This is a genomic window from Marinobacter vinifirmus (assembly GCF_002258215.1).
Lineage (GTDB): Bacteria > Pseudomonadota > Gammaproteobacteria > Pseudomonadales > Oleiphilaceae > Marinobacter > Marinobacter vinifirmus.
This window is the reverse complement of sequence record NZ_NEFY01000001.1, coordinates 453,895-511,565: the sequence shown is the minus strand read 5'-3', so window position 1 is coordinate 511,565 and position 57,671 is coordinate 453,895. Positions and strand designations below refer to the sequence as shown.

The window sequence follows — 57,671 nt, the reverse complement described above, 5'->3', positions numbered from 1 at the left end:
GCCGACTACCCGGATTTGCGCGGGCTGATCGAGGATGTGGTGAGTTACGACCCCCGCCCGTCTTTCCGCCGGGGCCGGGATGAGGAGCGCATTTACGGCGCACACCTGTACGATCTGAATGTTCGTTTTCGTTTTGTAAACGAGGGCGCTGCCGTGCGTGTGGAAGTGGTGTCGGTCTGCTAAACTGCCGCTGGTGATTTTGTAGTCGACACAGGGAATTTGTGCCTTGCCATCCAAGCAGTTAATCAAGCGTTTAGGTGTTCGCCCGCTGGCATTGCGGTTGCTGGCCTGGGTGCTTTTGTACAGCGTGGTGCTGTCGCTGGTGGCCACCGGCGCACAGATGTATGGCGAGCTGGCCAAGGTATCCTCATTCCAGCAGTTCTATGACGAGGTGCTGGGCCAGGCGCTGCACAATCTCTGGTTCCAGTCCATCGTGGTGATGCTGGGCACTCTGGGCCTGTTGCTGATTGTGCGCATTACCCTGTTCCGGCACCTGGAAACCATGGCGGATTACGCCGCCAGGCTGAACCTGGACGCCCTCGTTGACCCGCTGAAACTGCGCCGCAAGGCTCCCAAACGGGCGGATGAACTGTCAGAACTGGAGCAGGCCCTGAACCGCATGCGCCTGCAGATTCTGGAAGACACCCGCTCCCTGCGCCAGGACACCCTGAAATCCCGTGACGAACGCGACGAAGCCATCCGCGCCAACCATGCCAAGAACCAGTTCCTGGCCAACGTCAGCCACGAGCTGCGAATCCCCCTGCAATCCGTGCTCGGTTACGCCAACCTGCTGACCGACACGCCGCTGGACCAGGAACAGCGGGAATATGTGAATACCCTGCTGGGCGCGTCGGAAAACCTCTCTGCCATCATTAATGACCTGCTGGACATCTCCGCCATGGAAGCCGGCAAGATGGAGCTGGAAGCCATTCCGTTCGACCTGCGGGAAACCCTGAACGACCTCATCCACATGCTCGGCAGCCGTGCCCGGGAGAAAGGCCTGGCACTGGAAGTGCGGGTGGATGAGAACCTGCCCTGGGCGCTGGTGGGTGATCCGGTGCGCATTCGCCAGGTGATGCTGAACCTGCTGTCCAACGCCATCAAGTTTACCGATTCCGGCCATGTGCTGATCAGCATTGAAGTGCTGGGCCGGCGGGGCGATAAGGTACGCCTGCGGTTGGCCGTGGAAGACACCGGCGTGGGCATTAACCCGGAAGATGTTCCGCTGGTTTATGAGCCCTATGTGCAGCTGGGCCAGCAGTTCCAGCGGCAAACACCGGGAGCGGGGCTGGGGCTGACCATCTGCCGGCAGCTGATCGGGCTGATGAGTGGCTCGCTGGACCTGGAAAGCCGCCCCGGTGAAGGCTCCACCTTCTGGGCGGAAATCAGCCTGCCGGAAGCGGCAGACAGCGCGGCCCGGGTGCGGCCGGATTCCCGAAAAGTACATCACAAGCGCATTCTGGTGGCAGATTCCTACGAGTTGTCCCGCAAGATTACCCTGGAAATGCTGTCCCGCCACGAGGTTCACATTGAGGCGGTACGCTCGGCGGGCGAGGCGCTTACCTTTCTGCGCCAGGCCTTTGATGCGGGCACGCCCTACGATGCAATCATTCTGGACGGCTTTGTGCCGGATATGGACAGCGACCTGCTGTGCCGGCAGATTCGCGGCAACCAGCAGTGGCAGGATATGCGCCTGCTGATTCTCTCGTCCAACCCCCAGCGGGGCGATGCCGAGCATTTCCGGCAAGCCGGGGCCGATGCGTTCCTGAGCAAGTCCCTGCGGGAGTCTTACCTGATTCCGATTCTGAACCAGCTGTTTGCAGATGCCGAGCAGCAGGAGCGCCGGTTCCTGACCCGCTTTTCCCTGCAATCCATCAACCACACCGGCTCCGTACGCCGGGAGCTGGCCTGCGGCTGCATGCAGGTGCTGCTGGTGGAGGACAACCCGGTTAACCGCACCCTCACCCGCCGACTGCTGGAGAAACTGGGCTGCCAGGTGATGACCGCCAACGATGGCGAAGCCGCGCCCTCCCTGTACCAGACACACCAATATGATGTGATCATGATGGACTGTGTGATGCCCCGGGTAGACGGCTTTGAAGCCACCCGTCGGCTGCGCCAGTGGGAGCGGGACAACCACAAACCCCGGATACCGGTGGTGGCCCTGACCGCCAGCGCCATGGAAGAAGACGAGGAAAAATGCCGGGCGGCGGGCATGGACTCCTTCGTAGCCAAGCCGGTGAACATGGAGATGTTGCGGGCGGTGCTGGACCAGTATTGCCAGGCCGCGGCCAGTACGGACTAAGCTCGCGCCTCATAACCCCGCCCCGTCACCCCTTAACAGCGACTTACAGCCATTTAAGTTGTGGCGCCGCGCGCAGGTGTTTACCATTCCCTCCGAATTAAAATGAAAGCAACAAAGGTGTCATCATGAAGATTACCCGCATCTCTGCCCTCGCTTTGTCCCTGGCTGCCGCTCCGGTATTCGCCAGCGACCTGGACCTGAGCCTGACCAACGATTCCGTTAAGGGCCAGGTAAACTTCTTCGGCACCCAGGATGAACTGCAGCTGGGCGCTGGCTACACCTATCACGAAGGCAGCCGCCACATAGGCAACGTGGACTTCCACGCCCAGGGCCGCACCGCCCTTGGCAACCTGCCTACCACCGCTGGCATTGGTTTGCGCGGCATCGCCTGGGATGACGACCAGGTAGACGGCGGCGCGGTGGGCCTTGGTGGCTTTGCTACCCTGAACATTCCGGATGTGCCGGGCCTGTCCTTCACCGGCGCCCTGCACTACGCCCCGAGCATTTTGTCTTTCGGTGATTCCGACGACATGACCAGCGTAGAACTGCGCGGCAGCTACCGTGTGATCCGCAACGCAGAAGTGTTCGCCGGTTACCGTTACCTGAACACCGAACTGGATTTCCGCGGCTCTCCGGATATCAACCTGGACGAAGGGGTGATGGCCGGTATGAAGATCTTCTTCTGACACCCGCCTTGCGGCCATCCGGTTTGATGCCGGGTGGCCGATTCGTGCCCGCTTTCACGCTCTCCCCTTTGTTTTGCTGCTAGGCTGTGCCGAGATACATCATCCGGATTGCTTGCATGAAATGTCGCCTGATTTCTGCCCTTGCCCTGCCCTTTCTTCTGACCGCCTGCGGTGGTGGTGACAGTGCCATTGACGGTGCCCGCGAGATTCCCAACCGTTTTGGTAATACCGTCAACGCCCTGGACGACTTTAATCCCGGCAGCACCGGTGATTCCGGCAACACCGCCGGCCTGAAGGCTAATGAAGTGCGGATCACCATGGAAGTGCCCGCCTTTTATGCCCCGGATGCGGAACAAACCCGGCGCAACCTGAGAATCGTGGTTCCGGACCAGGTGCAGGTGTACCGGAGCAACCAGGGCGGGCAAAATCTGGGCACCGTGCCCTACAGCACCAGCACCGGTGAAGACGGCCACTGGGTTGTGGCCTTTCCGGACGGCCAGCCCATCGGCCCGGATGTGGTGATTGAAGCCCGTTATTCCGGCGGCGGCCAAACCATTGCGATGAAAGCCCTGGCAGCCGATTCAGACCGGGATGTGAAGGTAAACCCCTTCTCCCATTACCTGGTGCAAAACGGACTTGGCGGTTACTCCTCCACAGAATTCCAGGCCGTGATGGACTGCGTGAACGACCGGGGCGGCGCCCTGTGCCTGAACAAGTATGTGTGGTCCAGCCTGGCCGACCAGGTGCACGATTTCGAGATTGATATTGCCGGCAACCTGACGCTGGATGCTGCCGTCAGTACGCTGGCCGGGCGGGCGGATTTCGCCGGCTATATTGAGCAGATGGCGGACTATGCCCTGCTAGGCCCGAATGCGTCTGGCACCATCCGCGCCAGCTCCGCAGATTACAACTCGGTGTTTCTGGGGCTGGAGCTGGGCCCGACTTTCCGTGATGCCCGCTTCCCCGGTGCCGGCCAGTGGGGTGCGCGCACCGCACAGGAGGAAGACCTGGGCGGGGCATTTCTGTATCCGGCCCTGACCCTCACCTCCTTCGAGGCCTTCAATATCAACGTGACCTCCCTGGCCACCGATATTCCCTATGACCGGAGCACCCTGGCTCACAGCTTTACCAATCCGGACGGCCAGCAGTTCTCCCGGGAAGACAGCTGGACCCGAAACAGCCATTCCAGCTCACCGGGAGCGGCCACTCTCACACCGCCCTCAGAAGACGGCTCCGACCCTGCCCGCCTGCTGGCCGGCCGCGCCCTGTACCAGAGCATTACCGATGAACCGGGCAGTGCCAACAATGGCTGGACCCGCAATCCCTATTTCATGGATGCCTTCACCTCCGCCCCCGGCGATGAGAACCAAAGCCCGGACAGGGTGCTGGGCAGTTACTTTACCGCCGGCAAGGCCATCGCCCTGGCTGATGCAGAGGGCAAGCTGAAGCGCCAGGAAACCCTGGAAGAACAGTATCTCTCCGTGCTGGAGCTGCATCTGTTACGCAGCGAAGATTTCGACATGGCCCGCATTACCGGCAGCGATTACAACCTGGTGTACCTGACTGCCCAGTTTGGCGGCAGTAATCCGGCAGCCTTCGAGACCGGCTATGGTGAGCTGGGCGGCGCTGATGGTGCACTGACCACAAATAACGCGACCATCTACCGTGGCAACACGGGGGCTGCGGGAGCGGGAGCGTCTTCGGCCGTGACCGACACCTGGAACATTGCCAACCGGCCGGCCCAGCTCAGTTCCGGCACCAAGAATATCGGCCGGCTAAGCCTGTGCCGCAGCTGTACCGAAAGCGAGCCGCCGCTGGGTCTTGGCGCCGCTACGCCCGATGGCTCCCTGCTGGCGTTCAATCTCGACGACGCGGGACTTGGCGATGGCCTGGTGATCGCCGGCAAAACCACTTCCCTGACTGCTCCCATTGCCGGCGATTACCGGGTTCAGGGCACGATGATCGCTCTGGATGCCAACCAGAACCAGCTGTACCAGGTGGCCGGAGGAACGCTCACATTATCCGAAACCGGCGCAGACCTTACCGCCGCCAGCTACCGGGTTAGCCATACCATCACAGAGAACGCGGTCGGCACTCCGGAAAATGAGTTGCTCGACCTTGGGTTCACCGTGACACCCGGTGGCAACGGCACCATCCAACTGACGGGAGGCGAGCTGGTTCTGAACGGCTTCTACACCGAATCCGGTGACCAGATCTTCCTGGTGGTCCAGGACAACACCGGCCCGGAATTACGCACCGGCTTGCTGATCGCCACACTCATTCCGGAATCAACGGCAGCTCAGTGAACAGGCGTAAGCCGTATAACCTGTTATAATTCCTGCCATATCGATTTTGGCGAGAGGTTTTATGACGTTAATCTCCCGGGCACTTTTGCTGTGTGTTCCCCTGGTGTTATTTGCGATTGCCGGTGCTTTGTATTCCCCCGAACCCCCGGAAAGTGAAGACACCGACATTGCCCTGGGCTCCCTGCCCAAGTTGCCTGAATGGACCGCCGACGGCCTGCCGGATTTTTCCGGGTACCAGGACACCACCGAAAAGAAGGCCGCCTTTTTCTCGTTTCTTTACCCTCGCATTGAACTGGCCAACAACCGCATTCTGCTGGAGCGGGAATACCTGCAATCCCTCTCTGGCAAAGACGAGCTGGCTGACGATGAGCTGGAGTGGCTGGAACGGCAGGCGGACCGGCTGAGAGTTGAGGCGAAGAACGGCAGCCCCAAACAGCTTGAGCAACTCACGGAAAAGCTGGATGTGATTCCTCCGTCCCTGATTATGGCCCAGGCCGCCAATGAATCTGCCTGGGGCACTTCCCGCTTTGCCACCGAGGGCAACAACCTGTTTGGCCAGTGGTGTTTTACCCGTGGCTGCGGGCTGGTGCCGCTGAGCCGCCCGGAAGGGGCCAACCATGAGGTGGCAAAGTTTTCGTCGCCTTATTATTCTGTGCGCTCTTACATCCAGAATCTGAACCGGCACCCTGCCTACCAGCAGCTGCGGTCGATACGCTCGGCAGCCAGGGCCGACGGTGATGCGTTTTCCGGCATTGCCCTGGCACAAGGCCTGCTGAGCTATTCCGAAAGGGGCGAGGAATATATAAAAGAGATCCGCGCCATGATTCGCTACAACAACCTGGAATTCTACGACAAGCAATTCCGGGCTCAACTGGACTGACGAGACTTTTCCATGCTGGACTTTTTGCCCGCCCCGTTGAAAGGGGTCCTGGTGGTTTTGCTTATCCTGACGAACACCCTTATTTTCCTGCCATTTTTGCTGCTGTTCGCGATCATTAAACTGATTATTCCGGTGAAATTGGTGCGTACCCTGTGTACACGGATGGTGAACCTGATTGCCTGGTACTGGATTGGTTTCAATAACACCCTGGCGGACCTGTTCCACAAGATTGAGTGGGATGTTCGCGGCGCCCGGGAGCTGAGCAAGAAGCATTGGTACTTCGTTACCTGCAACCACCAGAGCTGGACTGACATTACTGCCATCCAGTACGCCCTGAACAACAAGATTCCTCTGCTTAAGTTTTTCCTCAAAAAGGAACTGATCTGGGTGCCGCTGCTGGGTGTTGCCTGGTGGGGGCTGGACTTCCCCTTCATGCACCGGCACACCAAGGAGCAGATCGCCAGGCGGCCGGAGCTGAAGGGCAAGGATATAGAGGCTACCCGCAAGGCCTGCGAGAAGTTCCGCTACACCCCGGTGACCATTTTCAATTTTATGGAGGGCACCCGCTTTACCCCGGAAAAGCACGCCCGGCAGAACTCCCCCTACAAGAACCTGCTGAAGCCGAAGGCCGGCGGCACCGCGTTTGTGTTCGGCGCCATGGGCGAGATGATCCACACCATGCTGGATGTGACCATTGTGTACCCGGACGGACGGCCCGGGATCTGGGATTACCTGAGCGGCCGGGTGCGCCGGATTATCATCGATATCCGCACCCGGGAAGTGCCGGAGCGTTTTCTGGGCATGGATTACGAAGGTAACCGGGAGCTGCGGGCAGACTTCCAGCGCTGGGTAAGCGGGATCTGGGCCGAGAAAGACGCCCGCATCGAGGAATTGAAAGTGGGCGCCTGATTACAGGATGCCCAGTTCGCGAGCCCGGACAATGGCCTGGGTTCGCGATTTCACATCCAGCTTGGCGTTGATCCGGCGGGCGTGGGTTTTCACGGTGTGCAGGGAAATGTGCAGCTTGTCTGCGATCTCCTGGTTCGACAAGCCCTGAGCGATCAGCTCCAGTACGCCCTGCTCCCGGTCGCTGATGGGTTCAGCAAGGGTCTCTGTGGCGACAGGCGCATTGTTGAGACCAAACAGCTGGCCCAAATCCCGGTTGAAGGCGTTTTCCGGTAATTGCCGGAAGCATTTCTGCATCAGCGGTGTGAGTTCGTTGACCAGCTCCGCAAACGGGCTGATAAAGCGCTCGCTGGCAGCCTGGCGAATCACCTGCTCCAGCTGTTTCCTGGCGGCCGGCAAACCCTTCTCCTGTTGCAGCAGGACGGCACTCAGCAGGCCAACGTGCAGTTCCAGCCCCCAGGGTAAGGTATCGCCGTAACGGCCCAGAACCGCGTCCAACTGCGCCCTGGCACGAACCAGGTCACCACTGGCCATGTCCGCCCGAACCTGCAGGCAGTCCATCAGCCCCGGCATCATGGGGAATAATTCCGGCACGCAGCCACCCTGTCGATACGGCTGGAGCTTTTCGATGGCCTGGGCGGCACTTTCTGTCTGGCCATGGGATAACCAGCAGCTGGCTTTCAGGGCTTCCAGTACCGGCACGTACAGGGATTCATCCACCTGCCAGGCGTGCATGGCCCGCTCTGCCCGGCCAATCCAGACAAAGGCATCTTCCAGGCGGCCCTCGGCTTTACACATCAGCACCCTCAGGGCCATGGCCAGCAACAGGCCCAGGTCCCGGGTCTGTTCGGCATGGCGTGAGCAGCTCACCAACAGGCGATCGGCTTCGTCCAGCCGGCCCTGGTGCCACAGCACCAGTACCAGGTTCAGTTCCAGCCGGGTTTCGCCGATACGCGCCGGACGGCTGAGTTCGTGCATGGCGGTGTCCAGGCCGGTTCTGAGCAGCTGCTCGGCATGCCCGAGCGCGCCCTTGCCCAGCTCAATGCGGGCGTGGGCGTAAACCGCCAGCGCCTCGGAACCGGAGTCTCCCGCTTCCCGGGCCAGCTTGGCCGCGGCGCGGTTGGCGTCCCGGGCTTCATGAAATTTGCCGGCGGCACACAAGGCGCTGGCACGAACAATCTGGGTGACCAGCTGAGCCTGGGGTGATAAGCCTCCAGCGGCGAGCGCCTTGTCTGCCATGGCCAGGGCTGGCTGCACATAGCCTTCGCCCCGCAGGATAAAGGCTTTCAGGGCATAAATACGGGCTTCCTGCTGTTCCCGGTCTTCCGGCGAGAAGCCTTCGAGCAACTGCCGGGCCTGGTGGAACTGTCCGCCAATGGCATGAACCCAGCTGTAGACAATGCGTAATCGCGCGCTGCGCTCCAGCAAGCCGGCAGGCAGGTGTTTGCGCAGGGTGAGCAGCGATGCGGTGTCCTGCCCCAGCAACAGGGCTTCGGTGCCCTCAGAGGCAATGCGCACGACTTCTTCGGCATCTCCGGACAGCAGTGCGTATTTCAAGGCCTCCGGAAACTGGTTCCGCTGCCCGAACCAGCGGCTGGCCAGCAGCATGCGGGTGTTGTAACCACCCAGTGCCGGTGTTTTCAGCCAGGCCTGAAGTAAAGGATTGAGGCGATACCAGCGGCCACGGCCGGATACCGGCTGCAGGGGCAAGCCCTTTTCACAGGCAACGGACGGCAGCATACCCGAGTCGCCAACCGATGCCTGCAGCGCGATAAACAGTTCATCTGACACACCGTCCAGCTCCGCCATCATGCGCAGCGAATTCATCTGGCCGGGCGCCATCTGCCCCAGCACCGAGCCTTTCAGGAAGCGCTCAACGGAGCCGGTTTCCTGCATCGGCCGGCGTTCCGGGCTGCGCAGCAACTCCCGCCGGTACAGGGCCAGCGGCGTGGGCCAGCCTTCGGTGAGGCTATACAGGTGATCAATGGCGACACTGGTAATCAGGCTGTCCGGCCGGGCGTCCTGGAAGTAGGCAAAGGTTTCCGAACGGGTGAATTCCAGGCTCTCGCGGCCGATACATTGGTAACGGTTTTCCAGCTCAAGGGTGTGGCATTCGAACGGCAAAGGCAGCCGGGAGGTAAAAGCTACCGACAGGTTTTCTGGCATATCGCAGACAAGCTGCTGCAGCAGCCCGCCCACCGCCGGATTGGTCAGGTGGTGCAGGTTATCCAGCACAAGCACATCCCGGCCTTGCTGCTCCAGCCGGCCCTTGGCCACCAGCATAACGGCCAGGTTGTCTTCAAACGTGCCACCGCCCTGATTGCCGGGGTGCAGGGACTGCGGCAAATCCAGTGCCATGGCGATGAGGGATAATAAACGGGACGGCGCGTTGTCGCCGGCATTCAGGGTAACCCAGCGAATCCGGTCAAACTCACTGGCACCCTCGCTCAGGGCGCTGACCAGGCTGTGGGTTTTGCCGTAACCGCAGGGCGCTTCCAGCATCAACAGGGAGCGGGGCGCGAGGCTATCCAGGATCTGTTTGGAAAGCGCTGGGCGGGGCTGGTGATCTTTTGGAATGGCCGGCAACTGAAGCCGGTGCTCCAGTAAATCCCGAACCAGCTCGCCGTTTTGCAGGCTGGTATTGGCGCCCTGAAACTCGTCGTTGGCGGCGTTGCCTTCGTTAAAGGATTTCACTCACGGCCCCGATTACACCTTTAGTATTAGAGATTGGCCTCGAGAGTAAACCAAAGCGGGGTCTGGCTGCAAAAAATTGGCGGGGCTAAACGGGGTTAGTGACGATTTTCCAGCGCAGTAATGTGATAGCGCTCACAAAAAAAAGGCGGGCCATCGCTGGCCCGCCTTTCTCAACCGGTTACGTGAGACCGGTTAGCGAGTTCCCGCCCGGCGCAGAGCGGCCGGAGTGAAATCACGGGACTGGCGCTCAACGCCGAAGGAGTACGGAGTGTTCTCCTCGTTGGTCAGGCCCAGTGCCAGGTAGCGACCGGAGAGCAGGTCGTACAGTGCTTCGATGGCGTACCAGGGAACGTCCTGGTCGTACATCTGAACCGCATGTGCTTCGCCCACACGCCACAGCTCACCACGGCCATCGTAATGGTCGATCACAGAAGCCTGCCAGGTGTCTTCATCAATGTAGAAGTCACGCTGGGCATAGACGTGGCGCTCGCCCTCTTTCAGGGTGGCGCGCACATGCCACACACGGTGCAACTCGTAGCGGGCCAGGTCCTGGTTGATATGGCCAGGCTGGATAATCTCGTCGTAGCTCAGGCCACGATCCAGCAGCTTGTAAGAGTTGTACGGAATGTACATCTCTTTCTTGCCAATCAACTCCCAGTTGTAGCGATCCGGAGCACCGTTGTACATGTCCAGGTTGTCTGAGGTACGCATACCGTCAGCCGCGGTACCCGGGCCGTCATAGGCAACCTGGGGCGCACGGCGAACACGGCGCTGGCCGGCGTTGTACAACCAGGCACGGCGTGGTTCGGCTACCTGGTCCAGGGTTTCGTGAACCAGCAGTACGTTACCCGCCAAGCGCGCCGGCGCGGTGATCGACTGCTTGAAGTAGAACAGGACGTTATCGTCTTTACCCGGCTCGTAGTCGGTCAGGTAGCTGTTCCACACCAGTTCTTCCTGGAATTTCACCACAGAGAAATCGCCGCCCGCGGTCGGAGTTACCTGACCCACGTTACGCTGCACAGAACCACCCCGGTAACGGGTAATGTGGTTCCAGATTACTTCCAGGCCGTTCTGGGGAATCGGGAACGGCGTGGCATCCTGGTAGTTGTCGATACCGTTACCGCCAGACACCAGTTCTGCCTTGGTCGCATTCGCTACGGTCTCATCCATGATCTTCTTCGGATAAGTGGCGGTACGGTGAGTCGGATATACCGGAATCCTGTAGTTATCGTACTTGCGGATCATCTCGACCTGGCCCGGAGACAACTTGTCTGCGTGCTGGTCGACATTGCTCCGGTCGATAACAAACTTCGGTTGCTCACCGGCGAAGGGGTTCACGTAAATGCCGTCCCCCTTGTATCCGGCCGGAGGCTCGGAAAGCCCGCCGTCCCAGGCCGGAATGTCGCCGCCGTTGCCGGCTTTCTCCGCACCCATCGGAGTGAGGGTATCACCCAGCTTGGCTGCTTCCTGGGCAGAAACCGCGCCCCAGGCCTGGCCTGCAAACAAACTTGCAGTCAGAACGCCGGTGGCCAGTAGTTTCTTGTTCAGTTTCATTTAAGTTACCTCGTTAAACGAATTCGGTCCGGTTCAGAAGGAGTAGGAAACACTCGCGCTCACGAAATCCCGGTCGGTCATTTCGTTATACGGCTTGCCACCGAAGTAGTTGGTATAACCAATGTTGCCGGTGATCTTGTTCTGGTATACGCCTGTCAGAGACAAACCGATGGATTTGTTGCCTTCGTTGAAGGCGCCACCGGGTTGCGGGGCGTAGCCTTTTACGTCATGACTCCAGGCAATTTGCGGAGACAGGTTGATGCCTGCAATCGCGTTCGGGTAGTCCCAGACAAAACGGGCACGGTAACCCCAGGAGAAGTCAGTTACGTAGCCGTCGTTGGTGCAATAGGTCGGATTGATGTTGGCAGACTCACCAGCTTCACACTGCCCACCGGGCAAGGCACCAATACCGAAGGTGCCGGAGCGTCCGTACCGGGCTTCGTCTTTACCCGGAAGATTATGAACATAGGTTGCGCCCACTTCACCTACAAAGGACATTCGGCTTGCGCCCATAATCTGATCAAAGAACTTAATCAAAGTCATCTGGGCCTGGGAAACGCCATACTTGTCATACCCTGACACTGCCAAATTATCTGTGGTGCCATACTGCTCTTGCAGGCGAGGAGCCTCTCGCTGATAGAGCAAGCTTGTATCACGCTGCAAACCGCCGTAAATCAGTTCGAAAGCATTCCACTGAATAGGCAACTTGTCACGGTAGCTGTATTCGGCACCCAGAGACCAACCGCCGGGCGTCGTTGTGTTGATACTTACACCGTAAAGGTCAATACCTTCAGGGTACTCAATAAAGTAACTAGGGAATCGACCGCCTTCAGCCTGATTGGAGGTAACACCGCTAATGTACGGCAGTCGGCTGTTGTACTTGATGTAGTAGAAGCCGAGTTCAGAGTCGTTAAGGGCTGGAACATACCAACGCATGGCAACACCGAACTGGTCTTTTGCATCCGCTTCCTGGTCACCCAAACGGGGGGCAATGAAGCCCTGGGCCTCAGCCTGCGAGTCCGGCAACTGACCAGCCAGAAGAACCGGGCCACAACCGTCAGCTACGAAGTCGTTGGTCGAGAAGAAAGTACCACAATCATCAATGCGCACCTTTTCCCAGTCTGTCTGAACGAAGGTCTCCAGTGTGATATTTTCGGTGACACCGGCAGACATGTAGAACATCTCAACGGGCAACAACGCGTCTTTCAGCTGGGCACCCGGAGCACGAAAGGCTGGAACGTCAATCGGGTTGATGGTGTTGATACCACCCTGAATAAAGGTACTTTCGCCCCAGGATACAACTTGTTTACCGTAACGCAGGCTGACTGGCACATCACCGAAATACCAATCAGAGAATACGTAAGCATCGAGGATCTCTCCGCCAGAGGCGTTATCCATACCGTCCGGGCTTAGTGACCGGCGCTGACCGACTGGATCAATTGCACGCTTTTCGTCTTTCAACTCAAAGTCGTACCAATAACGACCACGGAGCAAGCCACCAACACGCGTCAGGACATTGCTATCGACCGAATAATCGATAAACAGCTCACTGTTACCTTTGACGACCTTAGAGTAGGTATCGCCCTTTTCGAAGTTGAGGTTACCGTCATCATAGTTATTAGTTGAGGCGCCGACAGGACCAAACGCATACTCAGGACCCAGATTGCCCTGGGCAATCAGGCGGCTGTCCGGATCTTCCACCCGCCAGCCAACACCCGCAGACAGCGTCGTGTTGAACTGAGCTTCTACATCGCCCATGTAAAACGAGATGGCGGAGGCCGGTGTGGATACGCCGGCGGCTATGGCTACGGCCAGTGGTAACTTGGTCCAACGCTGCCACGGTTGAGTTTTTCTTGTCATTGGAAGGCTACTCCGTTGTTGTTCTGAGTCGCTGCTCGGTTGTTCTGGTGTTTTTGTCCTGGCGGCTGTACTTACAGTGCCGTGATGCTTGCACTATATCCAAGGCCTGTGGGGGCTTTGATCAGTCAAAAGTATGATTTTGCAGTCACTCTCCGTTCATGGTGTTCTCGCACTCCCTCACTATAGACAAGATTCGGGAGTGCAACCACTTCGGAATGACTAAGGGCGAAGCTTGGGTAGGGCGGCCACGAGTGTCCGTGGCCGAAGGCTCTTTAAGGCTTGTGCGGTGCTTCCAGATACTCCCGGGACTGCATTTCCAGCAACCGGGACTCGGTACGCTCGAACTCGAAACTCAACCGGCCGCCGGTGTACAGCTCGGTGATGGGCGCTGCGGCGGAGATGATGACTTTTACGTTGCGGTCGTAGAACTCGTCGATCATGTTGATAAACCGGCGGGCCTGGTCGTCGTTGTTCTTGCCCAGCTGAGGCACGTTGCTGATGATGATGGCGTGGAACTGGCGGGCCATTTCGATGTAGTCGTTCTGGCTGCGGGGGCCGTCGCACACGGCTTTGAAATCGAACCACACCACGTCGTCTGCATGGGCTTCGGCCGGGATTTTGCGGCCGTTAATTTCCATGGTTTTGCTGTGCTTTGCCGCTTCTACCGCCAGGGCATCGAAGCTGTTACGCAGGCTGATATCGGCCTGGTCGTCCAGCGGGCAGTGATAGAGCTCCGCCTGCTCCAGGGTACGCAGCCGGTAGTCCACGCCACCGTCGACATTCACCACATCGGTGTGCTGTTTCACCAGGGCGATGGCCGGCAGGAAGCGGGCCCGCTGCAGGCCGTCTTTGTAGAGACCATCCGGCACGATGTTGGAGGTACACACCAAGGTAACGCCCCGGCTGAACAGGCCATCCATCAGGGTGGCGAGGATCATGGCGTCGCCGATGTCGGAAACAAAGAATTCGTCAAAACAGATAACCCGGGTTTCGTCTGCAAATTTCTTCGCGACCATTTCCAGCGGGTTCTTCTCGCCTTTGAGCTGCTTCAGCTCGTTGTGCACCCGCTGCATAAAGCGGTGAAAGTGCACACGCATTTTGCGATCGAACGGCAGCGCCTCGAAGAAGGTGTCCATCAGGTAGGTTTTGCCACGGCCAACGCCGCCCCAGAAGTACAGGCCTTTGACCGGATCTTCCTTACCCTTCTTCAGTTTGCGGCGGAGCTTGGACAGGCCGCCCTTGCTGCGTTCGCTTTCGGCTTCCACCAGTTTGTCGTACAGTGCCTGCAGGCGCTTCACGGCATCTTCCTGGGCCGGATCCTTGTGAAAGTCCGGGCGCTCAAGATCCTTTTGGTAGCGTTGCCAAGGGGTCAGGTTCGCGACGGTTTCGGAGGACATGGCTTCTGTCATCAGGATTTTCCTGCCTGCTAGGTGGATTTTCGGGCGCGGTATTGTCGCTTATTTCACGTTTTTTCGCCACGCCGCACGGGCGCCGGGGCAATAAGACGATTGGCGCAGTGTTTCGGCATGGGATACATCCGTTCGGGGGGTTATACTCCTTGAATGAGGAATGGCTCACTTGCAGGCAATGAAAGGACGATTTTTATATGACAAACCTGATTGTGGCGGCGGTTGTCGCGTTGGTGGTTGGCATTGTCATCGGGCTTATGTTTGGCCGGTCTGGTCAGGGAGCTTCGTTGCGACAGCGCCGGGCGGAGCAGCAGGTTGATGAGTTGCGTAGTGAGTTTACGCGGTATCAGGCCCAGGTGAATGAGCATTTTATGGAGTCTGCGCATTTGCTGCGGCGGTTTAACGATACGTACCGGGATGTGAATCAGCATATGGCCCGGGGCGCAAATCGTCTGTGCAATGACGAGGACTGGCTGGAGGAGCTGGGGCAGGATTCTTCTGGTCGCCTTGGCCATTCGGAGGCTGAGCCTTCCGAGCCGCCTCGGGATTATGCGCCGAAGTCTGATCCGGAGGCCAAGGGTACTCTGGCTGAGGATTATGGCCTGAATGCGGATGGTTCTAAGCGGTCTGCCTGATTCTTTACTGAGTAGATACAGGCCTTAGAACTAGGCGCCTCGGATCCGCCAGCCTTCTGGGTTTGGCGGCTGGCCAGTCTGGGAAACGCCTCTCCAAAAACCGCTCCTTACGGCACATCCATGTGGCGCTTCTGCTCCGCCATCCATGGCTCCGCAAATTTTTGGAAAGCCGTTCCCCAGACTGGCCGACCCTAACTGCTCAGGGTCCGCTAGAATGATCCTCCCCTTTCAACTACCCTGTCGTTTATACCGGGTTATCGCAGTCGATGAACTGGTGCATTACTCCGAATTCCCTTGCTAATGCTTCGCCCAGAGCCTGAACACCATACCGTTCGGTCGCATGGTGGCCGGCCGCGTAGTAGTGGATCCCGCACTCTCTGGCCGTATGAGTCGTCGGCTCGGAGATCTCGCCGCTGATGTAGGCGTCGACACCCGCATCCAAGGCCACGTTGATGAACCCCTGAGCTGCCCCGGTGCACCAGGCGACAGTCTTGATCATTTCCGGGCCATTGCCTACGTGAAGCGGCTGCCGGTGCAGGGCTCTTGCGAGGTGCAGGCCGAACTTTTCGGATGACATGGCTTCGGGCAATTCACCTTGCCACACTAATCCACCCATTGGACGTGGATTCTGGATGCCAAGTATATCGGCCAGCTGGCGGTTGTTGCCGTACTCGGGGTGGTCATCCAATGGCAAGTGGTAGGCGACGAGGTTTATGTCGTTGTCCAGGAGCTGTTTGATGCGGTTCTTTTTCATGCCACGGATGGTCTGGTCTTCACCTTTCCAGAAATAGCCGTGGTGGACCAGGATCATGTCTGCGTTTTGTTTTACGGCTTCGTCGATCAGTGCCTGTGATGCGGTTACACCTGAAACGATAACGCCTACAGTCTCGCTGCCCTCAACTTGCAGGCCGTTCGGAGCATAGTCCTGAAAATTTTCTGGCGTTAACCATGCGTTAATTCTGTCGAGGATGTCGTTTCTGTTAGCCATACAAACCTCATAACTTGGGTTCAGTTGGATTGGGGTATAGCTGGCGTGCATGATGCCAGAGAGTAAGGGGTCGCAGGGACTTTCCGGAAATTTCGTAGGCCATGGATGGCCGGAGAGAAGCGCACAGGGACGTGCTTGTAGCGGTTTCCGGAAAGTCCCTGCGGCCCCTTACGCTTACACCAAAGCCCGAACGCCAGCGTACGCCCTAGTCACTCTGGAGGGAATCAAGACCTTTGATCAAAGCGTTGTTCTGATCGCTGGTGCCAATGGTGATTCGCAGGAAATCACTAATTCGTGGCTTGTTGAAGTGGCGAACGATGATGCCCTGTTCTCTCAACTTTGCTGCGATCTCTGCACCTTCGTGGCCGGGATGACGAGCGAACACAAAGTTCGCTTTTGATGGCAGCACTTCAAAGCCCCTCTGCTCAAGCTCTTCCGTCACTCTCTTCCGCTCTCGGATCACACCGCTACAAGAATCTTCAAACCACTGTTTGTCTTCAAAAGCGGCAACGGCGCCAGCCAGCGCCAGGCGGTCCAGCGGATAGGAATTAAAGCTGTCTTTCACGCGATTCAGAGCCTCGATCAGCTCTTCATTACCCACCGCAAAGCCGACGCGCAGCCCTGCCAGCGAACGGGCCTTGGAGAGGGTCTGACAAACCAGCAGGTTCGGATACTGGTTAACCAGGCGAATCGCCGTATCACCGCCGAAGTCCACGTAAGCTTCGTCTACCACCACCACACTGTCCGGGTTGGCCTGCAGGATCTCTTCCACATGTTGCAGGCCCAGGTAGCGACCAGTCGGCGCGTTCGGGTTCGGGAAGATGATGCCACCGTTGGGGCGTTTGTAGTCTTCCGGGTTGATCTCGAAGCTGTCGGTCAGCGGAATCACCGTGCTTTCGATCTGGTACAGGCCGCAGTACACCGGGTAGAAGCTGTAGGTGATGTCTGGAAACAGGATCGGTTTATCGTGTTTCAGCAAGCCCTGAAAAATGTGCGCAAGAACTTCGTCCGAGCCGTTGCCGACAAACACTTGCTTTGCGTTGATCGCAAAATCAACGTGGTAGTCGGCGATCGCTTCTTTCAGCGCCTGGCCTTCCGGATCCGGATACAGGCGCAGGTTGTCGTTCAGCTCTTTTTGAATCGCTTCGATCACCTTCGGCGACGGACCAAACGGATTTTCATTGGTGTTCAGCTTCACCAAATTAGCCATTTTTGGCTGTTCGCCAGGTACATACGGCTGCAATTCGCTGACCAGCGGGCTCCAGTATTTACTCATATCTCTTGAACTCCAAAATGGTGCAGGAGCCGGGTTGGTTGTATTTATTTGGGAGTTTTCGCAGGGCAGGTAGGGCTTTCCAAAAACCGCTCCTTACGGCACATCCATGTGGCGCTTCTGCTCCGCCATCCATGGCTCCGCAAATTTTTGGAAAGCCCTACCTGCCCTGCTATTCGAACCTTCCAGTAAAACCAACCCGGCTCTCAAGCTATTCAGATGGACCAGCAGCACCCAAGGACACCGCAGGAATCAGTCAGTCTTTGATACGGTACTCAGCTGAACGGGCATGGGCCGTAAGGCCTTCACCGCGCGCCAACACAGAAGCCACACGGCCCATGCGGTCAGCGCCTTCCGGAGTAAAACCGATCAGGGACGATCGTTTTTGAAAATCGTATACACCCAGCGGGGAACTGAACCTGGCAGTACCACTGGTAGGCAGTACGTGGTTCGGACCAGCACAGTAGTCGCCCAAAGCCTCGGCAGTGTAGCGGCCCATAAAAATAGCCCCGGCATGGCGGATATCATCCAGCATCGCCTGCGGGTCTTCTACCGACAGCTCCAGGTGTTCAGGAGCAATGCGGTTGGACACCTCAGCCGCTTCTTTCAGGTCAGCCACCTTGATCAGTGCACCACGGCCCAGCATGGAAGTGCGAATGATGTCTTCACGCTCCATGGTCGGCAGCAGCTTGTTGATGCTCGCTTCCACAGCATCCAGGAAATCCGCATCCGAGCTCACCAGGATACTCTGGGCCTGCTCATCGTGCTCGGCCTGGGAGAACAAGTCCATGGCAATCCAGTCCGGGTCGGTCTTGCCATCGCAGATCACCAGAATCTCGGAAGGCCCGGCAATCATGTCGATACCGACCACACCAAACACCTCCCGCTTGGCCGTCGCCACGAAAATGTTCCCCGGGCCCACAATCTTGTCCACCGAAGGCACAGTTTCCGTACCGTACGCCAGCGCCGCAACCGCCTGGGCGCCACCGATGGTGAACACACGGTCCACACCCGCAATCGCCGCCGCCGCCAGCACCATGTCGTTCACCACACCATCCGGCGTAGGAACCACCATAATCACCTCGGCAACCCCGGCAACCTTCGCAGGAATCGCATTCATCAGCACAGAAGACGGATAGGCAGCCTTACCACCCGGAACATACAAACCCGCCCGATCCAGTGGCGTCACCTTCTGCCCCAGAATCGTTCCGTCTTCATCCTGATACTGCCAGGACTTCTGATTCTGCCGCTCATGATAACCCCGAACCCGCTCAGCGGCCTTCTCAAGGGCCACCCGCTGATCCTGCGGAATCCGCTCCAAAGCTTCCTGAAGTCGCTCCTGGCCCATCTCCAGTTCCGCCATGGAGCCAACCTTCAACCGGTCAAACTTCTCGGTAAACTCCAGAACCGCCGCATCGCCGCGGGTTTTCACGTCACGCAAGATATGCCGAACCGACTCATTCACCTGATGATCAACACTGTCATCCCACGCCAAAAGCTTGGCCAGCGCACTGTCAAAGTCGCCCTGGGTGGTATTCAGTCTGGTGATCTTGTCGTTCATCTCGTTAATCCTACGTTGGATTGATAACTCAAGTCAGCCGGATTACCCGCCGGCAATTGCGGGAGCCTTTCACTTGGAAGCTCACGCCATCAGGCAGGCTCTTCCAAAAACCGCTCCTGCGGCACATCCCTGTGGCGCTTCTGCTCCGCCATCCATGGCTCCGCAAATTTTTGGAAGAGCCTACCTGACGGCGTCCGATGTACAGAGTTCAAAAAAGCCCTTGGGAAGGCCTTTCCAAAAATTTTGAGGGCCAAGGATGGCCCGAAATAAGCGCACATGGATGTGCTTGTAGCGGTTTTTGGAAAGGCCTTCCCAAGGGCTGACAGCACCCAAGTTGAAAAGGACGCCCTACTCCGCTTCAGAACGCCGGCGATCCACAGCCACCGCCATCTTCTCGATGATGGGATTAATCTGCCCATGCTTCATCTTCATGGAAGCCCGATTCACCACCAACCGCGAACTGATATGGTCAATCAGCTCCCGCGGCTCAAGACCATTAGCTTTCAGAGTGTTACCGGTATCCACGATATCCACAATCTCATCCGCCAGGTCCAGAATCGGCGCCAGCTCCATCGCCCCGTAAAGCTTGATGATATCCGCCTGCCGCCCCTGAGCCGCGTAATAGCGCCGCGCCAGGTTCACAAACTTGGTGGCCACGCGGATGCGCCCCGCCGGAGGCTGCTCGCCCTTCTTGCCAGCGGTCATCAACCGGCAGCGGGAAATGTTCAGATCCAGCGGCTCGTAAAGCCCCTCGCCGCCGTGCTCCATCAGCACGTCTTTGCCCGTCACGCCCAGATCGGCGCCGCCGTACTGAACGTAAGTGGGCACATCCGTGGCACGGATAATCAGTACCCGCACGTTCGGATCCGTGGTCGGAAACACCAGCTTGCGGGACTTTTTCACGTCGTCCACCAGCTCAATACCGGCTTCCGCCAGCAGCGGCAGGGTTTCTTCGAGGATTCGTCCCTTCGACAAGGCGATGGTGATGGAATCTGTCATGGATCTATCCGGTTTCCCGTTGGTTAATTATGCCGGCAAACGGCGAATACTTGCGCCCAGCAGCTGCAGTTTTTCTTCAATACATTCATAGCCGCGGTCTATGTGATAAATGCGGTCTACGATGGTATCGCCATCGGCAACCAGCCCTGCAATCACCAGACTCGCAGAAGCCCGAAGGTCGGTGGCCATCACCGGTGCGCCGGTCAGGTGCTCGACGCCTTTGATGATGGCCGCATTACCTTCCAGGGTAATGTCGGCACCCATGCGGATCAGTTCCTGCAGGTGCATAAAGCGGTTTTCGAACACGGTTTCCACGATGGTACCGGTGCCTTCCGCCACGGCATTCATGGCCGCAAACTGGGCCTGCATGTCGGTGGGGAACGCCGGGTACGGTGCCGTGCGCAGGCTGACCGCTTTCGGGCGTTTGCCCTTCATGTCCAGCTCGATCCAGTCCGGGCCGGTGGTGATTTCCGCGCCGGCTTCTTCGAGCTTCAGCAGTACCGCTTCCAGCAGGTCTTCCCGGGTATCTTTCAGCTTTACCCGGCCACCGGTCGCCGCTGCCGCCACCAGGTAGGTGCCGGTTTCAATACGGTCAGGCAGTACGTTGTAGTGGCAGCCGTGCAGGCGTTCTACCCCGTTGATCTCGATGGTCGCGGTGCCATGGCCCTTGATGTCTGCACCCATGGCGATCAGGCATTCGGCCAGGTCGACCACTTCCGGTTCCCGGGCGGCGTTTTCCAGAATGGTCTTGCCTTCTGCCAGGGTGGCCGCCATCAACAGGTTCTCGGTACCGGTTACGGTGACGGTATCCATGAAGATGTGGGCACCTTTAAGGCGACCGTTGGTTTTCGCCTTGATGTAGCCGTTCTCCACCTTGATGTCTGCGCCCATCAGCTCCAGGCCGTGGATGTGCAGGTTCACCGGGCGGGTACCGATGGCACAGCCACCGGGCAGGGACACTTCCGCTTCGCCGAAGTGCGCCACCAGCGGGCCCAGCACCAGGATGGAGGCGCGCATGGTTTTCACCAGCTCGTAGGGCGCGTGGAAGTGCTTGATGGTGTTGGCGTGAATTTCCACACTCATCTTTTCGTCGATCATCAGCTCCACGCCCATGCGGCCCAGCAGCTCGATCATGGTGGTGATGTCGTTCAGGTGCGGCAGGTTGCCGATGGTTACCGGCTCATCGGCCAGCAGCGTGGCCGCCAGAATGGGCAGGGCCGCGTTCTTGGCGCCTGAAATACGAATCTCGCCATCCAGGGGCTTGCGGCCCCCGATCAGAAGTTTGTCCACAATACTTGTCCTGTGCTGTTCAGGCCTGGGCCTGCCGCTCGGCCCACTCGCTCGGGGTGTAGGCTTTCGGGTGAAGGGCGTGAATGGTGCCGTCCATAATGTGCTGGAACAGTACCTTGTTGATCATCTGCTGCCGTTTGATGGTGGGCAGGCCTTCAAATACGTCACCCACAGCAACCACAAGGTAGTGGCTGCCATCGACCTGTACCTGAACCTCGCAACCGGGCAGGGCTTCTTTAACAAGTTCGGTAACCTGGGCGGCGTCCATAGGGATTCCTCGACTGGTTTGAAATCAGGGGCGGAATTGTAACCAATTCCCGGGCGCCGGTCAGCTGTGTGTGGCAAATCCGGGAATCTGGTCTTCCAGATTGCTGAGGGCAGCCAGCGACAACAAGCGGTCGCTGGCACCCTGAAAGGTGAGGGATTGTTGTTTTTCCAGGGCCAGCCGGTGCCAGCACAACAGCATGGACAACACCACACTGTGGGCGGTGGCCAGGCCGGAAAGGTCAACGGTTAACGGGCCGCTGGCTGCCCCGATCAATTGTTCACCCTGCTTGCGCAGGGCGATCACTGTATCGGCGTTCACCTCACCGGTTACGGCGAGTGTATTACCTGAGAGCTCGACAGCCGGAGCGGTCATGAACGGTCCAGCTCTTCATCGAGCTTGAGGGCTTCGACGGCATCGCTCCAACCATCGATCACGGCCTGAACCTGGCCACGGTTCTGCTCCATTTCCTGGGCAAAGCGATCCCGGAACGCCAGGCCGATGTTCACACCCTCCACAATCACGTTCTCCATCATCCAGCGGCCTTCGCCATTGCGGTACATGGAGTAGGTGACCGGATAGCGGTTGCCGGACGCGCTGATCACTTCCATCTGCACAGATGCACGGTCGTCGTTCTGAGCCAGGATTTCCGCGTCCAGCACGTTGATTTCGAAGTTCTCGGCACTCACCAGCGCCTGGGCGTAGCTATCGAACAGGCTGCGCTTGAACTTGGCCACAAACTCGTCCCGCTGTTCGGGAGAGGTCTGGCGAGCGTAGCGCCCCATTACCCGGGCTGCAATGCGGCGAAAATCCACAAACTGGTCCAGGGTTTCATCCATGCTGGCATAGAAGGCTTCGGGGTCCTGCTCGTAGAGGCCCTTTTCTTCATTGAGCTTCTGCACCAGCTTCTGGGTGTTTTCGTCTACATACTGTTTCAGGTCATCTTCCGGACCGGCCCAAGCCTGGCCCGCCACCAGGGCAACCATGGCAAACATCCAGATGAATCGTTGTTTCAGGGCAAGCATTGTGTTCTCCCGCATTCGTTTCTGTGCTCTGCCCCGCATCAGCGTCCGGAGGCAAAGTTACTGATCAGCCGCTCGAGATTCATGGCAGACTGAGTGGAATAAAAGGTGTCGCCCGGGCTCAGGGACTCGAGGTCGCCACCAACCGATATATCAATGTACTGATCTCCCAGCAGACCGGATGTACGTATTACTGCTGCACTGTCCGCCGGGATATTGTCGATGCCGGCATCGATAGCCAGCACTACCCGGGCCTGGAAGGTTTCGGTATCCAGCTCGATGGATTCGATGGCACCGATGGTGACACCCGCCATCGACACCTTGCCCCGGGGCGCCAGGCCTCCGGTGTCATTGAAGTTGGCATAGAGGGTGTAACGATCACCAGCCGATTTCGGAGACAGTCCGCTCACCTGCAACGCCAGGAACAGCAGGGCGGCCAACCCGGCGATCATGAACAGGCCTACGATTACTTCTGTGGTTCTTTGTGCCATTGCAGGCTCCCTGAAAATTTGATCAGAAATCGCCGAACATGACGGCCGTCAGGACGAAGTCCAGCCCGAGCACCGCCAGCGATGAATAAACAACGGTTTTGGTGGTGGCAGAACTGATGCCGGCGGAGGTGGGCACGCAATCGTAGCCCTGATACACCGCAATCCAGGCACAGACAAAACCGAACACCACGCTCTTGATAACGCCATTCAGCACGTCATCCACAAAATCCACTGACGACTGCATATTGCCCCAGAACGCGCCTTCAAACACGCCCAGCCAGTCCACGCCCACCAGCATGCCGCCCCAGATACCCACTACAGAGAAGATGATAGCCAGTACCGGCATGGCGATGAATCCGGCCCAGAGCCTGGGCGCAATCACCCGGCGCAAGGGGTCCACACCCATCATCTCCATACTGGAGAGCTGCTCGGTGGCTTTCATCAGGCCGATCTCTGCCGTCAATGCGGAACCGGCCCGACCGGCAAACAGCAGAGCCGTTACCACCGGCCCCAGCTCTCGCACCAGCGTAAGGGCGATCATCTGGCCAATCGCAGCTTCGGAGCCGTAATCGCTGAGAATGGTGTAACCCTGCAAGCCCAGCACCATGCCGATAAACAGCCCGGACACCACCACAATGGCCAGCGAAAGTACGCCGACAAAATACAGCTGGCGCAGCAGCAACGGAAACCCGGTCGCCGGCCGGGGAATGCCTGCCAGAACGCCCACCAGAAAGCGCCCGGACCGGCCGAAGGAAGAAATCACATCCAGCCCGCCACGGCCCAGGGCGGCAATACGATCCATCATAGTGCGCCTCCGGTTACGCCAAAGTCCGCAGCGGCATCGCTGGCCGGATAATGGAACGGCACCGGACCATCGGGCTGGCCATTCAGAAATTGCTGGACTCGATCAGACGGATGCTGGCGCAGTTCCTCCGGAGTACCCTCTCCGATCACCTTGCCGTCCGCCAGGATACAGGCGTAGTGGCAAATGCTGAGAGATTCCGGCACATCGTGGGAGACCAGCACGCTGGTCAGCCCCATGGAACTGTTCAGATCCCGGATCAGCTTCACCAGCACGCCCATGGCAATGGGGTCCTGCCCGGCAAACGGCTCGTCGTACATGATCAGTTCCGGGTCCAGGGCAATGCTGCGGGCCAGTGCGACCCGGCGGGTCATACCGCCGGACAGCTCGGAAGGCATCAGTTTACGGGCACCACGCAGGCCCACGGCCTCGAGCTTCATCAGCACGATGTCGCGAATCATGTCTTCCGGCAATTTGGTATGCACCCTCAGCGGGAAGGCAACGTTTTCATAAACGCTCAGGTCGGTGAACAGGGCGCCACTCTGGAACAGCATGCCCATTTTTTCCCGCAGCCGGTAAAGGTCTTTTCGCTTGAGGGCCGGCACATTGTGGCCGTCCACGGAAACCTGCCCGGAATCCGGCCTTAGCTGGCCGCCGATCAGGCGCAAAAGCGTGGTCTTACCGGTGCCGCTGGGGCCCATAATGGCGGTGATCTTGCCCTTGGGTATATCCAGCGTTACGCCGTCGAAAATGCGGCGGCCAGCCCGGGAAAACACCACATCTTTAAGCGTTATGTAAGCAGATGACTCCATAATCCATCCTTCTCGGGGAGCGCCTACATTAAGACAAGAGGTTCATAAATGATATACTTGCCAGCCAATCGCTCCCGGCCCGGATGGTAGCCGGGGCAGCCAGACCGAGCAAGCGGACAGAGGGAAAACCAGCCGAGATGACAGACTCCAATTCTTCAGGTGGCCAGGACTACCGCACCTCTGCCCTGCGGGCCATCCGCATCGAACGGGAAGCTATCGAAGCCCTTGAAGGCCGCATTAATGGCGACTTCACCCGGGCTTGCGAGGTCATCATGGCCTGCAAGGGCCGCGTGGTGGTGACCGGCATGGGCAAATCCGGCCACATCGGCAACAAGATTGCCGCCACCCTGGCCAGCACCGGCACGCCTTCATTCTTTGTCCACCCCGGCGAAGCCAGCCACGGCGACATGGGCATGATTACCCCGCAGGATGTGGTCATTGCCATCTCCAACAGTGGCAGCACCAGCGAAGTGGTTACCATCCTGCCCCTGATCAAGCGCATGGGCGCTCCGCTAATCAGCATGACCGGCAACCCCAACTCGGTCCTGGCCAAGGAAGCCATCGCCAACCTGGATGTCAGCGTCGCTATTGAGGCCTGCCCCCTGGGGCTGGCGCCCACATCCAGCACCACCGCCACCCTGGTGATGGGCGATGCACTGGCCGTTGCCCTGCTGGAAGCCCGTGGCTTCAGCGCGGAAGACTTCGCGTTCTCCCACCCCGGCGGCAGCCTGGGCCGGCGCTTGCTGCTGCGGGTCTCCGACATCATGCATTCCGGCGACGCGATTCCGAAAGTCTTCGAGGATGTCAGCCTCAGCACCGCTCTGCTGGAAATCACCCGCAAGGGTCTGGGCATGACCACGGTAGTGAATACAAAGGGCGAACTGACCGGCATCTTCACCGACGGTGACCTGCGCCGTACCCTGGATAAATCCGTGGATGTGCACACCACGACCATCCGGGATGTCATGACCCGCCACGGCAAAACCATCCGCGCCGACCACCTGGCAGCCGAAGCCCTGAACATGATGGAAGAACTGAAGATCAACGCCCTGCCGGTAACCGATGAAAACGGCCAGCTGACCGGCGCCATCAACATGCACGACTTGCTGCGCGCGGGGGTTATCTGAATGACCGGAATGGTTCACCCCCTGCAAAACCAGTGGGACGACGCACTGAAAGCCAAAGCCGCCGGCATCCGCCTGGTGGCCTTTGACGTAGACGGCATTATGAGTGATGGCCGCCTGTACTTCAGCGCCGGCGGCGACGAGTTGAAAACGTTCAACATACTGGATGGCCTGGGCCTGAAACAGCTGATGCACGCCGGCATTACCGTGGCGGTGATTACCGGCAGGCGCTCACCGCTCACCGAAAAGCGCATGAACGACCTGGGCATCAGCCACCTGATGCAGGGCCGGGAAGACAAGCGGGTGGCCCTGCAGGAACTGGTGGCTGACATGGGCATTACCGCCGGGCAAATCGGCTACATGGGCGATGACCTGCCGGACCTCCCTGCCCTGCAGTACGCCGGCCTTGGCATCAGCGTGCCAAACGGCCACTGGCTGGTACGCCAGCATGCCGACTACTGCACACAGGCAGCGGGCGGTCAGGGCGCGGTGCGCGAAGCCTGCGAACTGATTCTCTGGGCCCAGGGCCAGCTGGAAAACACCCTGGCCCCCTACCTGGCCGAATCACAGGACGACCGGGCATGATCCAGCGGTTCTTCTCATCACAGGCCGGCAAACCCTGGCTGCGCACCCTAGCCCTGGCGGCTACGGTTGCCGCCACGGTTTACCTGATGTGGCAAAGCGGCGAGCCACCGGTACCCGATCCCGAAGCGGCACAGCTTCGGGGCCCCGCCGAGCCGGACGGCTTCGTAGTGGGCGCCGACTACCGGGCCTGGAATGAACAGGGCACCCTGGAAATCCACATGACCAGCCCCCGCATCGAGCAGTTCGATCACGACAGCAGCGCCAGGATGACAGACCCGCGCGCCCGCCTGTTCGGCGAGGGTGAGGCCGAACCGTGGATAATTGAAGCCGATGCAGGTAGCCTGCTGCAGTCTCAGGGGCTGATGCACCTGGAAGGTAACGTGACCGTACTGCGCACCAGCGGCGACTCCCAGGCCACGCTAGCCACCGAAGCACTGACCCTGGACAACAACGAAGGCACCGTTTTCACCGACCTGCCGGTAACCATTACCGAGCCGTTCGGTACCACCCAGGCCACCGGAATGAAGGCCTGGATTGATCAACGCATACTGGAACTCAACTCCCGGGTGGAAGGGCAATATGAAACCGTCAGGTAAGCTCCGTTTTTATCCGCCGGCGCTGCTGGCTGCCGCGCTGATGCTGGCCGCCCCGGCGATGGCCTTTGATATGGACTCGAACACCCCCATCCAGGTGAGTGCCGACTCCGCCCGGCTGGATGACAGCGCCGGCGTGGCCACCTACACCGGCGACGTGGAACTGGTGCAGGGCCGCACCCGGCTGGAAGCCCAGCGCGTTGTGCTGTACCGGGACGACCAGGGCCTGAGCCGCATTGAAGCCAGTGGATCACCCGCCCATTACCGCCAGCCCTCCCGGGAAGGCGAAGGCATGACCAATGCCAGCGCCCTGAACATTACCTGGGCCGCGAAAGACAACCAGCTGACCTTCGAGCGCCAGGCCGTCATCGAACAGGCAGGCAACACCTTCAAGGGTGACGTCATTCATTACAATACGGTCAGCCGGGTGGTCACCGCCGAGGGCGGCAATACAGAAACCGGCGGTTCCGGCCGGGTCGAAATGGTCATCCAGCCGCGTAACACCGGCCAGTCCAGTAACGGGGAAGGTTCTGATGGCAGTACTCAGGGCAAGTAATCTGGCCAAAAGCTACAAGCAGAAAAAAGTGGTCCTGGATGTTTCCCTGGAGATCCGCTCCGGAGAAATCGTCGGCCTGCTGGGCCCTAATGGCGCAGGCAAAACCACCTGCTTTTACATGATCGTAGGCCTGGTGCCGGCAGACCGGGGCCGCATCACCATCGACAGCCAGGACATCACTCCGCTGCCCATGCACGGCCGCGCCCGCAAGGGCATCGGTTACCTGCCCCAGGAAGCCTCGGTATTCCGCAAACTCACCGTGCGGGACAACATCATGGCCATCCTGGAAACCCGCAAGGGCCTGAACCGGGCAGACCGGGAAGCCAAGCTGGAAGAGCTGCTGGAAGAATTCCACATCACCCATATCCGGGACAGCCTCGGCATGGCCCTGTCCGGTGGCGAACGTCGCCGGGTGGAAATTGCCCGGGCCCTGGCCATGGAGCCTGCCTTCATCCTGCTGGACGAGCCCTTCGCCGGGGTAGACCCCATTTCCGTCAGCGACATCAAACACATTATCCGGCACCTGCGGGATAAGGGCATTGGCGTACTGATTACCGACCATAACGTGCGGGAAACCCTGGACATCTGTGAGAACGCCTACATTGTGTCCGGCGGCCACATCATTGCCTCTGGCAACTCCGAGGCCATCCTCGCCAACCAGCAGGTAAAAGAGGTGTATCTGGGGGACGAATTCCGCCTTTAAGCGGAGCGCCCCGCCCTTTCACCGAGGTCTGATTGTGTTGCAGAACGGTAACAAGTAAACTCGGCAAAGATCTTGCAAGGAAATTCGATTTTTTACCGGGATACCAGTCTGTTATGGATCTAAAGCCATGGTTATGAAAGCCTCGTTACAGCTAAAACTGGGCCAGAGCCTGACCATGACGCCCCAGTTGCAGCAAGCCATCCGCCTGTTGCAGCTTTCTACCCTCGATCTCCAGCAGGAAATCCAGCAGGCGCTGGACTCCAACCCCATGCTGGAAACCGCCGAGGACGACGATCACGGCCCGGACGACACCACCGAACCGCAAAGTTCTGACGACCAGGATAACGAAACCGCCAGCGCCCAGGATGACAACGCCCCGGAAAGCAGTAACGACTGGGACGAATCCGAAAACGGGCCGGACTGGAACTCGGAAAACGACATTACCGACACCATTCCTGACGACTTGCCGGTCGATACCGCCTGGGAAGATATCTACCAGACCGCCCCGGCCAGCGCTGCGAAAGACGACGACGAGAACGACTCGGACTTCGAAACCCGCAACTCCCCTGCGGAAACCCTGCGGGATCACCTGGAATGGCAGCTGAACCTCACCCCCCTGAGCGAACGGGACCAGGCCATCGCCCACGCCCTGATGGACGCCGTGGACGACCGGGGCTACCTCACCTCACCACTGGACGAAATCCACGCCGGCCTGCGTGAAGACAGCGATGAAGACCCGCTGGACCTGGATGAGGTAGAAGCCGTGCTGCACCGCCTGCAGCATTTCGACCCGCCCGGCGTGTTTGCCCGGGACCTCCAGGAATGCCTGCTGATCCAGCTGAACCAGTTGCCACCGGACACCCCCTGGCTGCGCCAGGCGCGCCAGGTTGTCACCCAGTTCCTGCACCTGCTGGGTAACCGTGACTACGCGCAGCTGCTGCGCCGCAGCCGGTTGAAGGAAGACCAGTTGCGGGAAGTCCTGGCCCTGATTACCAGCCTGAACCCGAAACCGGGGGATGTGATTGATCACGGTGATACCGACTACGTAATCCCCGATGTGATCGTGCGCAAGCATGAAGGCCGGTGGCGGGTGGAACTGAACCCGGAAATTGCCCCGCGCATCCGGGTGAACGCCAGCTACGCCTCGCTGATTCGCCGGGCCGACAGCAGCGCCGACAACACCTACCTGCGCGACCAGTTGCAGGAAGCCAAGTGGTTCATCAAGAGCCTGCAGAGCCGCAACGAAACCCTGCTGAAAGTGGCCACCCGCATTGTCGAGCACCAGCAGGGCTTCCTGGACCAGGGTGAGGAGGCCATGAAGCCCCTGATCCTGTCGGACATCGCCCAGGCCGTGGAGATGCACGAGTCCACCATCTCCCGGGTAACCACCCAGAAATACATGCACACACCCCGGGGCATCTTCGAGCTGAAGTATTTCTTCTCCAGCCACGTGGGCACCGCCGAAGGCGGGGAGTGTTCCTCTACGGCAATTCGTGCCATGATCAGGAAACTGATTGCAGAGGAAACCCCGAAAAAGCCGTTGAGCGACAGCAAAATTGCGGCCATGCTAGGGGAACAGGGTATCAACGTGGCCCGGCGCACCGTGGCCAAGTATCGGGAGGCCATGCACATACCTCCTTCGAACGAACGCAAGCGACTGGTTTAAGCCTTTACCGGCAATCGTTTACCAATATTCACCGGGGCACGAAGCCCTGGTACTCAGTCCGGCGGAACGCCGGCATGATGACAACAGGAGACGCCAATGCAACTCAACATTTCAGGCCATCACGTAGAACTGACCCCTGCACTGAAGGATTACGTCAACACCAAGTTCGAGAAGCTTGAGCGCCACTTTGACCACATCAGTAACTGTCAGGTGACGCTGGAAGTTGAGAAAGTTCGCCAGATGGCTGAAGCTACCCTCCACGTAATTGGTGGCGAGATTCACGCAAAGGCTGAAAACGAGGATATGTACGCGGCAATCGATGCCCTGGTGGACAAGCTTGACCGCCAGATCCTCAAGCACAAGGAAAAGAACGTAGACCGGATGCACGGTAACGGCTAAGCGCCTTCAGGCGCAGGCTACCGGGTAATTCAATCGAACGAGCTGCGGCAGGGCTACCGGCCGCAGCCTTTTTTTTACGGGTTCACAGTTAATCCATGAGCGATACATCCCTGACCATCGACAACATCCTGGCCCCGGCACTGACGCTGTGCCAGGTACCGGCGTCCAGCAAGAAACGGGTGTTGGAGTTTATTGCCGAGCGGATTCACTATCAGGACGAGACTCTCAACGATAACGACATCTTCAACAACCTGGTGTCCCGGGAGCGTCTTGGCAGCACAGGTATCGGGCAGGGTATCGCCATACCCCACTGCCGCCTGGAAGGCCTGGATCGGGTAATCGGAGTGTTGATGACCCTGGCCGAGCCGGTGGACTTCGATGCCATCGACAACCAGCCGGTAGACCTGGTGTTCGCCCTGGTTGTGCCCAAAGAAGCCACCAGCGAGCACCTGGAGCTGTTGAGCCAGCTTGCCGAACGTTTCAACGACAGCGCATTCTGCGAGCGCCTGCGCAAATGCCAGGATGCCGACTCCCTGTATAAGGGCATGACCACCGACAGCCAGTAACCGACGGCTGTCAAAGTACGGGAGAAGCCTAACCATGAAGCTGATCATCGTCAGTGGCCGGTCCGGGTCGGGCAAGAGTACGGCACTGCACGTACTGGAAGACCTGGGGTTCTATTGCATAGACAACCTGCCCATCGGCCTGCTGTTTCCCCTGACCCGGGAAGCCGTGGCCCACGAAGCCCCCGGCCGCCTGAAGAAAATGGCGGTCAGTATCGATGCCCGCAACCTGTCTGGTGAACTGGCCAATTTCGAGGACATCTACCAGCGGCTGGGTGATACCGGGATCGAGATCGAAATCATCTTCCTCGATGCCGACGAGCAATCCCTGCTGCAGCGGTTCCACGCCACCCGGCGCAAGCACCCCCTGAGCGACGACAAGACCTCCCTGCGCGAAGCCATCAGCAACGAGAAACAGCTGCTGGAACCGCTGTCGAAGCTGGCCGACCTGTATATCAACACCACTGGCCTATCCATGTACGAGTTGCGCGACATGGTGAAACAGCGGGTGGCCGGCCGCAAGGAACAGGAAATCGCCCTGCTGTTCCAGTCATTCGGCTTCAAGCACGGCGTGCCGGTAGATTCCGATTATGTATTTGATGTGCGCTGCCTGCCCAATCCGTACTGGGACACCAGCCTGCGCAAGCACACCGGCACCGACCAGCCGGTAATCGATTTCCTGGAGCGGGAACCGCTGACCGGGCAAATGGTGGACGACCTCACAGGTTTCCTGAACACCTGGCTACCGTCCTTTGCCGACAGCAACCGCAGCTACATGACCATTTCCATCGGCTGCACCGGTGGCCAGCACCGGTCGGTGTATGTGTGCGAGCAATTGGGCGCTTACTTCCGCAAGCAGTACCGCAACGTGCAGGTGCGCCATACCGAGCTGCCCCACCTGCAAGCCCGGGGGGAGATCTGAGCCGCCATGATCTGCCGCCCCATCACCATCATCAACAAGCTCGGGCTGCACGCCCGGGCGACCAACAAGCTGGTGACCACCGCCTCCCGGTTTGACAGCAAGATCACCCTGAAGGCCAAGGGCCGGGAAGTGGATGCCCGCAACATCATGCAGGTGATGATGCTGGCCGCCAGCCAGGGTACCGAAGTGGAGCTGGCCGCCGATGGCCCGGACGAACAGGAAGCCATCGACGCCCTGGTTGCACTGATCGACGACTATTTCGGCGAGGGTGAATAAAACTTCGCAATTCACCTACAAGTCTTCCTCACCTGTGTAACCTAACTCCGCTATAATACAAAGGTTTTCTGATCGCAGGTGGTTTCATGACCGACATTCTGGAAAAAAGTCAGGCCCGACAGCGGCTTCGTTCCCTCAGTGAGGCCCTCGACAGTGGTGCCCTCAAACAGGTAGCGCGCATCCTGAATGGCGGCCTGAGCCCCAGTGATATTGCCCACCTGCTGGAATCTTCCCCGCCACGGCAGCGGGTTTTGCTGTGGAAGCTGGTCGACAAGCAACTGGAAGGTGAAGTCCTCCAGTACATGTCGGACGACATCCGGGCCGACTTCCTGAGCGAGTTCAACGCCCAGGAACTGGCCAACCTGTTGGAAGACTTCGAATCGGACGATCTGGCCGACTTGCTGCAGCAGCTGCCGGATACGGTGATCCAGGAAGTCCTGGACACCATGGACGAGCAGGACCGGCAGCGGGTAGAGGAAGTACTCTCGTACCCGGAAGACACCGCCGGTGGTCTGATGAACACCGATACGGTAACGGTGCGGCCGGATATCAGCATTGACGTGGTTCTGCGCTATCTGCGCCGGCACCGCACCCTGCCGCCGATGACCGACAGCCTGATTGTAGTGAGCCGTCGTGACGAGTTTATCGGCGTGTTGCCCATTACCCGGATGCTGGTATCCAATCCCGCCGCTACCGTGCGGGAAGTGATGGACACGGACATTGAACCAATTCCCGTGTCGCTGTCCGATACCAAAGTCGCCACCCTGTTCGAGCGCTATGACCTGATTTCCGCGCCGGTGGTGGACGAGAACAACCGCCTGCTGGGCCGGATCACTATCGATGACGTGGTGGATGTTATCCGGGAAGACGCCGACCACTCCCTGATGAGTATGGCCGGCCTGGACGAAGACGAAGACACCTTTGCCCCGGTACTGAAAACCACTCGCCGCAGGGCCGTCTGGCTGGGGGTCAACGTATTTACCGCCTTCACCTCGGCCTCGGTGATTGGTATGTTTGAGGAAACCATCCAGCAGGTGGTTGCCCTTGCAGTGCTGATGCCTATTGTTGCCAGCATGGGCGGCATTGCCGGCAGCCAGACCCTGACCCTGATGATCCGGGGCATGGCGGTAGGGCAGGTCAGTAACGCCAGCGTGCGCTGGCTGCTTAACCGGGAATTCCTGGCCACGGCACTAAACGGCGTTCTGTTCGCCCTGGTGGTTTCAGCCGCCACCATGGTCTGGTTCGGAGATAAAACCATTGGCCTGGTGATTGCACTGGCACTGGTCATCAACCTGACCGTTGCCTCGGTTGTTGGCACCCTGCTGCCACTGACACTGAAAAGACTCAAAATTGACCCGGCACTTGCCGGCGGCGTGATCCTGCTCACGACCACAGATGTTGTGGGATTCCTCTCTTTCCTGGGGCTCGCCACCTATTTCTACGCTTGAGGAAGCCACCATGAGCCAGCACGACGACATGCCCCACGACCAGGATTCCGAGGATTACCTTGGCCCCAGCAAATCCCAGCTCAAACGGGAGATGCACGCCCTGCAGGAACTGGGCAAACGCATGCTGGACCTGAGCGATGAACAACTGGCCTCGCTGACCATCAGCGAAACCCTGAAAGCCGCCATTGTGGAATCACGCCGAATTAACCAGCGCGAAGCCCGGCGCCGGCACCTGCAATACATCGGCAAGGTGATCCGCCAGGAAGATGACCCTGAAGCGGTGAGCCGGGCCATTGATGCCTTCCACGCCGGCAGCGAGGAACACACGCGCCGGCACCACCTGGCCGAGCGCTGGCGCGACCGGATGATTGCCGAGGGCGACAAGGTAGTGGGCGAGTTTATTGACTACTGTCCGACCGCCGAGGTGCAGCATCTGCGCAACCTGGTGCGCAACGCCCGCAAGGATGTGGAGAAAGAGAAGAATACCGGCCAGTCCCGAAAACTGTTCCGCGCCCTGCGGGAGTGGATCGACGACGCCGAGCAGCAGTAATCACGGTGGGGCGCAACGCCCCACCGCTTTACAAGCGCCGGTGCTGCCACACCGGCATGCGGGTTCTCAGCTGTTCCAGCCGCTCCAGGTCCAGGTCGGCCAGCACCACTCCGGGGCCCTGCTCTATTTCGCAGACCACTTCGCCCCAGGGATCACAAATCAAGCTATGGCCGTAAGTTTTGCGGCGTTCGCTGTTCTGGCCACCCTGCCCCGCTGCCACCACCCATACCTGGTTCTCGATGGCCCGGGCGCGAATCAGCGCATGCCAGTGGGCATCACCAGTCTGCCAGGTGAAGGCGCTGGGCAGGCACACCCAGTCTGCCCCTTGCTCTCGTAGCGCCCGGAACAGCTCGGGGAAGCGCAGATCGTAGCAGATCGCCAACCCAAGCCTGCCCGCCGGCGTATCCACGGTAACCACCTGCTGCCCGGGCTCGAAGCTGTCTGACTCCCGGTACTGGCCGTGGGCATCGTCCACCATGGCATCGAACAGGTGGATTTTGTCATAGCGGGCAACTTCGTGGCCCTGATCGTCATACACCAGGCAGGTCGCCCGCACCCGGTCCGGAATATCACTGCCGTCAGGCCGGTTTGCCAGTGGCAGGGAGCCGCCGACAATCCAGAGTTTGTTTTGCCGGGCCTGGTCAGCCAAGAAACGGCGGATAACCGGTTCCGGCCCTGCCTCCTGCTCGCCGCAGCCACGCATCTTCGCCGTGGCCAGTACGGCAAAGTTCTCGGGAAGCACGGCCACCTTCGCGCCCTGCCCCGCGGCTTCGGCCAGCAAGCGCCCGGCTTCGTCCAGGTTGGCTGCAACATCGTGGCTGCTGACCATCTGTATGGCGGCTACCTGTGTCATCCTTCCCTCCTTACTGTTCGGCAGTATCAAACACACTGCGCAGATCAACTTCGGGTTCGCTCCAGCTACCGGTGACACTGTAGGTGGCGCTGGTCAGTTTGCTCAAGGGATCACCCAGGATCTTGTCCAGCACAAACAAGGCGCCACCAATCGGTGCACTGGCCCCCATCAGTATGGCAGCCAGGGGCAGGTTCTGGGTAACCGGTAACACCACCACCAGTCGCATATCCAGGCTTTCATCGGCCATGTTGGTGGAGCCGTTGATCTTGAAGGCACCGGATGGGCCCACCAGTTGCAGCTCCGGGTCCATGGTAACCAGCCCGTCACTGATGCGGGCCTTGCCGGAAATGGCATCAAAGGCCACGCCCCGCTCGTACAGGTCGGAAAAGTCCAGGCGCAGGCGGCGCCACAAAGTGTCGGTGTTCAGCAGGTTGAAGACCCGGAACAATTGGGCCGAGTTGTTCTGTTCCAGGATCACGCCATCGTCCAGACGCACGCTGACTTCCCCGCTGAGCGCACTCAGGCCGATATCATTGGGGCCGCCAGGCCAGTCAATATCCAGCTCCACCGCCGTGGCCTGGTTGGTCAGGGGGATGGAGCTGCCGGTCAGGGCTTCCAGGTCTTTCAGGGCACCGCCGGTCAGCTGGCCCTGAAAGCGGGTGGTTTCCCGGTCATCCACGACCCGCCAGACCATGTCACCTGACAGCTCCAGGGCACCCAGGCGGCCTTCAATCGCCTCCACATTCAGCTGGTGCGGGGCCGGGCGCAACCGGAAGCTCCAGCTGCCCGCCGACTCATCCCCAAGCTTGAGGTTACTGATGCGGCCGTCCACATCCGGCCAGCTGCCAATATCCAGCTGGCGGAAGGCTTCCAGCTGTTGCTCCAGGGTCAGCAGCTCAGGCGCTTGGTCCTGTTCGGTTGAAGCGTCCTCCCGACTTAGGTGCAGGGTGTGCAGGTCGACCTCAACCACGCCGTCGCCCTGCGGAATAACAACCCGGCCGGCGGCCCGTTCCGATTCGGTATTGACCACCCAGCGGTCGCCCAGGTCCAGCGCGCTGATGGTGATATCGGTGAGCCGGTGGCTACCCAGGCTCAGGTAATCAAACTGCAGGTCCACGGCAGACTCCTTCCAGAGCAGGTCGAACGCCATCCGGTCCTGCCAGTCTCCGGTAATGCGCACACCTTCCGGAGCGAAAGGATCAACCCGGGCTTCCAGCTGCGCGGTTTGGTCGGCGGTTTTGCCCAGCGGTTCCGGCCAGTCTACGTTCAGGCCGGCAAGGTCGGAGGTCATCACAATGCTCGAGGGCCCGCTGGCATCAATCCGCATCCCCGCGCTGTAATCCAGGGTACCCGCCAGGCCAAAGCTGCTGTCCTCACCCGGCTCCCACTGCTGCAAGAACGCCGGCAGGGCCAGGCGGCCGTCCTGGCGGATCGACAGTGCATCACCCGCCGCATTCTGTGTGAACGAGACGCTGACCGGCTGATCCATAAAACGGGCATGGACCGGGCCACCGGAAAAACCCCGTTCGGTGTGGTAGGTCAGGTCCGTGCGGATTCCGGTCCAGCTGAGGTCGGGCCCTGGCAGGCGGAAACCGCCGTTTTCGGTTTGAACCCGGGCCTGCACGGCGGTATCAGCGCCATCGCTCAGGGGAATATCGATGTTCAGGCCGAGCTGGAACTGGCCGGCAAACCCGGCGCCACTGACCGCCTGCCCTGCCAGTTCGCCCAATGGGCTGTTGGCCATCCACCAGGCGACTGCCTCGCCCGGCACGCCGGATGCCACATCCACCAGCACCCGGGTAGGCTGCTCGTCACTGCCCGGCACCACCCGGACCACGCCTTCGCTGACCTCAAGGCCCCCGGTCCGGGCCCTGTTCAGGGTAACCAGGGTGTCGGCATTCTGGACTTCAACCCGGCCGGCGGCGGCCTCTACCTCCGGCCAGCGGTCGTCGTAGCGAACCCGGGCATTCTCGAACTCGTACCACATGGATGACACAAAGGAGCCGTTGGGCGCGCCGGAATCAATCCGGCCGTGACCATAGTACTGGCCGCCGGTGATGTCGGCTTCGGTAATCCGGGTGGTGAGCCACTGATACAGCCCCTCGTCGACCACTTTCGATGGTACAAATTCCGCCAGCATTCCGGCCTCGGCGTTCTCCACGCCTACGCGCAGGCCCAGGTAGTCGTCCCCGGCGCGGTCCAGCCGCAGCTCGAAGGCACCGGTCAGGCGGGTATTGTCCTGATAGGAAAACACCAGGTCATCTGCCCGAACCCGGCTGACACCACCAGACACTTGCCAGGACACCCGGCCGGTCATGGCGTTAAAAGTCCAGCTGCCGGTATACAATTCCGGGAAACCCAGGGTGACAGGCTGGTGGGTATCCAGCTCAACAAAGCCCTGATCGGCTGTAAGCTGCAGACGGCCGTTTAGCCCGGTGGCACCAGGTGCGCCGCCCCAAGGTTCAACCCCTAAGCCCCTTACCTGCCCGGACAACATGAAATCCCGGGTCTGCTCCGGCAAATCCAGCAGCATGTCGTCCAGATAGCCGGTGGGGCGGTAGTGGTCCAGTGCATCTTCGGCCACCTCGGGCAAGACAGACAGAGCCCGCACCAGCCGCCGGATCGGGCCCAGCGGCACCGCATCAGCCACCAGCGCAGAGGAATCGGGCTGGTTCAGCAGGCGCACGCTGAAGGGTTCAACCTGGTCGCCATCCCATTGCCACTGCAATTGCTGCAGCATCAGGTCGCCGCCCCGGCGCCAGCCAAAGCGGGTGCTGATGTCTTCCAGCGGAGCCAGTGAAGCCATGCCGACACCCAGCTGAAGGTACGGGGTCTCCAGGGTGCCCTGTATCTGCTGCAAGGTGCCGTTTTCAAAGGTCAGCCAGGCCCGGCCGCCCAGATCGAAGCCTTCCACCCGGATGCCGCGCCAGCTCAGATCGTCGATCAGGCCATCAAACAGACGGCCCGAATCCACGTCCACATACAGCTGGCCAGTAAAGTCGCCACGGAAAAAGCGCTGGCCTACCAGCGCAAAGCTGGCCAGCTGGGTGGCCGTGCCGCTTTGCATGGCACGGCCGGAGGCCTGGAACAGCCCACGGGTATACAGCAAATCAAGCCGGGGAATATAGAGATGGCGCAGGTGGTCCTCGTTCTGGCCGATGGCCAGGCTGACCCGGGTAATCCGTACCTCCGGCTCTGATAACCACTGGCCCGCCAGCTTCAGCCACTCCCGGGCCGCCCCTTCATTGAGCGGTTCCAGTTCAGCCATCTGCTCGACCGGGTCCGAGAGCTGGTCTCCGGGTGCCCGAATCAGGGTAAGCACGAGGCCATCGGCCTCGAAATCCTCGAACACCAGCCGAAGCCGTGATACCGACGCCAGAAAATCCAGCCGCAGGCGCAGGTGTTCCAGCTCGGCAATGGTACGGCCGGAATCGGGGTTGGAGAGGGTCAGGCCGGAGGCGGTCAGGGACGGGTCGAGCCAGTTCCAGCTGGAGGACAGCCGGGTAATATCCACGCCCAGCCCGGTCTGGGCAGATATTTCAGCCGCAATACGGTCGGAAAAGCGGTCGACCTGGGCGGTCAGCTGCCGGCCGATGCCGGCATACAGGGCGAGCAATACCAGAACCACCAGGATCGACCACCAGACCGCGCCTGCAATCAGCTCCAATAGTCGGCCAACCGGGCCGCTTTTGGGCAGCTCGGGCTGATCGGTGTTCTGATCGCGGCTCGACATATGGCAGAGAACTCCCCGGCTGGTTCCGCCGGTCAGGCGTCAGAGCAGAACCACATCGTACTGCTCCTGGCTGTAGAAAGGCTCTACCTGGAAGCGAATGGTCTTACTGATAAAGGTTTCAAGGTCGGCAACGTTGTCGGATTCTTCGTCCAGCAGCCGGTCTACCACTTTCTGGGACGCCATCACGAGGTAGTTTTCCGCCTCGTAGGCCCGGTTTACCCGCAGGATCTCCCGGAAAATTTCATAGCACACCGTTTCGGCCGTTTTCAGGAAACCCCGACCATCGCAAATCGGGCACGGCTCGCACAACACCTGGCCCAGGCTTTCGGTGGTGCGCTTGCGGGTCATCTCCACCAGGCCCAGCTCCGACACCCCGGTAATCTTGGTCTTGGCATGGTCCCGCTCGAGCATTTTTTCCAGCATGCGGTGCACCTGGCGCTGGTGCTCCGGGTCTTCCATGTCGATAAAATCAATAATGATGATGCCGCCGAGGTTGCGCAGGCGTAGTTGCCGGCTGATGGCCCGGGCCGCTTCCAGGTTGGTCTTGAAGATGGTTTCTTCAAGGTTCCGGTGGCCGACAAAAGCCCCGGTGTTGATGTCGATGGTGGTCATTGCCTCGGTCTGGTCGATGATCACATAGCCACCGGACTTCAGCTGCACCTTGCGGCTGAGCGCCTTCTGGATTTCATCTTCCACGGAATACAGGTCGAAGATCGGTCGCTCACCGGGGTAGTACTCTACCTTGTCGGCAAACTCGGTAACAAACTCCCGCACAAACTCCATTACCCGCTGGTAGCTCTCGCGGCTGTCGATGCGCACCTTTTCGGTTTGCGGCCGGATCAGGTCCCGGATGGTGCGGATAAACAGCGGCAGGTCCTGGTAAACAACGGCCGGAGCCTGCACCTTGCCGATCCGTTCCTTGATGGACACACTCAGCCGGTGCAGGTAGGTCATGTCGGCGATCAACTCTTCCGCCTGGGCAGCTTCTGCCGCTGTGCGGATGATGTAACCGCCCTGCACGTCGCTGTCTTCGGCCGCGGCTTCTTCGATCAGGGTTTTCAGGCGGGCGCGCTCGGTTTCGTCTTCGATGCGCTGGGAAATACCGACGTGGCTGACCCCGGGCATAAAGACCAGGTAGCGGGACGGGATCGATAACTGGGTGGTCAGGCGAGCGCCCTTGGTGCCAATCGGGTCCTTGGTGACCTGCACCACCAGAGACTGGCCTTCGCGCAACAGGGTGCGGATGTCGGGCACGGTTTTCGGGCCGTCTCCACCCTCGTCGCTGGGCTGTTGGGTGCAGGCCACATCGGAGGCATGGATAAACGCCGCCCGTTCCAGGCCGATATCCACGAATGCTGCTTCCATGCCCGGTAGAACCCGAACCACCTTGCCTTTATAGATGTTGCCAACGATGCCTTTGCGGCTGGTCCGCTCGATATAGGCTTCCTGCAACATGCCGTTTTCAACCAGTGCCACCCGGGTTTCCACCGGGGTTACGTTGATCAGAATTTCTTCGCTCATGCCTGGTTCTCCTTACTGCGCGGCCAGTTCTGCCAGACCGGACAACCGGCCTGAGCGAGTAATTCGGCGGTTTCCTGTAGTGGCAATCCCACTACGGCACTGTAACTGCCTTTCAGTTCCCTGACAAAAATACCGCCACGGCCCTGAATGCCGTAGCCGCCGGCCTTATCCATCGGCTCACCACTGGCCACGTAGGCCCGAATTTCCGGCTCGTCCAGGGTACGGAACGTTACTTCGCTGATGCTCACCCGGGACTGGCAATCGCTTCCCCTGGCGAGCGCCACGGCGGTCATGACCTGGTGGGTTTGCCCGGACAAACGGGACAGCATGCTGCAAGCATGGTCATCCGACTCCGGCTTGGCCAGGATCTCGCCGGCCAATACCACGGTGGTGTCTGAGCCCAGCACCAGGTTTTCCGGATGGCCAGCAGCAACCGCCAGGGCCTTTTCCCGGGCCAGCCGTTCTACGTAGTGTTCAGGGGATTCGCCGGCCAGCGGGGTTTCGTCGATATCCGCCGGGCAGGCCCGGTGGTTTACGCCAATCTGGCTCAGCAGCTCGGCACGTCGGGGAGAGGCAGATGCCAGGATCAGGCCGGTCATAGGGTTATCCGAGTTTGCGGTTCAGGCTGTCGAGCAGTCCAGACACGAAGGGCCAGGCGACGGCACTGGTCAGCGCCGGCCATAGGTAACTGAAGCCGGGTGTGTCGGCGCCGAACAGCTGTTTAACGAAATGCACCAGCATCTGGTTGATGCCCACTAACAGAAACACCATCAGACACTGCTGGGGCAAGGGATACATGCGCAGGCGGTGATGAACCGTCAGCACCAGGAAGGCAATCAGGGCCATGGCCATGGCGTTGACGCCCAGCGGTGTGGATTCCAGGATATCCAGCAACAGACCCAGGCACCAGGCCATCACAATGCCGAATTGAGCGGGCGCCCGGAAGGTCCAGTAAAAGACGATAAGCCCCAGCCACTCGGGGCGGAACTCGAACCAGCCCACCGGGAACCAGGAAATGCTGAGCACCAGCGCCAGAACGACCGTTAGGGCAAACAGGGGGTAGCTGATCACCGACAACATCAGTTCTGCTCCTCCACTTCTCCGAGCGGTACCAGCGGGGCTTCGGCTGGCTCATCCTTCTGCTGGAACACCACCAGTACCAGGCGGCTCTGGTTCAGCCGGGCCTTTGGCACGGCGACAATATCCACAAACGGCTCGCCCGGCTCCTTGGAAATGCTGCTGACTTCTGCCACCGGATAGCCCCGGGGAAAACGACCACCCAGGCCCGAGCTCACCAGCATATCGCCTTCGCGGATATCGGCAGTGTCGGGTACATGCACCAGTTCCAGTTCGTCGGTCTCGCCGTTACCCAGCAGAATCGAGCGCAGGCCGTTGCGAACCACTTCCACGGGCACGGCATGGCTGCTGTCCGACACCAACAATACCCGGGAGGTAAACTGGCTGGTCTGGATCACCTGGCCCAACAGGCCTTCGGCATCGAGCACCGCCTGCCCGGTGGTTACACCGTCGTTGCTGCCTTTGTTGATGACAACCTCATGGGAGAAAGGGTCCGGGGAGACCGCGACCACTTCGCCGACAATCACCCGGTCATCCAGCACTTCGGAGGAGTTCAGCAAGCGGCGCAGTTCGTTGTTTTCAGACGCCAGGGCGGCGTATTTGAGGGCCCGACGCTCGAGAATGAGCAGTCGGGTTTTGAGTTCTTCGTTTTCCTGCTGCAGGTCGTCGCGACTGACAAACAGGCCGGAGAACCAGTCGCTGAAGCGGTAGGGCGCGTTGCCCAGCCAGTAAACGGGGCCAAGGCCGGTAGCAATCACGCTGCGCACCGGTGCCAGCTTGTCAAAACGGCCATCGGCAGCGATTAACGCTGCCGATACCAGAATCACAAGCAGAAGTCTGAAGCCGGGAACCGGCCCCTGGACGAAGATGGTCTTAATGGCTTAGCCCTCCCACAGGGTCACCCCTCCTGGGAGAACATTCCGATGCCACCGCGATCAATGACTTCCAGCGCCTTGCCGCCACCACGGGCAACACAGGTCAGCGGGTCTTCGGCGATGATCACCGGCAGACCGGTCTCTTCACTGATGAGTTTGTCCAGACCACGCAGCAGGGCGCCACCACCGGTCAATACGATGCCGCGCTCTGCGATATCAGAGGCCAGTTCGGGCGGAGACTGTTCGAGGGCGCTTTTCACGGTCTGGACGATCTGGGCCAGGGATTCCTGCAGGGCGTCCAGGATCTCTTCACTGTTCAGGGTGAAGGCCCGGGGAACACCCTCGGCCAGGTTGCGACCGCGAACGTCGATTTCGCGCACTTCCAGGCCTTCGTAGGCGCAGCCGATTTCGTGCTTGATGCGCTCGGCGGTGGAATCACCGATCAGGCTGCCGTAGTTGCGGCGCACGTAGGTGACGATGGCTTCGTCGAATTTGCCGCCGCCGACACGCACGGAATCCGCATAAACGATCCCGTTCAGGGAGATGATGGCGATTTCGGTGGTGCCGCCGCCGATGTCGACGATCATGGAGCCGCTGGCTTCTTCTACCGGCAGGCCGGCACCGATGGCCGCCGCCATGGGCTCTTCAATCAGGAAGACTTCACGGGCACCGGCGCCCAGGGCAGATTCGCGGATGGCTTTGCGTTCAACCTGGGTGGATTTGCTGGGCACGCACACCAGCACGCGGGGGCTCGGGGTGATGAAGCTGTTTTCGTGCACTTTGTGGATGAAGTGCTGGAGCATTTTTTCGGTGACAACGAAGTCTGCAATCACGCCGTCTTTCATGGGGCGGATGGCGGTAATGTTGCCCGGGGTACGGCCAAGCATGCGTTTTGCTTCGGCGCCTACGGCGGCGACCATTTTCTGGGACCCGCTGGTGCGGATGGCGACAACGGAGGGTTCGTCCAGTACGATTCCGCGATCACGTACAAAAATCAGTGTGTTGGCGGTGCCCAGGTCGATGGACAGGTCGCTTGAGAACAGGCCTCGGAGTCTTTTGATCAGCATTAGTGTAGTTTCAACCTGAGAGTTGCGGTTGCGGATGTAGAAGAATCCGGCAACTTTAGCAGTGGCGCCATTTTCAGGCAAGGCGCCATCCGGGGCGGGAGCTTACCATTCTCACATTTTTGGGCGTGTTCCGGGGCCAATCTTGGCTGCGATTCTGCTAATATATCGACCTTTATTGCAGCTAGGGTCTTGTGCGCCTTTCTTTCGGTGCGCAGATGCTTGTGGGTAGGGCTTTCCAAAACACGCTCCTTCGGCACATCCATGTGGCGCTTGGGCTCCGCCATCCTTGGCTCCGCACAGTTTTGGAAAGCCCTACCCACAAGCATCTCCAAACATTATTCCTGGCTTCAAAACAGTCATTAAATTGTTTTCACACTCTTTTATTCCTATTGGAGGCAACGTGAGCATTTCCCGCGAGGACATCGAAAAAGTTGCCGTGCTCGCCCGCATCAAGGTGGACGGCGAGCAGGTTTCGGCTCTGGAGAAAGATCTCGGCAATATCCTGGATCTGGTGGATCAGTTGAGTGCCGCAGATACCGATTCGGTGGAGCCCATGGCGCATCCGCTGGATGCGGTGCAGAAGCTGCGGCCGGATGTGGTTACCGAGACCAATCAGCGGGAGGCGTTTCAGGCGATTGCGCCGGCTACCGAGGATGGGTTGTATCTGGTGCCCAGGGTTATTGAGTGATTTGGTCGTCCATCAGAGATTTCGGGATTTATCATGCATAACAAGTCTGTAGCAGAGCTTTCCAAAGAGCTGGAGAGTGGCAGGATTTCGAGTGTGGAGCTGACTCAGCAGTTCCTGGACCGTCTGAAAACGGAAGACGGCAAGTACAACAGTTTTATTACCATCTCCGACGAGCAGGCGCTGGCTGAGGCGAAGGCCGCTGATGAGATGCGCGCAGCCGGTAAGGCCACGGTGTGGACCGGGGTGCCGTTTGCCCATAAAGACATTTTCTGCACCAGTGGCGTTCGCACCAGCTGTGGTTCGAAGATGCTGGATAATTTTGTGCCTCCTTACGACGCCACTGCAACAGCCAATTTTAAGGCGGCCGGTGCGGTGTGTCTGGGCAAGACCAACATGGATGAGTTCGCCATGGGTTCGTCCAACGAGTCCAGTTTCTATGGCGCGGTGACCAATCCCTGGGGGCTGTCCAGCGGTGACAAGCGGGTGCCGGGTGGTTCTTCCGGCGGTTCTGCGGCTGCGGTAGCGGCGCGGCTGGTGCCGGCGGCGACGGGTACCGACACCGGTGGTTCCATCCGCCAGCCGGCAGCGCTGTGTGGCATTACTGGCCTGAAGCCGACGTACGGCCGGGTGTCTCGCTATGGAATGATCGCCTTTGCTTCTTCCCTGGATCAGGGCGGGCCGATGGCGCGCACGGCGGAAGACGCGGCGCTGATGATGAATGTGATGGCGGGCTACGATCCGAAGGATTCCACCTGCATCGACCGGGCAGTGCCGGATTACACCGCCACCCTGAACGAGCCGCTGAAGGGCCTGAAGATTGGCTTGCCGAAGGAATACTTCAGCGATCAGCTGTCTCCGGCTATGGAAGAACAGGTTCGTAACGCGATTCGCGAGTACGAGAAGCTGGGCGCGACGGTGAAGGAAGTGTCGCTGCCGAACGCGAAGCTGGCCATTGCGGCTTATTACGTGATTGCGCCGGCAGAGGCTTCGGCCAACCTGTCCCGGTTTGACGGTGTGCGTTACGGCTATCGCTGTGAAGATCCGAAAGACCTGATGGATATGTACACCCGCACCCGGGCGGAAGGTTTTGGTAACGAGGTGAAGCGCCGGATTCTGGTGGGCTCCTATGCCCTGTCCGCCGGTTACTTCGATGCCTATTACCTGAAGGCCCAGAAGGTTCGCAGGCTGATCCAGCAGGATTTCATCAATGCGTTTAAAGAAGTGGACGTGCTGATGAGCCCGGTGTCGCCAACACCTGCATTCAAGCAGGGTGAAAAGAACACCGATCCCGTGTCCATGTACCTGGAAGACGTGTTCACCATCGCCATCAACCTGGCGGGTATTCCGGCCATGTCGGTGCCGGCCGGGTTTGTTGACGGCTTGCCGGTGGGGCTGCAGATTATCGGGGACTACTTCTCCGAAGCGCGCCTGCTGAACGCCGCCCATCAGTTCCAGCAGGTGACCGACTGGCACCAGCGTGAACCTCAATAAGCCCGGACTAGGAGACGAACACATGCAGTGGGATATCGTGATCGGGCTGGAAATTCACGTTCAGCTCGCCACCCAGACCAAGATTTTCTCCGGCTCCAGCACCGCTTTCGGTGCCGAGCCCAACACCCAGGCCAACGCCGTTGACCTGGCCATGCCCGGTACCCTGCCGGTACCCAACGAGCAGGCATTCCGCTATGCGGTGATGTTCGGCCTGGCCACCAATGCAGAAATCGGCCGCCGCTCGGTCTTCGAGCGTAAGAACTACTTTTACCCGGACCTGCCCAAGGGCTATCAGACCACTCAGCTGGCGCAGCCCATTGTTGGCCCCGGCTACGTGGATATCGACCTGGCCGACGGCAGCACCAAGCGCGTGCGCATTCACCACGCCCACCTGGAAGAAGACGCCGGTAAGTCTCTGCACGAGGACTATCATGGCATGTCCGGCATCGACCTGAACCGCGCCGGCACACCGCTGATCGAGGTGGTGACCGAGCCGGACATGACCAATGCCGAGGAAGCCGTAGCCTTCGCCAAGAAGCTGCACAGCATCGTCACCTCCCTGGGCATCTGCGATGGTGACATGTCTCAGGGCTCCATGCGCTTTGACGTGAACATCTCCCTGAAACCGAAAGGCTCCGACACCCTGGGCACCCGCACCGAAACCAAGAATCTGAACTCCTTCCGGTTCATGGAACAGGCCATCGCCCACGAAGTGGAGCGGCAGATGGATATCCTGGAAGACGGCGGCAGCATCACCCAGGAAACCCGCCTGTACAACGGCGACCGGGACGAGTCCCGCTCCATGCGCACCAAGGAAGAAGCCAACGACTACCGCTACTTCCCCTGCCCGGACCTGCTGCCGGTGGAAATCGACGACGCCTTCATCGAAGACGCCCGCGCCCGCCTGCCGGAACTGCCGGATGCCCGCAAGGCCCGCTTCAAGGAGCAGTACGGCCTGAACGACTACGACGCCGGCATCCTGTCTGCCGATGCCAAACTGGCCGCGTTCTTCGAAGAAACCGCGGAACACGGCGAAGACGCCAAACTGGCCGCCAACTGGATTCAGGGCGAGTTCTCCGCCCGCCTGAACGCGGAAGAAAAGTCCGTAGCCGAAGCCCCGATCACCGGCGCACAGCTGGGTGCCATGGTGACCCGCATCGCCGATAACACGCTGTCCTCCGCCGGCGCCAAGAAGGTGTTCGAGGCGCTGTGGACGGGCGAGAACGACGATGTCGACGCCATCATCGAAGCCAAGGGCCTGAAGCAGGTATCCGACACCGGCGCCCTGGAGTCCATGGTGGACGAAGTTCTGGCCGGCATGCCGGATCAGGTGGCTCAATACCAGAACGAGGAAGATCCGAAGAAGCGCAAGAAGATGCTCGGCGGCTTCATGGGGCCACTGATGAAGGCCTCCAAGGGCCAGGGCAACCCCAAGCTGTTCAATGAGATTCTTGTTCGCAAGCTTGGCGGCTAGCATTGGCGTGGGCCGTTTTGTTTCGGCCCTAGCTTTCGGATTGTGGGGAGGGCGGCTTTGTTCGCAGCCTGCCCAGTATGCGGGAGGGCCTTGGCGGGAGGCTCCTCCCAAAAACCGCTCCTTACGGCACATCCATGTGGCGCTTCTGCTCCGCCATCCATGGCTCCGCAAATTTTTGGGAGGAGCCTCCCGCCAAGGCTTTTCTGACTCTGCACAATAGTCCGCCCACTGTACCCTGTAGGAATATCAACGCAGTCTCAGTTACAAACTGAATGCATACGTGAAGCCCCGGCGCGCCCGCCGTTCAACGGACTATTACTGCGTAGTCCGCATGGCAGTGTTTGGGGCCCCTTCCCAAAAATTTCGGAGGCCATGGATGGCCGGAGAGAAGCGCCACAGGGATGTGCCGTAAGGAGCGGTTTTTGGGAAGGGGCCCCAAACACAGCCCACCACCGAAACAAACAGGCTAGGGCCGAAACAAGACGCAAACCACCAAGCTAAGACCCCATACGCCGAAACAGCCGCTCAAACTGGGCGATATTTTGCTGGATGTAGTCTATGAACGCCTGCATGGCCGGAGTCGGGTGCCGGGCCTGGGGGTAGACCACGCACCAACTGCGACGCAGGGGGAAGCCGGTGATGTTTAGGGCCTGCAGGGAACCCAGGGCCAGTTCTGAAAGCACGCTGAGCTTTGGCACTACCGCCACACCCAGACCGGCCAGGACTGCGTGCTTCACTGCATCGTTGGAACCTAGTTCCATGGTTGGCTCCATCTTCAGGCGGTGTTGCTGGCAGTAGACCTCCAGCGCCAGGCGGCTGCCGGAGCCGGTTTCCCGGGTTAGCAGCTGGCTGTTTAGGAAGTCCTGGGGTGCTACAACCTCCTGCTCCAGCAGCGGATGGCCAGCCGGGACGATGGGGACGAGTTCGTTGTCGAGAAACGGCAGCGAGGTCAGCGGACGGTCGGGCGGCACCATACCCATGATCACCAGGTCGTCGCTGTTGTCGTTCAGGCGCTGCAGTGCGGTGGCGCGGTTGACCACGGCCACCGAGACGTTGACCTGAAGGTTCAGTTGCAGGAATGAGCGCAGCAGGTAGGGCACCACGTATTGCGCGGTGCTGACGGCCACCAGTTTTAGATCCCCCGCTACCCTGCCCTCCAACGCCGCCAGGCGGTTCTGCATGTCTGCCAGTTCGTGGAATACCGAGCGCACGCAGGCGGCCATTTCTTCGCCTGCGGCGGTGCAATACAACTTGCGGCCCACGTATTCGAACATGGGCATGCCCAGGGCCTGCTCCAGGTGGCGTACCTGGCTGCTGACTGCGGGCTGGGTCAGGCCCAGCAGGTCGCCGGCTTTGCTGTAGCTTTTCAGGTCGTAGACCGCCTTGAAAACCTGCAGCTGCCGGAAGGTCAGGCGGTTGGCGAGTTTCTGGATACTCAGGGGCATGGGCGTTCCCGAATCAGTCTATTCATAAGATATTAGTTATACATAAGCGAAATAATATCAATTTTTCGTGATCCGTCATCCCCGTTACTCTTTTCCCACCTTCATTCGGGACGACGAGACGAGGAATCGCCCATGTTGAAGCCCACGCTTAAAAAAGTTCTGATCGCCAACCGTGGCGAAATTGCGGTGCGTATTGTCCGCGCCTGCGCCGAGATGGGCATCCGCTCGGTGGCGATTTATACCGAGCCGGATCGCTACGGCCTGCACGTGAAGCGCGCCGACGAAGCCTACTCACTGGGCGAAGACCCGCTGGCCGGCTACCTGGACCCGGCGCGGATTGTGAACCTGGCGCTGGAGACCGGCTGCGATGCCATCCATCCCGGCTACGGCTTTCTGTCGGAGAATGCCCGCTTCGCCCAGCTGTGCGAGCAGCACGGGATTACCTTTATCGGCCCCAAATCCGATGTTATCCACAAGATGGGCGACAAAACCCAGGCCCGGGACAGTATGCGGTCAGCTGGCGTACCCATTACCCCGGGTTCCGAGGGCAACCTGGCAGACCTGGATCACGCGCTGAAGCTGGCTAACGAGATCGGCTACCCGGTGATGCTGAAAGCCACCTCCGGTGGTGGCGGCCGGGGCATTCGCCGGTGCGACTCTCCGGAAGAGCTGAAAACCCAGTACCCGCGGGTGATCTCCGAGGCCACCAAGGCTTTCGGTTCGGCCGAGGTGTTCATGGAAAAATGCATTGTGAACCCGCGCCATATCGAGGTTCAGGTGCTGGCTGACAGCCACGGCAATGCCATCCACCTGTTCGAGCGGGACTGCTCCATCCAGCGCCGCAACCAGAAGCTGATCGAGATCGCCCCCAGCCCTCAGCTTACCCCGGAACAGCGCCAGTACATCGGCGGCCTGGCGGTAAAGGCGGCGAAAGCGGTGGGTTACGAGAACGCCGGTACGGTGGAGTTTCTGCTCACCGGCAACGAAGTCTACTTCATGGAGATGAACACCCGGGTGCAGGTGGAGCACACCATTACCGAAGCCATCACCGGGGTGGATATTGTCCGCGAGCAGCTGCGGATCGCCGCCGGCGAACCTTTGAGCTACCGGCAGGAGGACATTTCCTACCGGGGCTATGCCCTGCAGTTCCGGATCAATGCGGAAGACCCGAAGAACGACTTTCTGCCCAGCTTCGGGCGCATCACCCATTATTACGCACCGGGCGGCCCCGGCGTTCGGGTGGATACGGCCATCTATACTGGCTATGAAATTCCGCCCTACTACGACTCCATGTGCCTGAAGCTGGTGGTCTGGGCCCTGACCTGGGACGAGGTGATTGCCCGGGGCAAGCGGGCGCTGGATGACATGCGCCTGCACGGCATTACCACCACCGCGAACTATTACCAGCAGATTCTGGATCACCCGGATTTCCGGGCCGGTGTGTTTGATACCAGCTTTGTGCCGAGCCACCCGGAGCTGCTGAACTATTCCGCCAAACGTCACCCCAGTGAAATTGCCCTGGCCATTGCCGCCACGATCGCAGCCCATGCCGGCTGGTAATCCGCAGGAGGATTGAACATGAGTAACGCCAAGAAAATTGCCAAACGAATTGAAGTATCCGACGTTATCCTTCGTGACGCGCACCAGTCCCTGATTGCTACCCGCATGCGCACCGAAGACATGCTGCCAATCTGCGACAAGCTGGACCAGGTGGGTTACTGGTCGCTGGAAGTCTGGGGCGGCGCCACCTTTGATGCCTGCGTGCGCTTTTTGAAAGAAGACCCCTGGGAGCGCCTGCGCCAGCTGCGCCAGGCCCTGCCGAACACGCGCCTGCAAATGCTGCTGCGGGGCCAGAACCTGCTGGGTTACCGGCATTACGCCGATGATGTGGTGGAAGCCTTTGTACAGAAAGCCGCCGACAACGGCATTGATGTGTTCCGGGTGTTCGATGCCCTGAACGATCTGCGTAACCTGGAAACCGCCATGAAAGCGGTGAAGAAAGCCGGCAAGCATGCCCAGGGCACCATCTGCTACACCACCAGCCCGGTGCATACTCCCGAGCTGTTTGTTCAGCAGGCCCAGGAACTCAAAGCCATGGGTGCAGATTCCATCGCCATCAAGGATATGGCGGGTCTGCTGACCCCCTATGCCACCTTTGAGCTGGTGAACGCCATCAAATCCGCCGTCGACCTGCCGCTGGTGATTCACAGCCATGCCACCGCAGGCCTGGCAGCCATGTGCCAGTTGAAAGCCATCGAAGCCGGTGCCGACCGGATTGATACCGCCATTTCCTCTTTTGCCAACGGCACCAGCCATCCGGCCACCGAATCCCAGGTGGCCGCCCTGAAAGGCACCGAATACGACACCGGGCTGGACCTGGAACTGCTGAGCGAAATTGCCGATTACTTCCGGGAAGTGCGCAAGAAGTACCATCAGTTCGAAAGCGAATTCACCCGGGAAGACGTGTCAGTACAGATCAACCAGGTGCCGGGCGGCATGATGTCCAACCTCGCCAACCAGTTGAAGGAGCAGAACGCCCTGGACAAAATCCGGGACGTGTTCAGCGAGATTCCGCGAGTGCGGGCGGACCTGGGCTACCCTCCACTGGTAACCCCCACGTCCCAGATTGTCGGAACCCAGGCGGTGTACAACGTTCTGGCCGGACAGCGTTACAAGACCATCACCAACGAGGTAAAGCGCTACCTGCAAGGCGGCTACGGCCATCCGCCGGCTGAGGTGAATGCCGACATCCAGAAGAAAGCCATCGGCAATGAAAGCGTAAACGAAGGCCGGCCGGCAGACCTGCTGAGCCCGGAGCTGAACAAATTGCGAGAAGACATTGGTAGTCTGGCCACCTGCGAGGAGGATGTGCTCACATACGCTATGTTCCCGGACCTCGGCCGGGAGTTCCTGCAGCAGCGAAAAGATGGCACCCTCAAGCCGGAAGAACTGCTGCCGGCCGAGCACAAGGGCCGTGACCGAATGGGCACTGCCGTGGCGACCGAGTTCCGCATTGACGTGCACGGGGAAACCTACGAAGTCGCCGTTACCGGCGTGGGCGCATCCGGCCCCGGCAAGCGCAAGCTGTACCTGTCGCTGGACGGCATGCCCCAGGAAGTGGTGTTCGAGTCGCTGAACGAATACGAGGCCTCAGCCGGCGGTAGCGGCCGCAAGCAGGCCACGGATCCGGGCCATGTCACCACCACCATGCCCGGCAATGTGGTGGATGTACTGGTCAAGGAAGGCGATACTGTCGCCGCTGGCCAGGCGGTGATGATCACCGAAGCCATGAAAATGGAAACCGAAATTCACACCAGCGTGGACGGCACCGTGCAGGCGGTTTACGTCACCAAGGGCGACCGGGTTACTCCGGGCGAAGTATTGATCGAGATTGCCTGACCGGCAGGAGGAAACACTATGGACCACATTGTTCGCGGCGTACTGGATTTTCGCAAGAACGTTTACCCGGAACACAAAGACCTGTTTGGCGCCCTGGCCGACAGTCAGAACCCGGATGTTCTGTTCTTCACCTGTTCCGATTCACGCATCGACCCGAACATGGTGACCGGCTCCAACCCCGGTGACCTGTTCATCTGCCGTAATGCCGGCAACGTGATCCCGCCCCACAGCAACGAGACCGGAGGCATGACCGCTTCCATCGAATATGCTGTGGCGGTGCTCGGCGTGCGACACATCATCGTCTGCGGCCACACCGACTGCGGTGCCATCAAAGGTGCACTGGATATCCCGGCCCTTAAGGGCCTGCCCCACGTAAAAGAGTGGCTGGGGCATTGCCGTTCCGCCATGGAAATCGTTCGTGAACGCCATGGCATTGACGGTGACACGCCGCTGGATCCGAAATACCTGAACGAAGCCATTGAGGAAAATGTGCTGCAGCAGGTTCAGCACCTGCGCACGCACCCTGTGGTGGCGGCCAAGCTGGCTACCGGAAAGATCGAGATTCACGGCTGGGTGTACGATATCAAGTCCGGCAACATTCGTTGCTGCGGGCGGGATAGCATCGAGTTCAAGAATTTCGATGACTATTATGCGGAGACGATTGCTCGGGTTGCTGAGGCCTGACGTCTTTGTGTGGTGTTTGGGCGGGGTGGGGATACCTTCCCTCCGGGAAAAAAGAACTCGCTTCGCTCAGACATCTTTTTTTCCTGCGGGAAGGCATCCCCACCCCACCCTTTCAGACCTTGGCCTCACACGCCAAGACCCCGCCCCTTATTCCGATCAGGCCAGTACGGCCCAGAGGTCGTGCTCGTCGGCATGTTCTACTACCGCCTGGACAATCTGGCCTGGCTGCAGGTCGGTCTCGCCATTGAGGTAGACCATGCCGTCGATTTCAGGGGCGTCGGCCTTGGAGCGGCCGATGGCGCCTTCTTCGTCAACTTCATCAATCAGCACATCAATGGTCTTGCCAATTTTGGCCTGCAGGCGTGCCGCTGAGATTTCAGCTTGTTTGGCCATAAAGCGCGCCAGGCGCTCTTCCTTCACTTCTTCCGGCACGGCACCTTCCAGCTCGTTGGCTTTCGCGCCCTCTACCGGGCTGTAGGTAAAGGCGCCCACGCGGTCGAGCTGGGCTTCGTCGAGCCAATCGAGCAGGTACTGGAAGTCTTCTTCGGTTTCGCCGGGGAAGCCGACAATAAAGGTGGAACGAATGGTCAGTTCCGGGCAGATCTCCCGCCACTTCTTGATGCGCTCCAGGGTTTTGCTGTCGTGGGCCGGGCGCTTCATGGCCTTGAGCACGTTCGGGCTGGCGTGCTGGAAAGGGATATCCAGGTACGGCAGGATCTTGCCTTCCGCCATCAGCGGAATAATGTCGTCGACATGGGGGTACGGATATACGTAGTGCAGGCGAACCCACACGCCCATATCACCCAGCGCTTCACACAGGGACTGCATCTTGGTTTTCAGGGGCCGGCCCTGCCAGAATCCGGTGCGGTATTTGATATCCACGCCGTAGGCGGAGGTGTCCTGGGAGATCACCAGCAGTTCCTTCACGCCGGCATCCACCAGGCGCTTGGCTTCGTCCATGACATCACCAATGGGACGGCTGACCAGTTTGCCGCGCATGTCCGGGATGATGCAGAAGGTGCAGCTGTGGTTGCAGCCTTCGGAAATCTTCAGGTAGGCATAGTGGCGCGGGGTCAGCTTTACGCCCTGGGGCGGCACCAGGTCCACAAAGGGGTCATGGTCTTTATTCGGGGGTACAAACTGGTGCACCGCGCCTACCACTTCTTCATAAGCCTGGGGGCCGGATACCGCCAGCACACCGGGGTGGGTTTCACGGATTTTGTCTGCTTCCACGCCCATGCAACCGGTTACGATGACCTTGCCGTTCTCGCTGATGGCCTCGCCGATGGCGTCCAGGGATTCCTGCTTGGCGGCATCGATAAAGCCGCAGGTGTTTACCACCACGATGTCGGCGTCGTTGTAGGTTGGCACTACGTCGTACCCGTCCAGGCGCAGCTGGGTAAGAATGCGCTCGGAATCAACCAGTGCCTTCGGGCAACCCAGGCTGATAAAGCCGACTTTTCCGCCCTTGGCGGTGTTTTCTGTTTTCTCGGTCATAACGGTTCTGCAGGAATCCCGGAGCAAAGCTCCTGATGAATGTAGGCGGCGATTTTACCTCAGCAGAATTGCAACTGCAGCACTATCCGGCTACCGGTCGTGGGTGGATAATACGGATCACCGCAGGCCATTCTGTGAACCATGGTTCAGATTTAATTCATAAATTTGCAATAATATGCTTCAATACCCTTGCTGGTCATAATTTGAACAACTACACTCTCTCAGCAATCAAACACCTGTTCGGAAGCCATCTATGGGAAAGGCAACACATCTGGAAACTGCATTCGCCAGAAGGGTTCGGGTCAAGCCCATCGCTGCAAGGCACAACCTGCGCAACCAGCAACGGGTGGAAGTGTCTGCCGACATTTTGATTGAACGAGCGGATGGCAGCCGCCTTGACGGCAAAATTGCCAACCTTTCCCGCTCCGGCGTGATGATTTCCTGCTCACAGGACACTGCCCGGACACTGCTACCCGGCCTTGTCCCGCCGGCTCCCGGCCAGTCGATGGAAGTAACCACCCGTTTCAGCGTGCCGGTATTACCCACCCAACCGGTTGCCGTGGTAGCCGAAGGCAATATCGTGCACATGCGCCGCGTTGCCAGGGACGAGTTTCACCTGGGCATCCGTTTCTGCGAATTTGAAGGCAACGGCTTTGATTATGTAGACCGTTACGTGGCCAAGCTGCTGGCAGGAAGCTGACCGGCATACCCGCCGGACTGCCCGCGAGTCGCTATATTTTTAGAACCCGAAGTTCTTGTTGCCTATCTTTTTATTCCATATTGCCCTCTGATATAGTCGGTTTTCTGAGTTAAAGCCCTTACTGGCCTTTGCGGCAACGGAAAACCATGACCACATACAACCTCACCCATCTCAAGCAGCTGGAAGCAGAAAGCATCCACATCATCCGGGAAGTAGCGGCCGAGTTCGACAACCCGGTTATGCTGTATTCCATCGGCAAGGATTCCGCCGTGATGCTGCACCTGGCGCTCAAAGCCTTCTATCCGGGCAAGCCCCCCTTTCCCCTGATGCACGTAGACACCACCTGGAAATTCCGGGAGATGATCGAATTCCGTGACAAGCAGGTGAGCCGTTACGGGCTGGATCTGATCGTGCACACCAACGAAGAAGGCGTGAAGCAGGGCATAGGTCCCTTCACCCACGGCAGCGCCAAGCACACCGACATGATGAAAACCCAGGCCCTGAAACAGGCTCTGAACAAGTACAAGTTTGATGCCGCCTTCGGTGGCGCGCGCCGGGATGAAGAGAAATCCCGGGCCAAGGAGCGGGTGTATTCGTTCCGGGATGAACACCACCGCTGGGATCCAAAAAACCAGCGCCCGGAGCTTTGGAATATCTACAACGGCAAGGTCAACAAGGGCGAAAGCATTCGCGTGTTCCCGCTGTCGAACTGGACCGAGCTGGATATCTGGCAATACATCTACCTGGAAAACATCGACATAGTGCCCCTGTATTTCGCCGCCGAGCGCCCGGTGGTGGAGCGCGACGGCACCCTGATTATGGTGGACGACGACCGCATGCCACTGAAAGAAGGCGAAAAGCCGATGCTCAAGTCGGTGCGTTTCCGGACCCTGGGCTGCTACCCCCTGACCGGCGCCATTGAATCCGGGGCCAATACGCTGCCGGACATCATCCAGGAAATGCTGCTGGCCACCAGCTCCGAACGGCAAGGCCGGGTAATCGACCACGATTCCGCCGGCTCCATGGAACAGAAAAAGCGGGAAGGGTACTTCTGAGATGTCACACCAGTCTGAACTGATCGCCGACGATATTCTGGCGTACCTGAAACAACACGAAAACAAAGAGCTGCTGCGCCTGCTTACCTGCGGCAGCGTGGATGATGGCAAAAGCACCCTGATTGGCCGCCTGCTGCACGACACCAAAATGATCTACGAAGATCACATGGCCAGCCTGAAAACCGACAGCGCCAAGATGGGCACCACCGGTGAAAAACTGGACCTGGCCCTGCTGGTCGACGGCCTGCAGGCCGAGCGTGAACAGGGCATCACCATTGACGTGGCCTACCGCTACTTCAGCACCGACAAGCGCAAGTTCATCATCGCCGACACCCCGGGCCACGAGCAATACACCCGCAACATGGCCACCGGCGCCTCCACCGCGCAACTGGCGATCCTGATGATCGACGCGCGCCACGGCGTTATGACCCAGACCCGCCGGCACTCGTTCATCGCTTCACTTCTGGGCATTCGCCACATTGTGGTGGCGGTGAACAAGATGGATCTGGTGGCGTTCAGCGAACAGCGCTTCAACGAAATCCGCGACGAGTACCTGGCCTTTGCCACCAAGCTGGGCCTGAAGGACATCCGCTTCGTGCCGATTTCCGCCCTGGACGGCGACAACGTGGTGAACAAGAGCGAGAACACCCCCTGGTTCACCGGCCAGCCATTGATGGAAATCCTCGAAACAGTGGAGGTCTCCCGGGACAAAAACCTGGAACACTTCCGCTTCCCGGTGCAGTACGTCACCCGCCCCAACCTCAACTTCCGGGGCTTCTGCGGCACCGTCGCCTCCGGCGTGATCCGCCCGGGCGAAACCGTGATGGCCCTGCCCTCACGGCGCACCAGCAAAGTGAAGGAAATCGTCACCTTCGACGGCAACCTGAGCGAAGCCTACATCGACCAGGCGGTGACCCTGACCCTGGAAGACGAAATCGACATCAGCCGTGGCGACATGCTGGTGAAAGCGGACGACGAGCCGGAAGTTCACAACCGCTTTAACGCCAACATTGTCTGGATGACCGACGCGCCTCTGGAAACCGGCCGCCTCTACGACATCAAGCTGGGGCCCACGTTTACCTCCGGCACGGTGAAAAAGATTCACCACCAGACCGATGTAAACACCCTGGAGCAGAACCCGAACCCAAGCCAGCTTCAGCTCAACGAAATCGGCCTGTGCGAACTGACCCTGAACCAGCCCATCGCGTTCGACGCCTACCAGCGCAACCACGCCACCGGCAGCTTCATCGTCATCGACCGCCTGACCAACGTAACGGTCGGCGCCGGTATGATCGCCGGCCTGGCCGATGGCCTGGAATCGCTTGATCCGGTTACTTCTGAGGAGCGCGAGCGCCGCCTGGCCCAGAAACCGGCCATCATCGCCTGCACCGGCAAACAGGCCCCGCAACTGGCCCTGGCCGTGGAGCGGGCTTTGTTTGACCAGGGCAAGACGGCGGTGGTGGTGTCCGAAGAAAACACCGGCGACGCCGACGAGCGCCGGCGCGTGGCTCAGCTGCTGACCGCCCATGGCCTGGTGGCTGTGGCGGTGAACCTGGGCACTGACATTGCCAATGCCAGCGTTTCTGCTGATTCGGAGACCGATATTCAAGCTGCGGTTGCCGGGCTCTTGCCGGAACTGGCTCGGAGTCAGCGGGTTTAAGCTCTTGATTCCCCATCCTTGGCGGGCGGGCTGCCGGGGTGGGGGATGGTTTTCTTTGGAAAAACAACTCGCTTCGCTCAGACATCTTTTTCCGGCAGAAAACCATCCCCCACCCCGACGCCGGCAGAGATTTTTAGGGGGGGGGCTGTAATCCAACTGTTTGTTGGTGGTTGCCACTTTTTGGCCTGCACAGTATCCTGTACAGTACAGCATTCTGTACAGGGCATATTTTATGGACGCTATCAGCTATACCGTTGCAAGAAGTAATCTGGCGAAAACCATGGAGCAGGTTTGTGAAGACCACTCACCGGTGATTATTACCCGGAGCA

53 protein-coding genes (2 of these 53 only partly in view) are annotated in these 57,671 nt (G+C 59.6%); 29 read left to right on the top strand and 24 right to left on the bottom strand.

Annotation, left to right across the window (positions count from 1 at the left end; all coding sequences use genetic code 11):
• The 6 genes from tsaA to B9Q17_RS02380 form a co-directional block, all read left to right on the top strand.
• Positions 1–183, top strand: the end of a protein-coding gene (gene tsaA / locus B9Q17_RS02405; RefSeq protein ID WP_094623943.1) for a tRNA (N6-threonylcarbamoyladenosine(37)-N6)-methyltransferase TrmO. The gene continues 567 nt to the left of window position 1, outside the view; the window shows 183 of its 750 coding nt (coding positions 568–750); the start codon falls outside the window, past its left edge; it ends in the stop codon at positions 181–183.
• Positions 184–226: 43 nt separating this feature from the next.
• Positions 227–2,305 (top strand): response regulator, encoded by a 2,079-nt coding sequence (locus tag B9Q17_RS02400; protein ID WP_094623942.1) that lies wholly within the window; start codon positions 227–229, stop codon positions 2,303–2,305.
• Between the two features lie 125 nt (positions 2,306–2,430).
• Positions 2,431–2,991, top strand: coding sequence for a YfaZ family outer membrane protein (locus B9Q17_RS02395; protein WP_094623941.1), 561 nt, complete (start codon positions 2,431–2,433; stop codon positions 2,989–2,991).
• Positions 2,992–3,107: 116 nt separating this feature from the next.
• Positions 3,108–5,297 carry a hypothetical protein gene (locus B9Q17_RS02390; protein WP_094623940.1) on the top strand — a complete coding sequence of 730 codons (2,190 nt, stop codon included), beginning with the start codon at positions 3,108–3,110 and terminating at the stop codon, positions 5,295–5,297.
• A gap of 61 nt (positions 5,298–5,358) precedes the next feature.
• Complete coding sequence (locus B9Q17_RS02385) at positions 5,359–6,177, top strand: glucosaminidase domain-containing protein (RefSeq protein WP_094623939.1); 819 nt, start codon at positions 5,359–5,361, stop codon at positions 6,175–6,177.
• Positions 6,178–6,189: 12 nt separating this feature from the next.
• Positions 6,190–7,086, top strand: a complete 897-nt coding sequence (locus B9Q17_RS02380) for a 1-acylglycerol-3-phosphate O-acyltransferase, YihG family (RefSeq protein ID WP_094623938.1) — start codon at positions 6,190–6,192, stop codon at positions 7,084–7,086.
• On the opposite strand, the gene B9Q17_RS02375 is transcribed toward B9Q17_RS02380, so the two are convergent.
• The 4 genes from B9Q17_RS02375 to zapE all read right to left on the bottom strand — a co-directional run bounded on the left by B9Q17_RS02375 (position 7,087) and on the right by zapE (position 14,564).
• Positions 7,087–9,777 (bottom strand): LuxR C-terminal-related transcriptional regulator, encoded by a 2,691-nt coding sequence (locus B9Q17_RS02375; RefSeq protein ID WP_094623937.1) that lies wholly within the window; start codon positions 9,775–9,777, stop codon positions 7,087–7,089.
• 192 nt (positions 9,778–9,969) lie between these two features.
• Positions 9,970–11,331: a DUF1329 domain-containing protein gene (locus tag B9Q17_RS02370; protein ID WP_094623936.1), complete on the bottom strand. Its 1,362-nt coding sequence runs from the start codon at positions 11,329–11,331 to the stop codon at positions 9,970–9,972.
• 33 nt (positions 11,332–11,364) lie between these two features.
• Positions 11,365–13,191: a DUF1302 domain-containing protein gene (locus B9Q17_RS02365; RefSeq protein WP_094623935.1), complete on the bottom strand. Its 1,827-nt coding sequence runs from the start codon at positions 13,189–13,191 to the stop codon at positions 11,365–11,367.
• A gap of 272 nt (positions 13,192–13,463) precedes the next feature.
• A complete protein-coding gene (zapE, locus tag B9Q17_RS02360; RefSeq protein WP_208618749.1) occupies positions 13,464–14,564 on the bottom strand; it encodes a cell division protein ZapE in 1,101 nt (366 codons plus the stop codon).
• 233 nt (positions 14,565–14,797) lie between these two features.
• On the opposite strand from zapE, the gene B9Q17_RS02355 reads away from it, so the two are divergent.
• Positions 14,798–15,235, top strand: coding sequence for a Z-ring associated ZapG family protein (locus tag B9Q17_RS02355; protein ID WP_022990657.1), 438 nt, complete (start codon positions 14,798–14,800; stop codon positions 15,233–15,235).
• Between the two features lie 244 nt (positions 15,236–15,479).
• Here the strand turns inward: B9Q17_RS02355 and B9Q17_RS02350 are convergent, their stop codons facing one another.
• The 11 genes from B9Q17_RS02350 to B9Q17_RS02300 form a co-directional block, all read right to left on the bottom strand.
• Positions 15,480–16,223 (bottom strand): Nif3-like dinuclear metal center hexameric protein, encoded by a 744-nt coding sequence (locus B9Q17_RS02350; protein WP_094623975.1) that lies wholly within the window; start codon positions 16,221–16,223, stop codon positions 15,480–15,482.
• 205 nt (positions 16,224–16,428) lie between these two features.
• Positions 16,429–17,499 (bottom strand): histidinol-phosphate transaminase, encoded by a 1,071-nt coding sequence (gene hisC, locus B9Q17_RS02345; RefSeq protein WP_094623934.1) that lies wholly within the window; start codon positions 17,497–17,499, stop codon positions 16,429–16,431.
• A gap of 253 nt (positions 17,500–17,752) precedes the next feature.
• On the bottom strand, positions 17,753–19,057 hold the full coding sequence (hisD, locus tag B9Q17_RS02340; protein WP_094623933.1) for a histidinol dehydrogenase: 1,305 nt from the start codon (positions 19,055–19,057) through the stop codon (positions 17,753–17,755).
• Between the two features lie 348 nt (positions 19,058–19,405).
• Complete coding sequence (gene hisG / locus B9Q17_RS02335; RefSeq protein ID WP_094623932.1) at positions 19,406–20,056, bottom strand: ATP phosphoribosyltransferase; 651 nt, start codon at positions 20,054–20,056, stop codon at positions 19,406–19,408.
• A gap of 27 nt (positions 20,057–20,083) precedes the next feature.
• Complete coding sequence (gene murA, locus B9Q17_RS02330) at positions 20,084–21,346, bottom strand: UDP-N-acetylglucosamine 1-carboxyvinyltransferase (RefSeq protein ID WP_058341293.1); 1,263 nt, start codon at positions 21,344–21,346, stop codon at positions 20,084–20,086.
• Positions 21,347–21,365: 19 nt separating this feature from the next.
• A complete protein-coding gene (locus B9Q17_RS02325; RefSeq protein WP_022989665.1) occupies positions 21,366–21,614 on the bottom strand; it encodes a BolA family protein in 249 nt (82 codons plus the stop codon).
• A gap of 60 nt (positions 21,615–21,674) precedes the next feature.
• The gene (locus B9Q17_RS02320; RefSeq protein WP_094623931.1) at positions 21,675–21,986 is read right to left on the bottom strand and encodes an STAS domain-containing protein; all 312 of its coding nucleotides are present in this window, start codon (positions 21,984–21,986) and stop codon (positions 21,675–21,677) included.
• Positions 21,983–22,636, bottom strand: coding sequence for an MlaC/ttg2D family ABC transporter substrate-binding protein (locus B9Q17_RS02315; RefSeq protein ID WP_094623974.1), 654 nt, complete (start codon positions 22,634–22,636; stop codon positions 21,983–21,985). Before B9Q17_RS02315 ends, B9Q17_RS02320 begins: the two co-directional genes overlap by 4 nt.
• Before the next feature lie 38 nt (positions 22,637–22,674).
• Positions 22,675–23,124, bottom strand: a complete 450-nt coding sequence (gene mlaD / locus B9Q17_RS02310; protein ID WP_022989668.1) for an outer membrane lipid asymmetry maintenance protein MlaD — start codon at positions 23,122–23,124, stop codon at positions 22,675–22,677.
• 22 nt (positions 23,125–23,146) lie between these two features.
• Positions 23,147–23,929 (bottom strand): lipid asymmetry maintenance ABC transporter permease subunit MlaE, encoded by a 783-nt coding sequence (gene mlaE, locus B9Q17_RS02305; protein WP_094623930.1) that lies wholly within the window; start codon positions 23,927–23,929, stop codon positions 23,147–23,149.
• The gene (locus tag B9Q17_RS02300; RefSeq protein ID WP_094623929.1) at positions 23,926–24,738 is read right to left on the bottom strand and encodes an ATP-binding cassette domain-containing protein; all 813 of its coding nucleotides are present in this window, start codon (positions 24,736–24,738) and stop codon (positions 23,926–23,928) included. The genes mlaE and B9Q17_RS02300 overlap by 4 nt, the downstream gene beginning before the upstream one ends.
• Before the next feature lie 137 nt (positions 24,739–24,875).
• On the opposite strand from B9Q17_RS02300, the gene B9Q17_RS02295 reads away from it, so the two are divergent.
• The 12 genes from B9Q17_RS02295 to yjgA all read left to right on the top strand — a co-directional run bounded on the left by B9Q17_RS02295 (position 24,876) and on the right by yjgA (position 34,123).
• Complete coding sequence (locus B9Q17_RS02295) at positions 24,876–25,865, top strand: KpsF/GutQ family sugar-phosphate isomerase (protein WP_094623928.1); 990 nt, start codon at positions 24,876–24,878, stop codon at positions 25,863–25,865.
• Positions 25,866–26,447, top strand: coding sequence for a KdsC family phosphatase (locus tag B9Q17_RS02290; protein WP_094623927.1), 582 nt, complete (start codon positions 25,866–25,868; stop codon positions 26,445–26,447). It abuts the gene before it with no gap.
• Positions 26,444–27,043: an LPS export ABC transporter periplasmic protein LptC gene (lptC, locus tag B9Q17_RS02285; protein ID WP_094623926.1), complete on the top strand. Its 600-nt coding sequence runs from the start codon at positions 26,444–26,446 to the stop codon at positions 27,041–27,043. Before B9Q17_RS02290 ends, lptC begins: the two co-directional genes overlap by 4 nt.
• Positions 27,027–27,596, top strand: coding sequence for a lipopolysaccharide transport periplasmic protein LptA (lptA, locus tag B9Q17_RS02280; RefSeq protein ID WP_094623925.1), 570 nt, complete (start codon positions 27,027–27,029; stop codon positions 27,594–27,596). The genes lptC and lptA overlap by 17 nt, the downstream gene beginning before the upstream one ends.
• Positions 27,574–28,299 carry an LPS export ABC transporter ATP-binding protein gene (gene lptB / locus B9Q17_RS02275; protein WP_022989675.1) on the top strand — a complete coding sequence of 242 codons (726 nt, stop codon included), beginning with the start codon at positions 27,574–27,576 and terminating at the stop codon, positions 28,297–28,299. Before lptA ends, lptB begins: the two co-directional genes overlap by 23 nt.
• 133 nt (positions 28,300–28,432) lie before the next feature.
• Entirely contained in the window at positions 28,433–29,965 is a 1,533-nt protein-coding gene (locus tag B9Q17_RS02270) for an RNA polymerase factor sigma-54 (protein WP_094623973.1), read from the top strand.
• A 96-nt stretch (positions 29,966–30,061) separates the two neighbouring features.
• Positions 30,062–30,364, top strand: coding sequence for a ribosome hibernation promoting factor (hpf, locus tag B9Q17_RS02265; protein ID WP_094623924.1), 303 nt, complete (start codon positions 30,062–30,064; stop codon positions 30,362–30,364).
• A 95-nt stretch (positions 30,365–30,459) separates the two neighbouring features.
• Positions 30,460–30,930, top strand: coding sequence for a PTS IIA-like nitrogen regulatory protein PtsN (ptsN, locus tag B9Q17_RS02260; protein WP_058341304.1), 471 nt, complete (start codon positions 30,460–30,462; stop codon positions 30,928–30,930).
• A 34-nt stretch (positions 30,931–30,964) separates the two neighbouring features.
• Positions 30,965–31,849 (top strand): RNase adapter RapZ, encoded by an 885-nt coding sequence (gene rapZ, locus B9Q17_RS02255; RefSeq protein WP_094623923.1) that lies wholly within the window; start codon positions 30,965–30,967, stop codon positions 31,847–31,849.
• 6 nt (positions 31,850–31,855) lie between these two features.
• The gene (locus B9Q17_RS02250) at positions 31,856–32,125 is read left to right on the top strand and encodes an HPr family phosphocarrier protein (protein WP_022989680.1); all 270 of its coding nucleotides are present in this window, start codon (positions 31,856–31,858) and stop codon (positions 32,123–32,125) included.
• 86 nt (positions 32,126–32,211) lie between these two features.
• The gene (gene mgtE, locus B9Q17_RS02245) at positions 32,212–33,573 is read left to right on the top strand and encodes a magnesium transporter (protein ID WP_094623922.1); all 1,362 of its coding nucleotides are present in this window, start codon (positions 32,212–32,214) and stop codon (positions 33,571–33,573) included.
• 10 nt (positions 33,574–33,583) lie between these two features.
• Positions 33,584–34,123, top strand: coding sequence for a ribosome biogenesis factor YjgA (gene yjgA, locus B9Q17_RS02240; protein ID WP_244177286.1), 540 nt, complete (start codon positions 33,584–33,586; stop codon positions 34,121–34,123).
• 28 nt (positions 34,124–34,151) lie between these two features.
• Here yjgA and B9Q17_RS02235 read toward each other — a convergent pair whose 3' ends face one another.
• Genes B9Q17_RS02235 through B9Q17_RS02205 form a run of 7 tightly spaced genes read right to left on the bottom strand, consistent with a single transcriptional unit; the run spans position 34,152 to position 43,246 of the window.
• On the bottom strand, positions 34,152–34,976 hold the full coding sequence (locus B9Q17_RS02235; RefSeq protein WP_094623921.1) for a carbon-nitrogen hydrolase family protein: 825 nt from the start codon (positions 34,974–34,976) through the stop codon (positions 34,152–34,154).
• A gap of 10 nt (positions 34,977–34,986) precedes the next feature.
• Positions 34,987–38,709: a YhdP family phospholipid transporter gene (locus B9Q17_RS02230; protein ID WP_094623920.1), complete on the bottom strand. Its 3,723-nt coding sequence runs from the start codon at positions 38,707–38,709 to the stop codon at positions 34,987–34,989.
• A 39-nt stretch (positions 38,710–38,748) separates the two neighbouring features.
• The gene (gene rng, locus B9Q17_RS02225; protein WP_022989685.1) at positions 38,749–40,230 is read right to left on the bottom strand and encodes a ribonuclease G; all 1,482 of its coding nucleotides are present in this window, start codon (positions 40,228–40,230) and stop codon (positions 38,749–38,751) included.
• A complete protein-coding gene (locus B9Q17_RS02220) occupies positions 40,227–40,829 on the bottom strand; it encodes a Maf family protein (RefSeq protein ID WP_094623919.1) in 603 nt (200 codons plus the stop codon). The genes rng and B9Q17_RS02220 overlap by 4 nt, the downstream gene beginning before the upstream one ends.
• A gap of 4 nt (positions 40,830–40,833) precedes the next feature.
• On the bottom strand, positions 40,834–41,310 hold the full coding sequence (mreD, locus tag B9Q17_RS02215; protein ID WP_022989687.1) for a rod shape-determining protein MreD: 477 nt from the start codon (positions 41,308–41,310) through the stop codon (positions 40,834–40,836).
• Positions 41,310–42,176, bottom strand: a complete 867-nt coding sequence (mreC, locus tag B9Q17_RS02210; RefSeq protein WP_082641021.1) for a rod shape-determining protein MreC — start codon at positions 42,174–42,176, stop codon at positions 41,310–41,312. The genes mreD and mreC overlap by 1 nt, the downstream gene beginning before the upstream one ends.
• A gap of 29 nt (positions 42,177–42,205) precedes the next feature.
• Positions 42,206–43,246, bottom strand: coding sequence for a rod shape-determining protein (locus B9Q17_RS02205; RefSeq protein ID WP_094623971.1), 1,041 nt, complete (start codon positions 43,244–43,246; stop codon positions 42,206–42,208).
• 403 nt (positions 43,247–43,649) lie between these two features.
• On the opposite strand from B9Q17_RS02205, the gene gatC reads away from it, so the two are divergent.
• From gatC to gatB, 3 genes are read left to right on the top strand one after another with little or no spacing between them, the layout of a single operon-like run.
• The gene (gene gatC, locus B9Q17_RS02195) at positions 43,650–43,937 is read left to right on the top strand and encodes an Asp-tRNA(Asn)/Glu-tRNA(Gln) amidotransferase subunit GatC (protein WP_014422114.1); all 288 of its coding nucleotides are present in this window, start codon (positions 43,650–43,652) and stop codon (positions 43,935–43,937) included.
• Positions 43,938–43,970: 33 nt separating this feature from the next.
• A complete protein-coding gene (gatA, locus tag B9Q17_RS02190; protein ID WP_094623917.1) occupies positions 43,971–45,428 on the top strand; it encodes an Asp-tRNA(Asn)/Glu-tRNA(Gln) amidotransferase subunit GatA in 1,458 nt (485 codons plus the stop codon).
• 22 nt (positions 45,429–45,450) lie between these two features.
• Entirely contained in the window at positions 45,451–46,902 is a 1,452-nt protein-coding gene (gene gatB, locus B9Q17_RS02185; RefSeq protein WP_094623916.1) for an Asp-tRNA(Asn)/Glu-tRNA(Gln) amidotransferase subunit GatB, read from the top strand.
• Between the two features lie 497 nt (positions 46,903–47,399).
• On the opposite strand, the gene B9Q17_RS02180 is transcribed toward gatB, so the two are convergent.
• The gene (locus B9Q17_RS02180; RefSeq protein ID WP_094623915.1) at positions 47,400–48,347 is read right to left on the bottom strand and encodes a LysR family transcriptional regulator; all 948 of its coding nucleotides are present in this window, start codon (positions 48,345–48,347) and stop codon (positions 47,400–47,402) included.
• A 132-nt stretch (positions 48,348–48,479) separates the two neighbouring features.
• Here B9Q17_RS02180 and B9Q17_RS02175 point away from each other — a divergent pair, with 132 nt between their 5' ends.
• From B9Q17_RS02175 to B9Q17_RS02165, 3 genes are read left to right on the top strand one after another with little or no spacing between them, the layout of a single operon-like run.
• Positions 48,480–49,907 (top strand): acetyl-CoA carboxylase biotin carboxylase subunit, encoded by a 1,428-nt coding sequence (locus B9Q17_RS02175; protein ID WP_094623914.1) that lies wholly within the window; start codon positions 48,480–48,482, stop codon positions 49,905–49,907.
• 36 nt (positions 49,908–49,943) lie between these two features.
• Positions 49,944–51,746, top strand: coding sequence for a sodium-extruding oxaloacetate decarboxylase subunit alpha (oadA, locus tag B9Q17_RS02170; RefSeq protein ID WP_232903168.1), 1,803 nt, complete (start codon positions 49,944–49,946; stop codon positions 51,744–51,746).
• Positions 51,747–51,764: 18 nt separating this feature from the next.
• Positions 51,765–52,430 carry a carbonic anhydrase gene (locus B9Q17_RS02165; RefSeq protein WP_058341316.1) on the top strand — a complete coding sequence of 222 codons (666 nt, stop codon included), beginning with the start codon at positions 51,765–51,767 and terminating at the stop codon, positions 52,428–52,430.
• Between the two features lie 156 nt (positions 52,431–52,586).
• On the opposite strand, the gene rimO is transcribed toward B9Q17_RS02165, so the two are convergent.
• On the bottom strand, positions 52,587–53,927 hold the full coding sequence (gene rimO, locus B9Q17_RS02160) for a 30S ribosomal protein S12 methylthiotransferase RimO (RefSeq protein ID WP_094623912.1): 1,341 nt from the start codon (positions 53,925–53,927) through the stop codon (positions 52,587–52,589).
• 253 nt (positions 53,928–54,180) lie between these two features.
• Here rimO and B9Q17_RS02155 point away from each other — a divergent pair, with 253 nt between their 5' ends.
• The 4 genes from B9Q17_RS02155 to B9Q17_RS02140 form a co-directional block, all read left to right on the top strand.
• On the top strand, positions 54,181–54,627 hold the full coding sequence (locus B9Q17_RS02155; RefSeq protein ID WP_094623911.1) for a PilZ domain-containing protein: 447 nt from the start codon (positions 54,181–54,183) through the stop codon (positions 54,625–54,627).
• Between the two features lie 146 nt (positions 54,628–54,773).
• Positions 54,774–55,682: a sulfate adenylyltransferase subunit CysD gene (gene cysD, locus B9Q17_RS02150; RefSeq protein ID WP_094623910.1), complete on the top strand. Its 909-nt coding sequence runs from the start codon at positions 54,774–54,776 to the stop codon at positions 55,680–55,682.
• 1 nt (position 55,683) lies between these two features.
• On the top strand, positions 55,684–57,342 hold the full coding sequence (cysN, locus tag B9Q17_RS02145; RefSeq protein WP_094623909.1) for a sulfate adenylyltransferase subunit CysN: 1,659 nt from the start codon (positions 55,684–55,686) through the stop codon (positions 57,340–57,342).
• 232 nt (positions 57,343–57,574) lie between these two features.
• Positions 57,575–57,671, top strand: the 5' end (the start) of a protein-coding gene (locus tag B9Q17_RS02140; protein WP_094623908.1) for a type II toxin-antitoxin system Phd/YefM family antitoxin. 155 nt of this gene lie beyond the right edge of the window; the window shows 97 of its 252 coding nt (coding positions 1–97); it begins with the start codon at positions 57,575–57,577; its stop codon lies off the right edge, out of view.

Coding starts and splice junctions, on each gene's coding strand:
- B9Q17_RS02395 (WP_094623941.1), top strand. CDS start 2,431: ATGAAGATTACCCGCATCTCTGCCCTCGCTTTGTCCCTGGCTGCCGCT.
- B9Q17_RS02390 (WP_094623940.1), top strand. CDS start 3,108: ATGAAATGTCGCCTGATTTCTGCCCTTGCCCTGCCCTTTCTTCTGACC.
- B9Q17_RS02385 (WP_094623939.1), top strand. CDS start 5,359: ATGACGTTAATCTCCCGGGCACTTTTGCTGTGTGTTCCCCTGGTGTTA.
- B9Q17_RS02380 (WP_094623938.1), top strand. CDS start 6,190: ATGCTGGACTTTTTGCCCGCCCCGTTGAAAGGGGTCCTGGTGGTTTTG.
- B9Q17_RS02370 (WP_094623936.1), bottom strand. CDS start 11,331: ATGAAACTGAACAAGAAACTACTGGCCACCGGCGTTCTGACTGCAAGT.
- B9Q17_RS02365 (WP_094623935.1), bottom strand. CDS start 13,191: ATGACAAGAAAAACTCAACCGTGGCAGCGTTGGACCAAGTTACCACTG.
- B9Q17_RS02355 (WP_022990657.1), top strand. CDS start 14,798: ATGACAAACCTGATTGTGGCGGCGGTTGTCGCGTTGGTGGTTGGCATT.
- B9Q17_RS02350 (WP_094623975.1), bottom strand. CDS start 16,223: ATGGCTAACAGAAACGACATCCTCGACAGAATTAACGCATGGTTAACG.
- hisC (WP_094623934.1), bottom strand. CDS start 17,499: ATGAGTAAATACTGGAGCCCGCTGGTCAGCGAATTGCAGCCGTATGTA.
- hisD (WP_094623933.1), bottom strand. CDS start 19,057: ATGAACGACAAGATCACCAGACTGAATACCACCCAGGGCGACTTTGAC.
- hisG (WP_094623932.1), bottom strand. CDS start 20,056: ATGACAGATTCCATCACCATCGCCTTGTCGAAGGGACGAATCCTCGAA.
- B9Q17_RS02325 (WP_022989665.1), bottom strand. CDS start 21,614: ATGGACGCCGCCCAGGTTACCGAACTTGTTAAAGAAGCCCTGCCCGGT.
- B9Q17_RS02320 (WP_094623931.1), bottom strand. CDS start 21,986: ATGACCGCTCCGGCTGTCGAGCTCTCAGGTAATACACTCGCCGTAACC.
- B9Q17_RS02315 (WP_094623974.1), bottom strand. CDS start 22,636: ATGCTTGCCCTGAAACAACGATTCATCTGGATGTTTGCCATGGTTGCC.
- mlaD (WP_022989668.1), bottom strand. CDS start 23,124: ATGGCACAAAGAACCACAGAAGTAATCGTAGGCCTGTTCATGATCGCC.
- mlaE (WP_094623930.1), bottom strand. CDS start 23,929: ATGATGGATCGTATTGCCGCCCTGGGCCGTGGCGGGCTGGATGTGATT.
- B9Q17_RS02300 (WP_094623929.1), bottom strand. CDS start 24,738: ATGGAGTCATCTGCTTACATAACGCTTAAAGATGTGGTGTTTTCCCGG.
- B9Q17_RS02295 (WP_094623928.1), top strand. CDS start 24,876: ATGACAGACTCCAATTCTTCAGGTGGCCAGGACTACCGCACCTCTGCC.
- B9Q17_RS02290 (WP_094623927.1), top strand. CDS start 25,866: ATGACCGGAATGGTTCACCCCCTGCAAAACCAGTGGGACGACGCACTG.
- lptC (WP_094623926.1), top strand. CDS start 26,444: ATGATCCAGCGGTTCTTCTCATCACAGGCCGGCAAACCCTGGCTGCGC.
- lptA (WP_094623925.1), top strand. CDS start 27,027: ATGAAACCGTCAGGTAAGCTCCGTTTTTATCCGCCGGCGCTGCTGGCT.
- lptB (WP_022989675.1), top strand. CDS start 27,574: ATGGCAGTACTCAGGGCAAGTAATCTGGCCAAAAGCTACAAGCAGAAA.
- B9Q17_RS02270 (WP_094623973.1), top strand. CDS start 28,433: ATGAAAGCCTCGTTACAGCTAAAACTGGGCCAGAGCCTGACCATGACG.
- hpf (WP_094623924.1), top strand. CDS start 30,062: ATGCAACTCAACATTTCAGGCCATCACGTAGAACTGACCCCTGCACTG.
- ptsN (WP_058341304.1), top strand. CDS start 30,460: ATGAGCGATACATCCCTGACCATCGACAACATCCTGGCCCCGGCACTG.
- rapZ (WP_094623923.1), top strand. CDS start 30,965: ATGAAGCTGATCATCGTCAGTGGCCGGTCCGGGTCGGGCAAGAGTACG.
- B9Q17_RS02250 (WP_022989680.1), top strand. CDS start 31,856: ATGATCTGCCGCCCCATCACCATCATCAACAAGCTCGGGCTGCACGCC.
- mgtE (WP_094623922.1), top strand. CDS start 32,212: ATGACCGACATTCTGGAAAAAAGTCAGGCCCGACAGCGGCTTCGTTCC.
- yjgA (WP_244177286.1), top strand. CDS start 33,584: ATGAGCCAGCACGACGACATGCCCCACGACCAGGATTCCGAGGATTAC.
- B9Q17_RS02235 (WP_094623921.1), bottom strand. CDS start 34,976: ATGACACAGGTAGCCGCCATACAGATGGTCAGCAGCCACGATGTTGCA.
- B9Q17_RS02230 (WP_094623920.1), bottom strand. CDS start 38,709: ATGTCGAGCCGCGATCAGAACACCGATCAGCCCGAGCTGCCCAAAAGC.
- rng (WP_022989685.1), bottom strand. CDS start 40,230: ATGAGCGAAGAAATTCTGATCAACGTAACCCCGGTGGAAACCCGGGTG.
- B9Q17_RS02220 (WP_094623919.1), bottom strand. CDS start 40,829: ATGACCGGCCTGATCCTGGCATCTGCCTCTCCCCGACGTGCCGAGCTG.
- mreD (WP_022989687.1), bottom strand. CDS start 41,310: ATGTTGTCGGTGATCAGCTACCCCCTGTTTGCCCTAACGGTCGTTCTG.
- gatA (WP_094623917.1), top strand. CDS start 43,971: ATGCATAACAAGTCTGTAGCAGAGCTTTCCAAAGAGCTGGAGAGTGGC.
- gatB (WP_094623916.1), top strand. CDS start 45,451: ATGCAGTGGGATATCGTGATCGGGCTGGAAATTCACGTTCAGCTCGCC.
- B9Q17_RS02180 (WP_094623915.1), bottom strand. CDS start 48,347: ATGCCCCTGAGTATCCAGAAACTCGCCAACCGCCTGACCTTCCGGCAG.
- B9Q17_RS02175 (WP_094623914.1), top strand. CDS start 48,480: ATGTTGAAGCCCACGCTTAAAAAAGTTCTGATCGCCAACCGTGGCGAA.
- B9Q17_RS02165 (WP_058341316.1), top strand. CDS start 51,765: ATGGACCACATTGTTCGCGGCGTACTGGATTTTCGCAAGAACGTTTAC.
- rimO (WP_094623912.1), bottom strand. CDS start 53,927: ATGACCGAGAAAACAGAAAACACCGCCAAGGGCGGAAAAGTCGGCTTT.
- B9Q17_RS02155 (WP_094623911.1), top strand. CDS start 54,181: ATGGGAAAGGCAACACATCTGGAAACTGCATTCGCCAGAAGGGTTCGG.
- cysD (WP_094623910.1), top strand. CDS start 54,774: ATGACCACATACAACCTCACCCATCTCAAGCAGCTGGAAGCAGAAAGC.
- cysN (WP_094623909.1), top strand. CDS start 55,684: ATGTCACACCAGTCTGAACTGATCGCCGACGATATTCTGGCGTACCTG.